The organism is Faecalibacterium hominis (ex Afrizal et al. 2022) (assembly GCF_049545105.1).
Lineage (GTDB): Bacteria > Bacillota > Clostridia > Oscillospirales > Ruminococcaceae > Faecalibacterium > Faecalibacterium duncaniae.
The window spans coordinates 1,149,967-1,207,637 of the sequence record NZ_CP186860.1; the positions used below are offsets into that span (position 1 = coordinate 1,149,967).

Here is a 57,671-nt window from a genome sequence, read left to right on the forward strand (position 1 = left end):
GGACGAGGTATGGGCAGCGATGTATCAGGCCAAGCGGGAGATGGAGAACTATGAGCGTCGGAAAGTCTACCACCGCGCCTACTACTCTCTGGACGCATACAGCTGGCTGGAAAATTACGCGCTGGAACACAGCAGATCGCCGGAAGATATTTTGCTGGAACGAGAAGAAATGACCACCCGCCTGCACCTGATTGCAGCTCTGCCGGTGGCTCTGGCTCATGCCACTCCGACACAGGCCCGCCGTGTTCACGCCTACTACATTGCCGGTATCAAGCAGCCGGAAATCTCCCGGAGAGAGGGCGTCCACAGCAGCAAGGTCAGCGTTGCCATCCGCCGGGGGCTGCGGAATATGCGCCGCTGCTATGATGACCTTTTTCAAACAGAGTGAGGGCGTGCCTATGCAGACCATCAATCTCAAACAATATTATCCATTTTGCAAAGAGGACATTTTTGTGGAGGTGTCCGATGAGATCGTCGAAGCGTTTCTTCTGGACAAGAGAGCCGAGGCCGCCAGAGATCGCAAGATGTTCCGGTATAAGGCGTTTTATTCCCTCGATTGTAACGATGGAATCGAAAATGCCGCCATCGGCTGGGCGCAGCCATCGCCGGAGGACTACCTGATAGAAAAAGAAGAATTAGCCGAATACGAAGAATTGATACGGCGATTGTACGAAGCCATTTCTTCCCTGCCGCCTATGCAGGCTCGCCGTGTCCATGCCCGCTATATGCTGGGTATGAAAGTGAAAGATATTGCCGCAATGGAGGGTATCACGCCATCACAGGCGGGAAAATCCATCCATGCCGCACTGCGGAGGCTGCGCCGGTACTTTGCTCGACAGAAATGGACGGTCAATCTATGAGTATTTCCAAAGAAAAGAGGTGCCTGACATGAACGAAAAAATTACAGCCCACCATCAAAAAGAAGAACGGGAGAAAGTCCTGAAGGAGATTCGGCAGCTTGAAAACCGAAAGAAGATTTTGGAGAACAAGCAGTGGAACGAAGAACGCAGGGTTCGCACCCGCCGCCTGATTGAGCGCGGAGCCGTTTTGGAGGGGATTTTCCCGTTGGCTCCTGACCTTTCCGGCGCAGAGGTCAAAGCATTTCTGATTACCCTGTCCCATCTTCCGGGGGCTGCGGAATTGACTGCAAACCTGCCAAAATCCGGGGACACGCCATAAGTCCCTTGTTTACAAGGGCGCACTTATACACCGTTGCCGGTGCTGTGCGCCCTGCCGGGGGCATTGCGTACTTCGTCCGCGATGGGGCGCTACACTCCCCAAACCCCTTGTGCGCCCCGCGCAGCCAAACACCCGCTTCGCGTTTGTTCGGCTCCACGGAGCCTGAAATATCCCCGCCGAAAGGAGGTGCCACCCATAGATTTCTGTCATATCCCCGTCAGTATTATCAAGCGCAGCGCAGGCCGTTCTGCTGTTGCCGCAGCTGCTTACCGCAGCGGAACCAAGCTGACAAATGAATGGGACGGCATGACCCACGACTACACCCGGAAAGGCGGCATCGTTCATGCGGAGATCATGCTGCCTGCCCACGCGCCGCCGGAATTTGCAGACCGATCTATCCTCTGGAACAGCGTGGAGCAAATCGAGAAAGCAAGGGACAGCCAGCTTGCCCGCGAGATTGAAGCAGCCCTGCCCCGTGAACTGTCCGGCGAAGAGCAGCTTGCCCTTGTGCGTGCCTATGTGAAGGACAACTTTGTAGACAAAGGAATGTGCGCCGACTTTGCTATCCATGACAAGGGAACCGGCAACCCTCATGTCCATATCATGCTGACGCTCCGGCCTCTGAAAGAAAATGGACAGTGGGGCGCAAAGTGCCGCAAGGCATACGACCTGGACGAAAACGGCCAGCGTATCCCGGACGGGAAAGGCGGCTGGAAGAACCACCGGGAGGACACCACCGACTGGAACGACAAAGGAAATGTGGAGATTTGGCGGGCGGCATGGGCGGCCTGCACCAACCGGGCATTGGAGGCCGCCGGTCATCCCGCCCTGGTAGACCACCGCAGCTACAAGCGGCAGGGCATTGATAAGATTCCCTCTGTCCATCTGGGGCCAGCCGCCAGCCAAATGGAAAAGCGCGGCATCCGCACCGACAAGGGTGAAGTAAACCGGCAGATCGCCGCCGACAACAAGCTGCTGAAAGAAATCAAAGCCCGCATTACCCGTCTTTATCTCTGGTCGAAAGACGAAGCGGAAAAACCACAAACGCAGCAAAGCAGCTTGACCGCCTTGTGGGAAGCCCAGCAGCAGTTGAACGCTCCCCGCACCCGCACCGGCAAAATCCGGGCTTTGCAGGAAAGCGCTGCACTATTCAGCTTTTTACAGGCAAACGGCATCCAGTCTATGCAGCAGCTTCATGAAAAAATCGCTGATATGAACAGCCGTTACTATGACCTGCGGGGAAAGATCGTCAAGGCCGAGCGCCGGATCACTACCCTTACCGAGCGCGGGGAGATGTGGAAACAGTACAACCAGTACAAGTCCATCCACAAGCAGTTTGCCAAAGTAAAGCCGGAAAAACGGGAACAGTTTGAACAGCGCCACAGCCGGGAACTGATTCTGTATGACGCAGCGGCCCGGTATCTGAAAGAACTGAAAGACAGCGGCGAGGCAATCACCCCAAAGGCATGGCAGCTGGAAATTGACCAGCTGGCCGCTGGAAAGCAGACGGACACGCTTGCCATGAAAGCCATGCGGGAGGATTTGAAAGCAGTGGAACGGCTCCGCAAAACCGCCGAGCAGTTGTCCCGACAGGAACTGGACAAACCTCACGACCGGGAACCGGAGCGGTAAGGGCTACCGCGTTTTGGCGTACTCCTTTTAGGTGCGTCGCGTTTCACGACACCCTTTTGCACACAGAAAAACCGCCGTACAGGTTTCCCCATACGGCGGCAGTCGGTTTATTTGCCGAACAAGTCGCTGTGTGTGCCGGTGCGGGCCAGCGTCAGCACCAGAACATCATCTTCTATGCGGTAGACAAGCAGCCAGTCCGGGAGAATATGACATTCCCGATGGCCTGCCCAATCGCCGGACAGGTCATGGTCACGGTTCTTATCCGGCAGCGGTTCGCCCATCGCCAGCAACGCTACGACCTGCTCCAGCAGCTCGATCTTCAAGCCACGCTTGATGGCTCGTTTGTAGTCTTTTTTGAAACTGGTCGTGTACTTGACGGTATATTTGGTTTCTTTCATCTTTTCAGGTCAGCAAACAACTCGTCAAGGTCATTGTAGCCCTTTACAGACGGGTCTTTTGCAATCCTTTCCGCTTCCAGCATGGCAGCAACCGTTTCTTTGTTCGGCTGTTCCAGCCTTACTTCAAAGGGAATGCCGCCTTCACGAAGCGACTGGCGCACAAAGATGTTAAACGCCGTAGTCAGGTTCATGCCAAGTTCAGTAAACAGTGCGTCCGCCTGCGCTTTCAAATCTGCGTCCATGCGGATACTGATGTTTGTGGTATTTCCAGCCATACGATCAACCCCTTTCTGCTGGCAATTATAGTATATGCCATTTGCACGAAGAAAACAATACTTTGCACGAATATTTAATAATAAATTCATTTGAGGAGGTTGCCGGCTTTATGAAAGAAATCATTTATGAAGAACAATAAGTCTGAACCTATCCCCGTCATGGATTACCGCCAGTACCGCAGAGTGCGGAGGCTGGTGCATGAGTGCTGTAACTACATCGACGGAAACTGTATCGCCCTGGACGATGGGGAAGAATGTGTCTGTGTCCAGTCTATTTCCTACTCCCTGTTGTGCAGGTGGTTTCGGGCGGCGGTATTGCCGCAGGATAAGGAACTGGAAACGGCACTGTTCCACCGGCTGAATGCGAAGAAATGCTCCGTATGCGGGGCGCTGTTTACCCCCGGTTCCAACCGAGCCAAATACTGCCCGGAATGTGCCGCACGCATGAAGCGGATCAACGCCGCAAAGCGCAAGCGGAAACAACGGGAGAAATGTCACGCTTTAGGGGCTGAAAAACCCTTGTAAATCAAGGCTTTTTTCGGGGGTGTCAAAGGCAGTCTGATAGATTTATCCTCTGCCCCCTAAAATAGCCTTAAAATGCGTACAGAATCCCAAGAGAAACCCCAAGGAGGAACCCTATGTCAGACAACCGAAAATATTATTACCTGAAACTCAAAGAAAACTATTTTGACGATGATTCCATCGTGCTGCTGGAAAGTATGCAGGACGGTGTGCTGTATTCCAACATTCTGCTCAAGCTGTATCTGAAATCGCTGAAACATGGCGGGCGGCTCCAGCTTGACGAGGACATCCCCTACACGGCGCAGATGATCGCCACCATCACCCGCCAGCAGATCGGCACTGTGGAGAGAGCCTTGCAGATCTTTTTGAAGCTGGGCCTTGTGGAAGTGCTGGACAGCGGCACATTCTACATGAGCAACATCGAACTTTTAATCGGCCAGTCCTCCACCGAGGCTGAGCGAAAGCGGGCTGCGAGGCTCCAAAACAAGGCTCTTTCTGCGCCCCGGACAAACGGCGGACATTTGTCCGACATTCGTCCACCAGAGATAGAGATAGAGTTAGAGAAAGAGATAGAGATAAAGAGAGAGATAGAGAAGGGATGCTCCGCCCGCGCCTATGGCCGTTACCAGAATGTTTTCCTGACGGACGAGGAACTGGCAGACTTGCAGGCCAGTTTTCCCACTGTATGGGGCCAGTACATCGAAAAGCTGTCCGAATACATGGCCTCTACCGGTAAGCGGTATCAGAGCCATGCCGCCACCATCCGGCGCTGGGCCGGTGAGGACGCGAAAAAGGCGGCCCCGCCCACCCGCAACCGTGATTACAGCGTAAAGGAGGATGAAACCGTATGATGGAGATTACCGCAGAAATCCGGGCGCTGATCGACAAGGCAGCCGTCGGTATGGAACTGGCCGGGGACGAGTACATAGACCCGGCAGACGGGCTCATTCACTGTAAGAAATGCGGCGGCCAGAGGCAGACCGTTGTGCCATGCTTCGGGAAATCCGGCTACTTTATGCCGCGCTGCATCTGCCAGTGCCAGCGGGAGGCTGAGGAGCAGCGCAAGGCTGCTGAAGAACGGCAGCGCCGCATGGAGCGTATCAAACGCCGAAAGGCACAGGGCTTGCAAGACCGTTATCTGTATGACTACACCTTTGCCAACGACAACGGCAAAAACCCATTGATGGACAAGGCCCGCGCCTATGTGGAGAACTGGAAAGAGGCATATAAGAGCAATATCGGGCTTTTGCTGTTTGGAGATGTGGGAACCGGCAAGTCTTTTTTCGCCGGATGTATTGCAAATGCTTTGCTTGACCAGGATGTGCCGGTGCTGATGACGAACTTTCCCACCATTCTGAACCGCCTGACCGGGATGTTTTCCGAGGACAGGTCGGAGTTTATTGCCAGCTTTGACGAGTATGACCTGCTTATCATTGACGATCTGGGAGTAGAGCGCAGTACCGAATATGCTATGGAGCAGATGTTTTTCGTCATTGACAGCCGCTACCGCAGCCGCAGGCCCATGATCATCACCACCAACCTGAAGCTGGCCGAACTCAAAAACCCGCCTGACCTGGCCCACGCTCGTATCTATGACCGTATTCTGGAACGGTGTGCGCCGATTCTCTTTGACGGGAAGAATTTCCGGGAAGAAAATGCCGGTGCTACCCGACAGGCAGCAAAAGACATTGTAAACAGTAAGCACGACTGATTTTTTACCGGGCGGCACAGACCCGTTCGGAGAAAGGAGCGCCATGAACAAAGAACCCCGTACTATGCAGGTGGCAGACGCCGCTACTGCGTCCAGAGCGCCGGAAAACACGCCGACGATGGTAAAGAAAATCGGAAAGACAACCTACAAGGTTCATGTCCATTTCAGCAATACCAGCACAGAAACCATGAGCGATAAAATCAAGCGTATGCTCAAAAATGAAATTCAGCAAATGTGACAGACTGATAAACGAAGCCGCCTTGTGCTAAACTGATGATGGTACGCACCAAAATTTTTGTCAAGGAGGACACGAAAATGCTTTACACAGAAAAAGAGAAGCATGAAATTGAACGAGTAAAGGAGGTCTTTGCGGAACATCTGCGGCAAAGCCCTGATTTTGAACTGCTCTGGTCGGACAAGGTAGGCTATGTCTGGCTGACGATTGGCGTCAATCCAGTCTATGTGGATACCGGTATCAGAATCGAATCAGCCGCCGATCTTTGCAGCAGGTGTTTGGATGATGTTGCTACGGATGTTTTGTATATGACGGGCAACGATCACGCGCTGGAAGCAGCCGATCCGCTGGAATTGGCCGAAATCAAGCGGCGCTGGGAGCCATATATCAACCAGCTGCCAGACTATGCGTATCTCTGCAAAGACCTGCTGAACAGAAAAATGTAATCTATCAAACGAGGTGTCAGGAGCCATATAGCGCTTCTGGCACCTTTTTTGTAGATTTTTTGTGAATTTGATTAAAAAGTCCTTGACAATTTGTCTCTGGCAAGACCGCAAAATCCATCCTCATTTCCTGTGGTGCCAGATTAGCCCCCTTCGACATCCAAGAGCTGCGTGACCTCACTATGTACGATGAGCTGCAACTGGACACGCTGGGCGATAAGAAAACGGCATTGTTCCTCATCATGAGCGATACGGACAGCACCTTCAACTTCCTCATCAGCATGGTCTACACCCAGCTTTTCAATCTGCTGTGCGACAAGGCAGATGATGTATACGGCGGCAAGCTGCCCGTTCATGTACGGTGTCTCATCGACGAGTGCGCCAACATCGGGCAGATTCCCAATCTGGAAAAGCTGGTGGCCACCATCCGCAGCCGTGAGATCTCCGCCTGCCTTGTTTTGCAGGCGAGAAGCCAGTTGAAAGCCATTTACAAGGATAACGCGGATACCATTGTGGGCAACATGGACAGCCAGATTTTCCTCGGCGGCAGTGAGCCGACCACCCTGAAAGACTTGTCCGAGATGCTGGGCAAGGAGACCATCGACGCCTTCAACACCTCAGACACCCGTGGCAATAGCCCCAGTTACGGCACTACGTTCCAAAAGATGGGCCACGAATTGTTGAGCCGGGACGAGCTGGCGGTGCTGGACGGCGGCAAGTGTATTTTGCAGTTGCGTGGCGTCAGACCGTTTTTGAGCGACAAGTACGACCTGACCCAGCACCCTAACTACAAGCTGACCTCGGACTACGACCCCAAAAACACCTTCGATATTGAAAAATATCTGAACCGCAAAGAAAAAATCCAACCCGGAGATGAGTTCATCGTGGTGGATGCTGATTCGCTCCCGTCTGCCTGACCCGGTAGGCGGTTTTATTTTTATCCCGGTCAGAAAGGTGCACCAGAAAATCAGCCTTGCTGCGGTTATGCAACGTAAAACTACAAGATTTCGGGTGTGTACAAACGACCGGAAACGCTTTATAATAAAGGAGAAAAGACTATGGAATTCTTCAACTCTGCTATCGAAGTTCTTCAGACTCTGGTTGTCGCTCTGGGTGCCGGTCTCGGCGTTTGGGGTGCCATCAACCTGCTGGAAGGTTATGGTAACGACAACCCCGGCAGCAAGAGTCAGGGCATGAAGCAGCTCATGGCTGGCGGCGGCGTTGCTCTGGTGGGCATTACCCTGATTCCCCTGCTGAGCGGTCTGTTCGGTTAAGAACAGCGGGCGGCGATTGCCGCCCGGTACATATTTATAATAAGGAAAGCCATAGTAACGATCTCACATACAGAAGGTGAATCAGATGAGCGAGATTTTATTGTATCATGGCAGTAAAGAAGAAGTTGTCTATCCCGAAATCCGCATCACACGGTATACAAAGGACTTTTCTTGGGGATTCTACTGCACGAACAGCTATCAACAAGCCTACCGCTGGGCAGACCGCCGTTCTGCCGATGGTATTGTGAACGTCTATCGCTATGTAGAGAATCCTGACCTGAAAATCCTGCGTTTCCCTGAAATGTCGGACGAATGGCTGGATTTCATTGCAAAATGTCGTGCAGGCGAAACCCATCCCTATGATATTGTGGAGGGTCCCATGGCAGATGACACCATCTGGGACTATGTCAATGGATTTACGTCCGGGCAGATCAGCCGTGAAGCATTTTGGGCATTGGCGAAGTTCAAGCATCCAACACACCAGATCAGCTTTCATACCGTAAACGCTTTGCACTGCCTGACCTTTGAGAGGAGTGAATCCATCCATGACCGAAAAGCAGAAAAATGATGTTCTCTACGTTTGCAGCCTGATCGAGACCATCGCCCGTAAGACCAAAAATCATCGGCAGGATGTGATTCGTCACTTCACAAAAGCCGGCATCGAACGGCAGCTCCGGCTGGCAGAAGTAAACCACTGTCTGTCCTTTGAGCAGGTTTCAGATGAGCTGATTGAAGATCTCAACATCCCGGATGGGGATTTTGATACTGCTGCGGAGTGCCGCTATACGGTCCCTTCTGCAACCTCCATCGGAATGCTGTATCAGGGGCTGGTGCTGTCCACCATGAAAGATGAAGATGCTGCACAGGCAATTCTGGATGTTTTTTCGTCGTTTATCACGGATGAGATCTCCGATTTCAATTCCAACGTATACTACACCAATCCTGATTATCTCCGCTGCTCCTATCTGGAGGGCAAAATGCTTGCTTGAGAAAGGATTGTTATAATGGCAAAAAATCAACATAATGCAGGGCTTCATTATAGACCTCTCAATCAACTTGGATTATCAAACTTCAATGATTATATAGAAAATCCCATTGATAGTCGTTTTAAGTTTAATCCGCCCCCTCTAAAATGTGGTAAGCTTTTTGGACTTTGCAAAGCTGATCGTCAAAAAGAAAAGCTTCAGAAACATTGCCCGTGGCATCCGCTTCTAAAAATGAAGGCATTCACATTAGAGATCAACGGAGAAGCTGAATACATTTGGTATTGTAAAGAATGCGATTGTTATTATATGAACCCCTTTTGGCGAAATGGAGAAAAACGCATCCTTGATGTTTATCATAAGGTTCCTGTTCGCCGACTTATAAAAACAGCTATATAGCTTTGATTATGATTTGCCGATTGCCGAAAAGCAGTCGGCTTTTTTGTTTCCGTCGAACACTTTTTGTGTTTGCTCATATCATTTCATCTATCATTCATCAATCAAAAATGATAGATGAAATGAGGGCATTGTTCCATACGGCGGCTTGAGCAGCAGCGGAAAGCCCTCTGCAGCTTGCAGTTTTATTAAATGTCCGTGCTCCAAGCCGCGTTTTTATCCACCCATCCATGAAAGGCGGTGCTATTATGCAGTTTTTGACCCACATTATTTTTCTCCTGAATCTCCTCAAGACCCTTATCAACCATTTCAGCTAAGGACGGTGACTGAATGGAAACCGTTCTCAAAGCCATTGCCGACTGGATCAAAGGCATCCTGACGGCAGGCATTATGTCCAATCTCTCCGGCTTGTTTGATGATGTGAACACCCAAGTGGGCAACATCGCACAGCAGGTGGGCACCAAGCCCTCCAGCTTTGAGCCACGGGTGTTCGCCATGATCGAATCGCTGTCCCGGAACGTGGTGCTGCCCATTGCAGGCATCATCCTGACCTTTATCGCCTGTTACGAACTGATCGAGATGATTACCCAGCACAACAATATGGCACAGTTTGAGCCTGCCCTCATCATGCGCTGGATTTTTAAGACTGCTATTTCGGTGTGGCTCATCAGCAATACTTTTGACATCGTGATGGCGGTGTTCGATGTCACCCAAAAGGTGGTATCCGATTCCAGCAGCATCATTGCCGGAAATACCCGTGTCAACGACATTGGCTTGTCCATGCTGCAATCCAGCCTGATGCAGATGGATGTCGGCCCCCTGTTCGGGCTGTTTTTGCAGTCCTTCTTCATCGGCATTACCATGCGCATCCTGTCCATCGTGATTTTCGTCATCGTCTACGGAAGAATGATTGAAATTTACTGCATGGTGAGCCTTGCGCCCATCCCCATGGCGACCTTCGGCAACCACGAGCAGAGCCACATGGGGCAGAACTATCTGAAATGCCTGTTTGCACTGGGTTTTCAGGGCTTTCTCATCCTCATCTGCGTGGCGATTTACGCCGTGCTGATACAGTCGGTAGCGATTTCCGGGGATGCCATCAACTCCATTTGGAGCATTGTGGGCTACACCGTTCTGCTCTGTTTCAGCCTGTTCAAGACCAGCTCGGTGACGAAATCCGTCCTCGGAGCGCACTAAAGGAGGTGTTTGATTGGCTGCGTATATTTCCGTTCCCCGCGATTTGACCAAGGTCAAATCCAAAGTGGCGTTCAACCTGACCAAACGGCAGCTTGTCTGCTTTGGCACAGCGGCTCTCATTGGAGTGCCGCTGTTTTTTGTTCTCCGGGATTCCGGCGGCAACACTGCTGCCACCCTCGGTATGATGGCGGTGATGCTGCCGGCGTTCTTCCTTGGGATGTACGAAAAGAACGGCCAGCCTTTGGAAAAGCTGCTGTCGTACTATGTGCAGTCCCGGTTTGTCCGCCCGAAGATCCGCCCCTACAAGACTAACAATTACTATGCGATTTTGATGAAGGGAGGCATGACCCATGATCCCGTTTTGGAAAAAGACCGGTAAGCACAGCAAGCCGCAGTCTGCGCAGAAGCGCAGGCAGAACGCAAAGCCTGCTATGCCCCGAACCGCCCAGCAGTCCATCCCCATGCAGCGGATGTTTGAGGATGGCACCTGCAGGGTGAAGCCCAACTATTACACTCGTACCATCCAGTATCAGGACATCAACTACCAGCTTGCCCAGCAGGAGGACAAGACCGCCATTTTCGAGGAATGGTGCAGTTTTCTGAATTTTTTCGATTCCAGCATCAAATTTGAGCTGTCCTTTGTGAACATGGCAACCGACAGCACCGAGTTTGAAAAGAGCATCCGCATCCCGTTCCAGAAGGACGGCTTTGACGATGTGCGTGCGGAGTACAGCCAGATGCTGCGCCAGCAGCTTGCCAAGGGCAATAATGGTCTGACCAAGACCAAATTCATCACCTTTGGTGTGGAGGGCGAAAGCATGGCGCAGGTCAAGCCCCGGCTCGACCACATCCAGAATGACCTGCTGAATAATTTTCATCGGCTGGGTGTGCAGGCAAAGCCCCTGAACGGTGCCCAGCGGCTGAAACTCATGCACGATATGTTCAACATGGACGGTGCAAGCAAGTTTCACTTTGACTGGAAAGACCTTGTGAAAAGCGGGCTTTCCGTGAAGGATGCCATTGCGCCTACCGCCTTTGCGTTCAAGAACAGCCGCTCCTTCCAGATGGGAGGTATCTTTTGCGCCGCCAGCTTTCTGAGCATCACGGCATCCGACATCAGCGACCAGCTTTTGAAGGATTTTCTGGATATGGATTCTTCCCAGATCGTTACGATGCACATCCAGTCTGTTGACCAGAACAAAGCCATCAAGACGGTGAAGCGCACCATCACGGAACTGGACCGCAGCAAGATTGAGGAGCAGAAAAAAGCAATCCGTGCCGGGTATGATATTGACATCATCCCGTCCGATTTGGCAACTTACGGACGGGATGCGAAAGCCCTGCTCAAAGAGTTGCAGAGCCAGAACGAGCGGATGTTCCTCGTCACTTTTCTGGTGTTGAACACCGGGCACACGGAGCAGGAGCTGGAAAACAACGTCTTTCAGGCTAGCTCCATCGCCCAGAAGCACAACTGCAACCTGTGCCGCCTTGATTTCCAGCAGGAGCAGGGCTTGATGAGCAGTCTGCCGCTGGCGGATAACCAGATTGAGATTCAGCGGGGACTGACCACCAGCAGCACTGCCATCTTCATCCCCTTTACCACACAGGAATTGTACCAGTCTGGCAAAGAAAGCCTGTATTACGGCCTGAACGCCCTGTCCAACAACCTTATCATGGTGGACCGGAAGAAGTTGAAGAACCCCAATGGCCTGATTTTGGGTACTCCCGGCTCCGGCAAAAGTTTCTCAGCAAAGCGTGAAATTGCAAACGCCTTTCTGGTGACGGATGATGATATTATTGTGAACGATCCCGAAGGCGAATACTCCCCGCTGGTGAATCGGCTGAAAGGTCAGGTCATCAAAATCTCGCCCAACAGCACCCAGTTCATCAATCCGATGGACATCAATGCCAACTACTCCGAGGAAGATAATCCCCTGTCCCTGAAAGCAGACTTTATCCTTTCCCTGTGCGAACTGGTGGTGGGCGGCAAGGAAGGGCTGCTGCCGGTGGAGAAAACCGTCATTGACCGCTGTGTGCATCTGATTTACCGCAAATATTTTGCGGACCCCTGCCCGGAGAATATGCCCATCCTTGAGGACTTGTACAATGCCCTGCTCCAACAGGACGAAAAAGAAGCCCACCATGTTGCCACGGCTCTGGAGATCTACGTCAAGGGCAGTCTGAACCTGTTCAACCACCGCACGAATGTGAACGTCAATAACCGCATCGTCTGCTACGACATCAAGGAGCTGGGCAAGCAGATGAAGAAGCTCGGTATGCTCATTGTGCAGGATCAGGTGTGGGGGCGTGTCACGGCAAACCGCAGCAGCGGCAAGTCCACCCGGTATTATATGGACGAGATGCACCTCCTCTTAAAAGAGGAGCAGACCGCCGCTTATTCCGTGGAAATCTGGAAGCGTTTCCGCAAGTGGGGCGGCATTCCCACAGGGCTGACCCAGAACGTGAAAGACCTGCTTTCTTCCCGTGAAGTCGAGAATATTTTCGAGAACAGCGACATGATCATCATGCTGAATCAGGCGGCAGGAGACCGGCAAATCCTCGCAAAGCAGCTCAATATTTCGCCCCATCAGCTTTCCTACGTGACCCACTCCGGCGAGGGCGAGGGGCTGCTGTTTTTCGGCAATGTCATTCTGCCGTTTGTGGACCGTTTCCCCACCGATCTGGAACTCTACCGCATTATGACCACCAAGTTGGGTGAAGTCTCGGAGGGCGCGCAGAAATGAGTGAACCGAAACTGAACATCAAAGAGGAATCGTCTACCAAAAAGACCCGTTCTCCCCCGAAAAAAGCCAAGGTAGAGCAGACGGTGCCCAAAAAGAAAAAGCTGAAAACCGATGCAGATAAAGCTGCGGAAAAGGCACAGCATCTGCGGTTTGGCAAGGCGGAACTGACCCCGGACGAACTGAGCCGGTTGAGTAAGGCGCAGAAGCGAGAGATGTACGCTGCCCATGCCGCCCGGTCTGCGGCGCATCACGAAGTTGACCAGTACGAGGATGACAATGTGGGCACGCAGGCGCTGAGCGAGGGCGAAAAGGCGGCAGGAAATGTCCGGGATATTTCCAAGAGCCGCTATGCCCGGAAGCTCAAGAGGAAAGCCAAGATGCAGGGCAAGAAGGGTGCCAGAAACGCAAAATCTTCCGTGCAGAAGCCAACTGCGGCACAAGATACAGGCGCATCCGGCACCGGCGAGGGCGGTTCCAACTGGCTTTCCCGATGGCGGCAGAAGCAAGACATCCGGCAGAGCTACTATGCTGCCGCCCGGTCGGGTACGGCGGCGCAGACCGCAGGTGGCAAAGCGGCATCCAACGGTGCATCTGCTGCCCGGTCCGGCGTGGAACAGGCGGTAGAAAAGGGCAAAACTGCCGTCAGCACCGCCGTAAAGGGGCTGGTGAATGCCGCAAAAGGCAACGCACACGTTCTGGTGATTGTGGGCGTTTTTCTTTTGCTCGTCCTCATGGTGATGTCGGGCTTTTCCTCCTGCGGTATCCTCTTTTCGGGCGGCACACAGGTGTCCGGGCAGACCATATACTCTGCCGAGGATCGGGACATCTGGGGTGCAGAGCAGGACTACAAAAAGCTGGAAAAGGAACTGGATAAAAAGATCAAGCGCACCCCCACCGACCACCCCGGCTACAACGAGTACCAGTACCACCTTGACCCCATTGAACACGACCCGTGGCAGCTCACTTCATTCCTGACCACTCTGTATGATGATTACACCCGGTCGGAAGTGCAGGGCAAGCTGAAGGAGACCTTCAAAAAGCAGTACAAGCTGACCACATGGGTGGAGGTGCAGATTCGGTATAAGACGGTCTGGGTCATCAGTCCGGCAGGTATCCCTGTTCCTACCCAAGTGCCGTATGAGTACAAGATTTTCCACACCAAGTTGGTGAACCGTGGCTTGGAGGTGGTCATCCGGGAGGAACTGGACAACGACCAATGGAAACGCTACGAGATCTTTCAGGACACCTTGGGCGGCAGACCGTATCTGTTCAACGGCGGACTGCCGCCCGGTGGCTCCGATGGCTCCGGCACACCCGGTATTGATTATCAGGTTCCGGCAGAAGCCCTGACGGACAGCGAATTTGCCGCCATCTACAAGGAGGCGCAAAAGTATGTGGGTACGCCCTACGTCTGGGGCGGCTCTACCCCGGAAACCGGTTTTGATTGCAGCGGCTATGTCTGCTGGGTGTACAACCAGAACGGCTACGATGTAGGGCGCACTACCGCCAACGGTCTGTGGAACAAGAGCCAGCACATCTCCGAAGCCGATGCAAAGCCCGGTGATCTGGTTTTCTTCAAAGGCACCTATGACACCCCCGGCATGAGCCATACTGGAATCTATCTCGGCAACGGCATGATGGTCAGTGCCGGAGACCCCATCAAGTACGCAAACATTCACTCGTCCTACTGGGAGAAGCATCTCGCCGGGTTCGGACGGCTTTCAAAATGATTGGAGAAGTTACTATGAGCGAAAAATCGGATAAACTGCGGGCGATGCTGGCAAAAGAGAAAGAACGCCGCATCAAGCTGAACAATCGCATCGAGATCCTGGAGCGGCGCATTCAGGAGGAAGATTCTGCCGAGGTCAACGAGATGGTGCGGACGGCAAAGGTCACGCCGGAACAGCTCGCCGCCCTGCTGCGGCAGTCTGCCACCACCACCCCGAACCCTGCTGCGCTGTCTGCCGTGGGTGCAACTTTCGAGAAGGAGGATGCAGATGAAGATTAAGAAACTGGGCGCACTGCTGGTATCGGTGGCACTGTGCGCTGGCATGGCGGCTCCCGCTTTTGCCTATGGCGGTGAGCCTGTGGAGGAAGTGGAACAGCCCGTCCTGACTTCTACCACCGATGAAGAAGATGTAGTCACCGTGACCGATGAGGAGACCGGTGCCCTGACCCCGGAGGGCAACTTGACGCTGGTGGACGATTACCACACCGACTATTCCGATGGCAGCGGTCAGCAGTTCATTACGCTGGTGTCGAAGTCGGGTGCGACTTTCTATCTGGTGATTGACCGCAACGCCAAGGGGCAGCAGACCGTTCACTTTATGAACCTTGTGGACGAAGCCGACCTTCTTTCCCTGATGGAGGAGGAAGAAGCGAACGCTTATACCGCTGAAAAAGAAGCAGCGGCGCAGGCGGAACAGGACAGGCTGAAAGCCGAGGAAGAAGCGAAAAAAGCCGCCGAAGAAGCGGCAGCATCCGGCACGGAACAGCCCAAGGAAAACAAGGTCACAAAGATCGCATCCGGCTTTTTGGGTGTGGTGGTGCTGATTGCACTGGCAGCAGGTGGCGGCTTCTATTTCTATCACCAGCAGATGCAGAAGAAAAAAGCCGAAAAAGAAGCCCTCGACCCCGATGCAAACTACACCGAGGACAAGGGCGATTTTGAGATCCCTACCGATGTGCCGGACGAGGACGAAACCCCGGACGAGCAGGACACTGAACCCATCTGATTTCAAGGCGGCATTTTGCCGCCGTACATATCCAAATGAAAACAGATTGGAGGGAACGCTTATTTCAATTCTAGTTGTAGCAGAAAAGCCCTCGGTTGCCATGTCCTACGCCAAAGTCCTCGGTGCCACCAACCGTCAGGACGGCTACCTTGAGGGCAACGGTTATCTGGTAAGCTGGTGCGTGGGTCATCTGGTGGAGCTTGCTCCGCCCAATATCTACGATGCCAAATACGTCAAGTGGAGCATCGCAGATCTGCCCATCCTGCCGGAAAGGTGGCAGTATCTGGTGTCTGCGTCCACCAAAAAGCAGTTTGGTATCCTGCAAAAGCTGATGGACCGCCCAGATGTGGATAGCATTGTCTGTGCAACGGATGCAGGGTAGTGCGGTTAGGTGACTCAAGAGAAAGAAAAAAGAGACCTCATCTCGTCAAAAATCAAATTTCAAAATCATTAAAGGAGCTATTCAAATGAAACGAAATCAGAATTTCGACCATAATCACTCTCAAAAACTGCTTTCCTTCCGCTACAACATAGACACCAACCGAGTGGAAGCCCGGTTCACGGATGGCTCTGCCGTCGCCAACAGGATGCCCAACTGCCTCAGAACATCCTCAACCCGCTACTTTACAGTGGGGTTGACACGGAGGATTGAGTGTCATCGTTTTTTCATGGCTACCGCCGAAAATCATTGTAACGTATTTTGTGTTACAAATTGGTCAAGCGAATGATTATGATTAAAATTCTCTTACTCGCACAATAAGTCATTTGATAAACTGGTTAAAATGCCAAATAATTTCAAATCATAGTCCAACACACAACAAATGTGGTATAATAACAATATATTTAATGCTTTAACTGTGTTTGCAAAAAGGAAAAGAAGATAAGTATGGAGATTACATGGTTGAAAAATGAAGATAATGCCATTCAATACGTCTATGCCTCTGCTGTTCCCCAAAAAATACCATTAGACATTTTTAAAGAAATTGTTCAGAGCAGTAAAGAAAACTGTCTACCTGAATTTTATGTGATATCTGAACAGGGAAAGTATATCGGATATATTTTATTATTGGCCGATAAAAAAGAAGACATCCCTAAACCTTTTACATTTCTTGCATGTCATAATGGCGATACTCTGCCAAAAGAAACTCACAAAAAAATATTGGAATTTATCGGCAAACGGTGTCGTGTAAACAACTGGAATAAACTCGCTTGGTTGGCCGAACAAGAAATCCAGCAATTGTGATATCATCGTTTTTTAAGCTATCTCTCTATAAAAACTCCTTAAAGACATAAAGGCAAACTTGAATAAATAAATTTATCTAAAAGCCCCACCTACAATAGATATTCCAAATCGAAGAATCTACTGCAGGTGGGGCTTGTTCTATGTGATAAGCTATTTTGTAAAAATCAAATACGTAGATTATATGGCAGAATCATTTGGTGACACTGAAAGCTAATGTTGCGCCATCAACGACACTATACATATCGCCGTTAGCCGCAGTAGCAATTCCAGTAAACTCAACCTCCCATTTTCCTTTAGAGAGTCCATATTTTACATCTTCCGTACCGATTGTGCCGTATGCAGAAATGGCATGATCAAAGGTTCCAAAGGGTGTACCAAGTTTATTGAAATGCAGGTTACCTTCAAAGGAAACAATTACTGCACCCGGAACGGTAATCGTCCATTGGATATACCCTTCAGACAGATAATCAAGTGTACATGAACCAGCATCGCCCCAGAAGGTTTCGCGAGAAATTGGGACAAGTTTGAATGTTGCAGAGTTTACAGTTGTTCCTTTATCAATTTCGATACTAGATTTTTTGGAAGAAAGTGCTACAACGCCTGGTTCAACTGCAACAGCAGCAGGCATCAAAACTGTGTTGAAAACAACCAACGCAGCACTCGTTCCAGCCATTTTAAGGAATTCATTTCGGGTCATCTTTTTCATGTCGATTTGCTCCTTATATTTTATTGACTGTTACAAGTCACCCAGCTACAATTTGGATTCTTTTTCGCTTAATTCTGCACTGGAATCACCTCTTACAAAATTTTAGTATATTGGCATCATCGTGATCAAAAGCAATATCACTAACAGCCACCTCATCACACTATAAAGCCGCAAATTTTCAACTCAGGTGTATGCTCATCGGCAAATAAATGTGAACCATACGAATGCCGCTGTTAAACAACCTGCCAAAACCACTAAAATACAACTTGCCAACTTTGGCTCAATAGCAACTTTTTGATTTTCGCACAGCGCAAATTTCTGAAGTTCCTGAAATGTTGTTTGATTGACATTGCCGTGTATTGCTTTCCATGCAACGAAATGATTTGTAATCAGAAGATAATCTGAAACGATTCCTACAAAAACAATGGCAAAAAATGCTGCGGAAAAGAACCACATTCCATCGCATTGATTCACCGTCAGGATATCCTGAAGGCTTGCTGGCTTCAATGCCCATAAAGCCACAACATATAGCAATACTTCGCAGAAATCTCTTTGGAGTGGCCCTTTTTGCTTAAAGAATCCCATTACATGTTCTCCCTGTTCTTTGAAGTCACTATCAGCCACCAATGGCCTGATAATAATCCGTTTTAGACCGAATCAAAGAGCCATTTGACTTATATTCCTTGACAGTTTGATGATAGCAATGTGTATAGTAGCTATTGTCATAGGAAAATAGGACTTCATACGTAATAGAAGATATTGTCACTTTATAGCAGTCCGAGGACATACTCTGAAGCATCTGATCGAAAATAAACGATGCTGTAGAAGAAATAACTGCTGCTGGTGTGCTTCCCCATGCAGTTGCTAAAATACTGGCTACATCAGATGCTTTTTTGCATTTACGCAAATCACTAGCATAAACCGTATCGGTTGCACTTGTGCCAACATAGCGGTGCTTGAACTGCGACCCTGTCACCTCGCTTCCAGTGAGTGCAGGAATTTGTGCCAGCTGTCCGTTTTTGTAATTTTGCTGATCTTGATAAATTTCATAGAACAAGCTATAGTCACTTCTTGCAGTTGATGTTGTTGATTCACCAGATGCACCTACAACAACAATGTCCATCACATCATTAGGATGCACCGTACGCGTAATTCGTGTGATACCTCCATCACGAATTGTAAGCTGTTCAACAACATCTTTTCCATTCATCGAGTACGAAACAGAATAATTTGATCCTGTCAAAAGAGATTCGCTATTGCCATGATTTGTTGAATCTGCAAAGGCAATGGGCATAATGGAAGCAACACAAAGCAGCACCGCTAACACGCAGGAAATATAACGCAAATATGTTTTTGTTTTCATTTTGTTTTTTCCTTTCATGCATTCCTATAGAACAACGGACTCTCATCTGTGCATCGGAAACACCTCCGAAGTACATTGATTATCGATGCTCTCACTTTTTCAAGAGATATTTTCCAAATGCAAGGACGCCTAGAATATAGAAAAGCTGACGAACAATCAACATAATGAATGAAAGCAGCTCCAACATAATCGAACAGTTCCTTTTAGAAAATTATCAAGAAATATATCCCGTAAGAGTATCGCTATCTTACCTTTCATATGAATTTCAGTCATGCTCAAGCGATTCCGGGACATCCGGCTGATATGCCGTAAAGCCACAGGTGCTGTTCACGCTCAAGACTGCGAGAGCCATTGCCATAATGCAAGTGACCTTGCTCAAGAGCAACATAATCTTTTTCATTTCTGTTACCTCCGTTTGATATTTTTTAGAGCATTCATCTTCTGAAAACACATGAACGCCCTCGTACCTTAGGATATCTTCGCTTGTTTCTGAAAAAACGGAATGATTGCAAAAATCACTAAAACCCATTTTGAAATGTAGTATACCGTTATACTGCGGGTGTCCGGAAGCACATTGAAAATGGCAAACAGGAAATCTATTGACGAAAGAACAGATGCGACCATCTTATAGCTTAACCGCTTCTTTTTGCCTAAAGGCTTATTCGTTGCTTCTATCGGAGAGAAAAAGATAGCGATGCCCATAAGAGCTGCTGTTGTCAGGATACGAAAAAGGTGATTGGCTGCAATTACTTTACTCAGCAAAATGCAGATAAGTGCCAGTCCGGTAAATGCCAGATAGCATCTGGTGTGCGACGTTGCATGATATCCACCAATGTAGATTCTCTGCGGGATAAACCCAATCAAAAATGAAAGTGAGTATCGAACATCACCACACACGGCAGAGACGAGGATGACAAGCAAAACACTTACAACAGACGATATGAGCAACTCGTACCCATAGACATACGCATCCGCCTTTGCTTCATCTATCACTTTTTGCTCGCAGAAAAGACGGACTGATTTTTGAGACAGCGTGCGTTCCCACATTGCAGTTGCGCCACCTTATCTTCTGATTTTTGCTTCACTGTATCATAAATTTCAGCAAAATCAAGAGGTTTGGCAAAACTGGTCGTTCTGGTGACAAAAGTGGTAGGTCAGGCTACTTGTAAGGAGCCTTTGCACAGTCTATAATAGTAGCAGGACATTATTTTGTGGAGGTTGTCGAAATGCTGAAGTACCACGTTGCAGTCTGCGATGATGAGAAATCAGACCTTGATGGCATTGTTCAAAGCGTCCAGCAGTACGATGTGCAAGGCTGCTTTGACATTGAAACTTACATGGATGGAAACGAACTTCTGAGCGAATTGCAAATGCAGAAGAAATCCTTTGATCTGCTTCTTCTCGATATCGAGATGCCATCCAACGGTTTTCAGCTGGCGCAGTCTTTGATTCAGATGGAGAAGCATCCTTTGGTGGTATTTGTCACGAAGCGGCATGAGTACGCTGTGCAGGGATATGGCATTGCATTCCGCTACCTTGTCAAACCTTTGGATCAGACGCTGTTCGCTGCGGCAATGGATGCCGTCCTTCAGGAACTGAACTCCAAACATTTCACGATCGAATACGATGGTGTTACCATGTCCTTGGAAACATCGGACATTTACTTTCTGGAAAGCCACGGACATAAAGTTCTGATTCACTGCAAGGAGCAAGACCTTACATTGCGAATGAGCATTCCTGAAGCCTTGGAGCAGCTTCCCAAACGGTGCTTTGTGTCACCACACAAAAGTTATCTCGTCAACATGGAACACATTGTTTACGCTACGGGAACCGCTGTTTTTCTTTCCAGCGGACATCAGCTGCCGATCAGCAGGAGGAAGCGTCAGGAGTTCAATCAGATCTTCAACGCTTATTTGGGAAGATGATGCTTTATTATTTCGTTGAGTTTGCAGGGAGCTTTGCCAACATTGCCCTGTTGCTGCTTTTTATCGGTCGGCTGTTTCCCAAAAAGGAGCCCGTCTCAAGGTGGTTCTATGCCTATGTTGCACTCTTGATTGCTGGGCAGTGTGCTTTGAGTTTATTCCCGGATTGGGTGACGCAGCGCACGATCTATCTTTTAGTTGGCGGATTTTTCCTTGCATTGCTGTTCTATGAGGTTCGACCGTGGCAGGCGGTTTTTGCAAGCGGAGCTTTCTTCACACTGATTGCTTTGGTGGAAGTGCTTGCAATGCTTCTGATTGGGCTGCGTATCCCGGATACCGACATTCTAATGCAGGCTGGGGCAGCACGGTTGGTCTATGTTGTTTTTTCAAACCTGATTCAAATTCCACTCGTAGTCCTGATCTCACATTTTTTCAGCCGAAAAGGAAATGCTCTGCGTATCCTATGGCTGCTGCCGATCATTGCGATTCAAATCGCAAGTATTGCTGTCTGTTATGTGGCACAGTATCATGCTGTGGATGAGTATTTCCCGGATTATATGGTCGGTCTTATGGCGGTGCTTCTCCTTATAAACATCCTGATCGTGTTCTATGTGGAAGCTCTCCGGGAAAATGAACTGGAAAAATTCAAAGTTAAGTTCAACGAACAGCAGTACAATCTTCAAATGGAATACTACCAGCAGCTCAAAGAACGCCAGGAAGAAGTCCGTTCTCTGCGGCATGATGTGAAGAAATACATCCTGGCGATGCAGGCAGTTGCAGAACACGGTGATACCGAAGAACTTCACAAGATTGCGCAGGCTGCCACGGATGTTTTCGAGCGTTCCACAAATATTTCTGCGGTCGGAAATCCTGTTGTTGATGCTCTTTTGAATTATTACTTACGAATTGCGGAAAGGAATAACATCAACGTCAAACTGGATGTGACGATTCCTGAAGTCCTGACGATCTCATCGTTGTCTTTGAGCATCATTATCGGAAACACATTTGACAATGCCATTGAAGCCTGTTGCAGTCTGCCAGCGGAACAGAGAATCATTCATCTACAGCTGCGCAAGCAGTATCGAAGCCTCTTCTATCGGCTGGAAAACCCATACAGTGATACTTCTCGCGGAATCCGCATCGGAGAGTATCACGGTTACGGACTAAAAAATATAAATCGTATCGTTCAGGAGAACCATGGTGACTTCTATACGAAAAAGAAAGACGGTGTATTTACGGTTCAAGTTCGCTTGAACTGCGAAAATTAAATATGTTTCCACAGCCAAATGATCAGCCTTTATACTGATTGTTTGGCTTTTTATTTTCTGAAAAAGGAGTGTGATGCCATTGACCCAGCCCAAATCCGACCTTGCCTATCTCCGCAGCGAAAAAGCCAAAGCGGAGCAGCAGCTACGCTACTACAAGCACCGTGAGAAAATTCTGGAACATCAGATACCGGAGCTGACCCGCAAAGCCCGTGTGCATCGTCTGTGTACCCGTGCCGGAATGCTGGAAAGTTTTCTGATTGCGCCGGAAGAACTCACCAACGATCAGGTGATGGAGCTGCTGAAAATTGCGTTCCGTCAACCAGAAGTTGCGCTGGCACTTGCAAAGATGATTCACGACTTGCAGGAACGCCGCAGCGTTTCAAACCCTTTAGAATAAAGACCTGCTAATAAAAGTCAAGCCCTAAAATAAGAAAATTCGCCAACCAACCGCTGCCCATGACAAACAGCATTCAAATGCTAGTCAAAACACAGCGAGGGCGACGGAGGGGATAGCAAAGCAAGCCCAGCCAGCCCCCGCAAAATCAGGATAGCATTTGAATGCTTCGGTTTGTCAAGGGTTCGCTGCGCCAGCTAAGTGGTTCTTTGGATTTAGCTCAGGCTCAAGAGGAAATTACGTCCAAAAACAAATATCCATGCTTACTGTGAGCGTTCGGAGTCCATTACAGCTTTCACTTTAGCGTAGTAGATTCGTAAGAACTTGTTGGCCGAAGCCATCATGTAAACTTTGTAGGGCTTTCCCTCTGAGCGCTTTTTGTTCATGAACTGAAAAACAGGTTCATCCTGTGGCTGTGTTTGCAAAATAACAGTCATAATCAGAAAAAGTGTTCTTCGCAAAACTGCTGAACCAACTTTGCTGATTCCTTTGTCATTCCCAACGACCTTGCCAGAGTCGTTTGGCTGCGGCTCAATTCCCGCAAAAGCAATGAGAGATTTCTTGGAGGAAAAGCGGCGGACATCTCCGATTTCGGCCATCAGCTGAGGGCCGAGAGAAGGGCCGACGCCGTACATTTCCATCACGGTGTCAAATTCAGGAAGCTGCTGAGAGAGGCGAAGCATTTCCTGCCGGAATGCAGCAACTGACTGAGATACGGCTTTCAATTGAGCGACCTGTTGCTGGATAAGGAGTTTTGAGGTGGGCGATTTCGGAAGAGAAGCGGAATTAACGGCACAGGCATAGATCTCGTCCGATTTTGAACGAGTGAAAACGTATCCGTGTTTCTGGCACCACTTCAGATATTTTTTGGCAAAAGCATTCGCAGAAAGACTTGAAACGCACTCGCTGTGCCAGAAGTCTCCAATAAAATCGACCCATTTCTCGCACCCATTGTTCTTCACGGGGCTTGAAAACAATTTATTTGCATCTGGAAAGGTCAGGTCAAGAGATGAAATCAGATTATTCTTCAGCATAGTACGAATCGCTACGGCCTGCTGGTATTGGCGATAACAATTTTTCAAAGCCAGCCGGGTATCATCTTCTGGAAGGTACTGCCGCAGCCGTGTCCACTTGTCGAGCGTATAGTTGGCGATTTTAACAGCGTCTTTTTTGTCCGTCTTGACACGTCTTAAACTGTTGTTGTCGTAGTCGTGAATTAGAACAGGGTTGACTACGGAAACAAATAAGCCCGCATCGTGTAAAACGAAAGCAACCGGTTTGTGGTAATTCCCGGTGGCTTCCAGAACAACGCGGGTCTCTCCGTCCAGAGCTTTGAGCTTCTCCGCCAGATCGTGCAGGTTCTGGGCGGTATGTAAAACTTCAAAAGGTTCGAGTACCACTTCTCCGAAGGGGCGCATAACACAAACCATGCTCTTCCCTTTGGAAACGTCAATGCCTACTGCGTTCATGATCTTTCCTCCATTTTTTGTATTTGCAACCGGAATCCATCTTTACTCGTTGCCGATTCAATCTATTGGGTGACACGAACGCTCCGCTTGGCGGTGGCTCAACCTGCTTAAAACGAATGCTACAACAAGAGAGATGGCGAACTGTCTTTGTTGCGGGCGTAACTGCCCAGGGCGCAATGCGTCAGCCGATTACTCTCTTATTGTAACTTAGGTACGAGTTGGAATGGAATATGGCTGGCTACCATATCCGGTCCCAACCCTATTGTAATAGGGCGCAATTATACACCGTTCCGGTGAAATTGCGGTCTTGCAGACGGCTCGATGAAATCGAAGCTGGCGTTTGTGCACCAGCCCGATTCCATCCCAAGGAAAACTGCATTTTCCTTGCGCTGCTTTGCAGCTATCCTTTTGCGGCTCCCGCCTGAGACCGAAGCGCACGGCACTCCGTTCCAAGGCGGCGAGCACAACCGAATACGATTCCAGACCGTTCATCAAGAGCAATCTTGCTGGGCGGTCTTTTTGTTTGGAGGTGATGCCTATTCCGTGTCCGCATTTCAAAATCACCATCGTCAAGCGCAGCCAAGGACAATCCGCTGTTGCCGGGGCCGCTTATCAGAGCGGCGAACGGCTGTTCAGCGAGTACGACCAGAAAACGAAATTCTACAACAAGAAGAAAGAGCTTGTCCACGCCGAAATCATGCTGCCACCTAATGCGCCGCCCGGATATGCAGACCGTGCCACGCTCTGGAACGCCGTGGAAGCCGTGGAGAACCAGTGGAACTCCCAGCTTGCCCGGCGCATCGTGCTGGCGTTCCCGGTGGAAGTCCCGAAAGAGCGGTATCTGAAAATGATTCGGGAGTTTTGTCAGGAGCAATTCGTATCCAAGGGCATGATCGCTGACTTTGCCATCCACGACAAGGGAGATGGCAACCCACACGCCCACATTCTGCTGACGCTCCGGGCAATGGATGAACACGGCAAGTGGCTCCCGAAAGCCCGAAAGGTCTACGACCTTGACGAAAACGGTGAGCGCATTCAGCTTCCTTCCGGCAACTGGAAGTGTCACAAGGAAAACACGGTGGACTGGAACGACCAGAAGTATGCCGAGGTCTGGCGGCACAGCTGGGAAGTTGTTACCAACCGCTATCTGGAAGCCGCTGGCAGACCAGAACGTGTTGACCTGCGCTCCTTTGAGCGGCAGGGCATCCAGCAGATACCGACCGTGCATCTCGGTCCCGCCGCACACCAGATGGAAAAGCGCGGGGTGGAAACCTTTCTCGGCAATCTGAACCGAGATATTCGAGCCGCCAACAGCCTGATGCAGTCCATCCGCAGTGCAATTCGTGGTCTGCAACACTGGATCGCAGACCTGAACGAAAAGAAGCAGCTTCTTCTGGACGCTCTGGAAAAGGCGAAAGAACCCACGCTGTCCGACCTGCTGGTGGACTACTTCGATCTCCGCAATGAGCAGCGCAGCGATTGGTCTGCCAAGGCAAAACTGAAATGCTCCGTCCGGGACTTTGAGGAAGTCAAACAGGCGGTGGACTATCTGAAAGCCCAATCCCTGAACACTGTTGAGGATTTGAACCAAGCCATTGACAGCTTAAACCAGACCGCCGCCCCTCTCCGCAAGCAGTTGAAGCAGAACGAAAACCGGATGCGGGCAATCGCTCAGATCAAGGATGCTGCCGCCGTCCATGCCAAGCTGAAACCTATCCACGACACCTTTATCAAGAAGAACTTCAAGTTGACCAAGGACGCTTATGCCGCCCAGCACAAAGAGGAGCTGGACACCTTTAATAAAGCTGTCCGCACTCTGATGAAACTGAACGGCAGCACAGCGGTAGATTTTTCGGCATTGGATGCCGAATTTTCTGCGCTGCAATCCGGCAGCGCAGAGCTGCGCACCCAACTGGAAACCTTGCAGCCGGATATCTCTGCACTGAAAAATATCCGCAAGTATATCGACATGGTGCTGAATAAGCAGCAGCTTTCCGCGCCGGGCGGCAAGATGCCGGAGAAGGAATCGGTGCTGAAACAGCTGGAGCAGCTTCAGCAGAAAAAGTCCAACTACAAAACGATTTCCACCACCCCAAACCGCGAAGAATCGCTCTAAACGATCTTTCTGTCACCGATACGCCGTTGCAATCAGTGGCAGAAATACATAATTCGTATGTTTTTGTTAGCTTTTGACTATTCTCGTTGGCTAGTGAGTAGAGGCGTATTTTTAAGGCGGAAATTTTCTCCAACACCCCCCATTTTAGGCCACTTTTTCTGTTAATAGTAGAAGTGTTTCTTTGAAGGCCAGTCATTTGTGACCTTTTTGTTAATTCTCAAAAAGATGGTTGTCTTTGGGCTGTTTTCGTTGCCTACCTATTGAGAGGATTTTTTCAAAAGCGGAGATTCGGTCTCAAGAATTACAATTCAATTACAAGTTTCTCACCAATGCTACGAAACAGGCGTTCTCGATGCCTACCAAGTGTAGGGCATCTTTTTCAAGACCATTCTCGGACTATTATGACGTTTTGTTTACAAAATTGCTTGCAATGCTACGAAATGGCCTTTTTCATCGGCTACCAAGTAGAAGGATGTTTTTCGTCCGTCAAAGTCCAGAAATCTTCCATATGTTCCTTGACAAGTGAATAGTTCAATCGTCCGGTACTTCACAAAAGGTACTTCTGTAACTCGCAGCCCGGTCATAACGAAGACGGGGTGGCTGAAATGCCAATGGTGCGGTGCAAGCCCGCCGCCGGACGATTCCCCACTCCTAGGGAAGTCGAGGACCAATATGGGAGACCTTAACTTATTAACGCAGTTGAGCACTTGTTTCGTGCTTTTCTGCGACTGGAGAATTGGAACCCACCAATTCTCGTTACATACTCTTTGTTCCTGATTTCTGCTTCAGCTGGAGGTGATCAACATTTCAGAATATCTTACCACGCAAACTCTGCTGCCGCCGTTTCTCCCATACCCACGCTTCCTTTTGGAACTTGACCTGAGCCAGACTGCAAAAATGACTTATGTGCTGCTGCTCGACCGTGCCACGCTCTCGCAGAAAAATCTCTGGATAGATGAACGTGGTTTCGTGTTTGTCATTTTTACGATTTGCTCTTTGGCTGAGCAGCTAGGGCGCAGCACTGTCAGTGTTTCCAGTGCGCTTAAGGAATTGGACGCTGCGGGATTGATTGAGCGCAGACGAACGCAGTTTTCTTCGCCCAATCACATCTTTGTGAAAATTCCAAATGTTGAATAGTTCTGCGTTTTTCACGATTCAAGAACCGCCAAAATCACGATTCTGTGATGCAGATTCTTAATGGCATCTGCAAAAGATATTTTTCCTATGCAGTATAGCAGCCTTTAAGACTGTATCAAAGAAAACTTTCACCTAACCAACGTAATAAAACAAAAAGAGAAAAACGAATAGAATCCATCCATTCCTTTCCGTATTTGCACCACATGAATGAGGAGGTCTGCCCTTGAACAAAGAAAAATCTGAGAAGAAGCCCACCACACGCAAACGTGCGCCGAGAAGTCCGAAGTCCGTGCGCCTGATCGTGGAACGCCATTATATCGGCAATGTGCCGATGAATACGCTTTTTCAGCGGCTTGCGGAAGAAGAAATTCGTAAAACTGCCGAATCGTATCTCGCCGCTGGCTAATTGGACGTTTTACTGCGGAAAAGGGCTTGCATCATCACGCAGCATCCGCTACAATGTGATTGATGAGGTCTCTTTTCCATTATGGAGGTACACATGGAAAAGGACAAAAAAGTAACTGCTTTATACTGCCGACTGTCAAAAGATGACGGTTCAAACAGCGAAAGCCTGAGCATCCGCACTCAAAAGGCGATGCTTATGGAGTATGCCACACGCAACGGTTTCGGGAATTGCCAGTACTATGTTGATGATGGTTACAGCGGTACGAACTCTGACCGCCCTGCCTTTCAGGAACTTCTGGATGATATCCGGGAAGGAAAGGTGGCAACAGTCATTACCAAAGACCAGTCCCGACTTGGACGCAACCACATCGAAACCGGAACGTATATGGAAATCTTCTTTCCTGAACACGGTGTCCGCTATATTGCAATCAATGATGGTTATGATTCCAACGAGCAATCTCAGATGGATATTGCCCCGTTCCGAAACATCATCAATGAAATGTACGCCAAAGACACTTCCCGAAAAATCAAGAGTGCCCTTCGGACACGCAAGAAAAGCGGAAAGTATATCTCCAGCGGCGCACCGTTTGGCTACCAGAAAGACCCTGCCGACCACAATCACCTTGTGATCGACCCGAACACCGCCCCCGTTGTTGAGTATATCTATTCAATGGCAGAGGAAGGGCTGGGGCTTCACCGCATCGCCAAGCGGCTCCACGATGAAAAAGTCTTGAAGCCGTGTTACTACAAGAAAGAGATGTTTGGCCGCTTTATTGATGATGAAAAGATGTATGATTGGGACAGTGCCTATATCAGTCAGGTTCTGCACAGCCCGGTCTACGCCGGACACATCATCTATGAAGCCAAGCCCACCGTGTCCATGAAATCCAAAAAGCGGCGTTATATTCCTTTTGAAGAACGTGCTATCGTTCCGAATACACATGAAGCAATCATCCCACAAGACCGTTGGGAGAACGTGCAGCGAATCCTTTACAGCCGTTCCAGTAGTTTTATGTGCGATAAGACCGACTACGACAATATCTTCAAAGGCATCGTCCGCTGTGCAGACTGCGGCAGAACGATGTTAGTCAAGGTTGAGCACAGGCGCAAACATAACAGTGTTCTGGATCAGACCTTTTATTGTTGCAGCACTTATCGGAAATATGGTGCGAAAGCCTGTGACTCTCACAACTTGGAAGCCCGTGTTCTGCATGAAGCTGTCCTTGCGGACATTCAGGCACACGCAAAGGCCGCTGTGAGCAATCGGGAAGCCCTTGTGAAGAAGATTGCAAATCAGATGCACCTCCGGGTGTCCTCTGACCGGGCGCAGCACAAACGGGATTTGAAGCAGTGTAAAGCACGAATCGCAGAAATCGAAGACCTGTATGCAAAACTTTATGAGGACGTATCAAAGGGACTTCTCCCGGAGAAACGTTTTCAAATGCTTGCAGATCGCTACGACAAAGAACAGGCTGAACTGACCGAGAAGATTGAGCAGTACGAGCGGGAAGGCCGTGCTGAACACGGTCAGCTGGACAAGATTCAGGATTTTATTGATGAAGTCAGCAAGTACGCTGGCATCACCGAACTGAACTATAGGATTCTGCATCAGCTGATTGACAAGATTCTGGTATCCAAAGCGGAAAAGGCCGATGGCGAATACGTCCAGAAAATCCAGATTTTCTACCGCTTTATCGGCCCATTGGATGCCATCGAGTAACAATGTCAGAAAAGTCACCTCCGAGAACTATCCTACAGATGCAGGGCGTGAGGGCGAACTAATCTTCCGCCTTGTCTACCAGCAAGCGGGCTGCAAAAAGCCCTTTTCCCGCCTGTGGCTGTCCAGCATGGAGGAAAACGCCATCCGAGAGGGGTTCGCCCATCTCAAACCGTCAACTGAATACGATGCGCTGTACAACGCAGCACTTTGCCGGGAACGTGCCGACTGGATGGTCGGCATCAATGCGTCCCGGCTTTTTTCATGTCTGTACGGTCAACCTTTAGCGGTCGGTCGGGTCATGACTCCGGTGCTTGCCATGACGGTGGTGCGGGAGGCTGCGATAGCCGCTTTTGTGCCGGAAAAGTTCTACACGGTGGATCTGGAACTGACCAGCGGATGCACGGCATCCAGCCGCCGCATTCCTGAAAAATCCGTTGCAGAAAACCTGCTGGAAGCCTGTCGAAGGGAGATGGTGGCAACGATCCAGCGCATCACCCGCAAGGAAAAATCCGAGAATCCGCCGCCGCTGTACGACCTGACCACCCTTCAGCGGGACGCCAACCGCCTGCTGGGGTACAGCGCACAGCAGACGCTGGACTATGTGCAGAGCCTGTATGAGAAGAAACTTACCACTTATCCCCGGACTGATAGCTGCTATATCACCGACGATGACGAGGAAATGCTGGAGGTGCTGACCGAGGAACTGGAAGGCTTTTTTGACATTACCCCAGAAGATGTGGACGAGGCTGTACCCCGGACACGGCGCACCGTCAACCGGGAAAAAGTCACCGACCACCACGCCATCCTGCCCACCCGCAGTATGCTGCAAGCCGATCTGGAAGCGCTGCCTAAAGGCGAGCAGAACGTTCTGAAGCTCATCATCGCCCGGACGCTGATGGCAGTCAGCAAGCCCTTCCGGTATCTGGAAACCCTGCTGACCACCGAATGTGCCGGGGAGGAATTTACCGCCAAGGGCAAGGAGGTTCTGGAAGAAGGCTGGAAAGCGGTGGAACGTAAGGTGCTTGCCGACATCCTGAACCGAAAACAGGAACTCACCGCCCTGCCCAATGCGGCAGAAAACGAGTGCGGCATCCTTAACGCAGAGCTGAAGGAGGGTCAAACGTCCCCGCCGAAGCACTTTACCGAGGACACCCTGCTGCACGCTATGGAGACCGCCAGTGCGGACAGTATGCCGGAGGGCGTGGAGCGTCAGGGCATCGGTACCCCGGCAACCAGAGCCGCCACCATCGAAAAACTGGTGCAGAAGGGTTTTCTGGAACGCAAGGGCACCAAGAAAAACAAGGTGCTTCTGCCCACGGACAAGGGCAAAGCCCTCATTACTGTGATGCCCGAAGAGATCCAATCCCCGGAAATGACCGCCGATTGGGAAACGAAGCTGCTGCGTATTGAGCGCAGCGAAATGGAGCCGGGTGAATTTATGACTGAGATCAATACGATGATTACCGAACTGGTAAAGAACACGGAAATGAAAAAAGGAGCGAATGCACTTATGAAAAGCAAGATTATTGGTGTCTGTCCGAACTGTGGGAAGCCTGTCGTGGAACGTGAAAAGGGCTGGTTCTGTGAGAACAGGGAGTGCCGTTTCGTTCTGTGGAAGGACAATGCGTTCTTCAAGCGTCTGGGCAAGCGGCTGGACGCTCATGTGGCGGACAAGCTGCTGCGGGATGGTCGTGTCCGCTTGAAGGACTGCAAGAGTGCCAAGGGCAAGACCTACAATGCCACCGTGCTGCTGTCCTGTGAAGCCGATGGCCGCAGCAAGTTTTCGCTGGAATTTGAAGGTGGGTGCTGATGGAGCAGATAAAAGAAGCGGTCTACCTTATCAACGATGAACGCTATCTGCATCTCAGGGAAAACGGTGCAGGGGTCGGCTTTGCCACTTATAACAAGGTAACTGGCGAGCCGCTGGAAAGTGGGCAGATCTCGGAAAAGAATCTGCCGCCAGATGGACAAAACACCATCCCTGCCGCCCGGAACTGGTATCTGTTTGAACTTTCGGACGATGACCGTAAGGCCATCCAACAGGAAAGCGTAAATATCCTCGAAAACATCCCACAGGCGGGCATCGGCAGGCGGCGCATCTGGGAGCCGGAAACGCTGCCGAAGGATATTCGTCTCATCAACAGCCACTATGACGACCTCTACCGCATTCCCGATGGCGGAGTGATTCAGGTGGATTACCCGGATGGGCGCAGTTTTACGGCACGGGTGGAACATCTGGATGATTATCACTTTGACATGGGCGGTCTGGGCAATGTGTTCCACATCTGCCAGTTTGCCGAGGTCATGGAGCGGAACCATGCAGACTTCTACCCCGAAATTCAGACACAGGACGAGCAGGCCGCATGGGAACTGGGTGGCAAAGGTTATCTTGCCATCCAGTCCTGTGAGGATGGATGGGACTACACCATTTACCACAGCGATTTTTCCGTGATGGACGGCGGGCAGTTGGATGCCCCGGAACTGACCATTCAGGAAGCCCGTGAGCAGATTCTGGAAGCACACCACATGGAAAAGGGCCGGCGGCTACTGCAGGACTACGATGCAGTCATGGATAAAGTTGCGGAAGCCGAGGAACTGAGTGCAGACCATCACCCTTCCACACTGGAAAAGCTGGCAGAACTGGCAAGTGATACGTCTGCGCCAAAATCCTCTGCACGTTCTGCACCGGAACTGTGAGGTGGGCGATGCAGCAAAAATGGAACCAGAATTTTGACGGTGAACCCATGACAGACATCCCGCAGAAGTTTCTGAACGCAGGGTGCGATGCTTATATGGTGATGCAGCTGCGGCATGACGAAAAAATCCTCGATGAAAGATTTGCTTCCATGCGGGAACTGCATCGTTGTGGCAAAACGCCAGACCCGGAGCATTATGAGGTCACCTACTATGCTGATTTGCCCGCCATGTGGCAGGATGTGCCGAACAACGAGATTTTGGAAGAACTATTTCAGATGTTCAACCTCTCCCATCCGCAGGATTTTGAGGGGCACAGCCTGTCGGTCAGCGATGTGATCGCACTCAAACGCAATGGCGAGGTGTCTGTGCATTATGTGGACAGCATCGGCTTCAAAGATTTACAGGGGTTTCTGGACAAGCAGCCGGAACGCCATTCGGTACTGATGAATCTCAAGGAAAAGTGCGATGCCCCGGAGTGCAATCCTACCGTCTGCCGGAAAGCGAGGGATGAACATGAACTTTGACCACGAGGAATTGACCCTGATGATGCTCTACAACTCCGGCACCCGACTGGGGCTTATCCACGAACTGCGGCTCATGCAGTGCTACCTGATGCCTGACGAAACTGCCCTGCGGGAGTTGTCGGAGAGTGTTATCGAAAAGCTGAAACTGCTGACCGATGCAGAGTTTGCCGAGCTGGAATTTCCCCCGAACTGACCTTTGCCGCCTGCGGGCGGCGTACATAAAGTATTTTGTTCTTCCAAAAGATATGCTATAATCAAATTAGACAAAATTCCTCTCTTCAAGCGATTTCTCCGCAATTTTCCTGTGGCTCTGCTCGTATCAAAAATAAGGGACTGAATTTTAATTGTCAGAACGGAGGAGCCATTATGGCAATCTTTGAAAAGACCATCCGAAACAAGAATTTTGACAAGTTGCTTCGGAAGCTGGAACAGGAGATCCCGGACAGCAGCTGGTAGGCCGATCTGGAAGCAGGCAGTGATTTCAAAGAGGGCGATGCCCGGTGCAGTGTCCGTGTATTTGAACGGTACAGCATGATAGGCGGCAACCGCCTGAGTCTGACACTGACCATGTTCCAGAATGCGGACAGTCCGATTCGGCTGTCTGCCATCACCGCAGGAGGCAGTCAAGCGGTGTTCTTCAAGGTGAACACCCTCGGAGAAGAATCTTTTCTGAACGATGTAAAGAACCTGCTGGAAGAAATTTTGGAGGAATAAGATGTTTTACGCTGGATTTGATATGCTGTTCAGCATTCTGTTTCCCATCCTGTTCCTTGTGGTTTTGGGTATGATCCTATACACCATCATCGGAAATATCAGCACATGGAATAAAAACAACCATTCGCCGCGGCTGACTGTTCCGGCAACGGTTGTGGCAAAGCGCACGGAAGTTTCTCGCCACCATACGGACAATACGATGGCGCATACGTTCACGACCTATTATGTGACCTTTCAGGTAGAGAGCGGCGACCGCATGGAGCTTACTGTAAGTGGTTCGGACTACGGAATGCTTGTGGAGGGCGACATTGGAAAGCTGAGTTTTCAGGGTACCCGCTATCTTGGGTTTGAGCGGAGCTAAGTGTTTCTTACATTATATAGTATGGAGTGCTGTATGAACGATTTGTTTATCCAAGGGCTGACCATCGACTGGAACAGAGTTCGCCCATACAATTATGTTCGTCAGATTCCTGCCATCAGTGGAATCGACACTTTTACATTCCATAAGCCCATTACGTTCTTTGTTGGCGAAAATGGAAGTGGAAAATCTACGCTTCTGGAAGCAATCGCTGTTGCTTACGGCTTCAACGCAGAGGGTGGAACGAAGAACTATTCATTTTCCACATACAACTCCCATTCGGAACTATGTGAGGCTATGACGATTTCCAAGGGGTATCGCAGACCAAAGTTCGGGTATTTTCTCCGAGCAGAGAGTTTCTATAATGTAGCCACCAAGGAAATCGACTATTCCGATGACGATCATCCCTCCAAAGGCTATCACCAAAAATCACACGGTGAAAGTTTCCTCGCCATTGCGCAGGACTACATGGGTGCAGATGGAGTCTATATTTTTGACGAGCCGGAAGCCGCTTTATCCCCGCAGCGGCAGCTCACGTTACTGATCAACATTTATCGGTGTGCCCAAGAAGGGGCGCAATTCATTATCGTATCACATTCACCCATTCTCCTCGGAATGCCTGATGCTGAAATTTTTAGCTTCGACAATGGCACGATTCATCCTTGTCAGTATGAAGATACGGACAGCTACGTTATCACCAAAACATTTGTAAATAATCGGCAGCATTTTTTGAACCAGCTTCTGAATGAAGAAACGTAATTCCGGGAAAGGACATTCCATATGAGTGATTCTACATTGAAAGAACTTTGGCAGCAGGTCGCAGAAAAGAAGAACTGTGAAGCAAAGCAGAAAGAACTGACCGCCCAGAGAGATACGCTTGCTGATCGTCTGAAAAAGCTGGAAAAATCCAAGCTGGCGGAACAGGCTGACGTGGACCGTCTGGAGGGACACAGCCTTGCCACATTTTTCTATCAGGTCATCGGAAAGATGGATGAGAAGCTGGACAAGGAACGGCAAGAAGCCTATGCAGCCCGTGTCAAGTACGATGTGGCTCTCCATGACCTTTCTTCCGTTGATGCCGACTTGGAGCAGATTCAAAATAGATTGGCACGGCTGTCCGATTGCGAAAGGCAGTATCAAGCTGCTCTTTCCGAAAAAATCAAAAGCATCAAAGCATCTGCCCACCCTGCCGCACAGCTGGTTGCGGAAAGTGAAAGCCGTATTGCCGCACTGAAAGTCCAAAAACGGGAGCTGCTGGAGGCCATCAACGCAGGAAAGACCGCCCTGCATACGGTCAATGAAGTTCTGGAAACCCTCGACAATGCCGAGGGCTGGAGTACATGGGACGTAATGGGCGGCGGTTTGATGGCTGATCTTGCCAAGTATGAGGAACTGGACGATGCGCAGGAACAAATCGAACAGCTTCAAGTGGAACTGCGGCGGTTCAAAACTGAACTTTCCGATGTTGAAATCGCCGCCGACCTTCAGGTTACGGTGGACAGCTTTCTAAAATTTGCGGATTTCTTCTTTGACGGGCTCTTTGCAGACTGGGCAGTTCTGGATCACATCAATCAGGCACAGAGCAGAGTAGAGAATACCAAAGGTCAAATCAAGCGAGTCCTTGCACTTCTGAAAAAGATGCGCGAAGATGTTGATGTCCAAATCGCTGATGAAAAAGAGAAGCAGGAGCAGCTTGCGGTGGAAACTGAGCTGTAAGTTTGAAGAGTCCGCTTATGTGATATGATTCGATAAAACCGAATTTGCAGGAGGTGTTTCGATGAAAACAAGAAGGTTTGCTTTATGTCTGGCAACGGTTTTTCTGGTGGCGATTTATATCAATATTCAGAGAAGCCATACTTTCACCCTTTCAAACGATGAAGGCACCATAAAGACAGAACAAATACAGCCACTTTGGGGAACTGTAAAAGTGAGCGGTGATTGTAATACTGAGGTGGTCTTTACCGATGTAGAGACTGGAAAAAAATATAGAATCGGATATATTACACAGGGCGTAACGGAAAGAATCAAACTTGAACGAGGCAAATGGTATAAGGTGGCGGGCGGAGGCAACCTTACACTGAATCCGGTAAACATTCGAGTCGAATAAATGTAAGTTCCTTGCGGGCAGCTATGAAAGCTGAAGCTGAGAAGAGAGTTTTGAATATTCACATATGAAGGAGTACAGTTCTATGAGTTACGGTTGGTCAACTGTTTTCACTTTAGCGGCATGGTTTGCAGGACTTGTGATTGATGCAAATGTGCGGGTCGGCGACCTCGGTTTACGAACAGTGCTTCCTGTCATCGTGATGGGGTGCTGCGTTATGAAGTACATAAAGGACAATAGCAAATAATCTTATCTCAATACACTTTCCAGCGGGCAGCCCCAAAACGGTTGCCCGCTCTTTTTATACTCTAAAATCTGGAAAAGGAGGCTAAAATGCCAAGCAAAACCGAAGAATATCTCGCCCTTGCCCAGCGCACGGCGAACGGCTTGACCCGGTATTGGGAAAGCTGGACGGACTATCTGACCACCGCATCCCGGCTGTACAAGTACCCCTTTGCGGACCAGTTGATGATCTACGCCCAGCGCCCCGATGCCACCGCCTGCGCCGACTTTGACATCTGGAACAACCGGATGAACCGTTATGTGCGCCGGGGTGCCAAGGGCATCGCCCTGCTGGACGAATCCAGCGGATTCCCCCGGCTGCACTACGTCTTTGACGTAAGCGACACCGGGGTGCGCCGCAATTCCCGTGACCCGGAGGTGTGGCAATACAATGACGATCTGAAACAGCCGGTTTCGGAAATGTTGAACAAGACCTATGGCATCAGCGGAGAGCGTGTCAGCCAGCAGCTTGCGGACGTTGCCGGGAAACTGGTGGCAGATTACTGGGACAACAACGGCGGGGACATCCGCGCCATCGTTGACGGTTCGCTGCTGATGGATTATGATGAAGCCGGGGTGGAGATGCAGTTCAAGTCTGCCGCCGCCATCAGCGTCACCTACACGCTGCTGGAACGCTGCGGCATTGAGCCTGCCGGGTGGTTCGACAAGGACGATTTTCAGGCAATCTACAATTTCTCAACCCCGGATAGTGTCTACGCCCTCGGCGCAGCCGTCAGCGACATGAGCCGGGAGGTGCTGCGTAACATCGAGCGCACCGTAAAAACTACCATTCGCCGCCGAAACAATGAAAGGAGCCAGCATGAATATGAGCAGCAATCTGAGTTACACGCAGACCGGGGATTATCTTCTCCCGAACCTGACCCTCCATCAGCCGAAGACCCCGCTGGGCAAGTACGGCAGGCTGCGCCGGACGTATCTGATGAATCATCGCCCGGTGCTGTACAACACGATGCTCCTGTCGGGGAGCCTGTACCCGCACCTGATGGAGGTGGAGCAGACGGCAGAGAGCCGGATGCGGCAGATGATGACCGAACTGCTGGCGAAGAGCCCGGCCCCGGACAAGGAGCAGAATCAGATGGCATGGGTGCAGCACATGAACAGCCTGAAAGCACAGGCCGAGGAACTGGTGCTGAACGAACTGATTTACAGTTAAGTTTCTTCGATGCCCACATTCCCACCGAAGCCAAACAAATTGAATCCATCGACCAAGCGGAGAGCGAAAAATCGCCCTCCGCTTTTGTTTTGTCGCAGGCGGAGATTGAAAATGCGCTGCGGAGAGGTTCCAATGTTGAAGGCAGCAAACTTCGGATATGGAAAATTTATCAGTTGCAGCCTGACCGAAAACTCCGGGCAAAAGCTCTTGCCAACGAATATGCACCGTATGGCCCCGGCGGTTCTTCACACACTTATCTAGACGGAAGCAGTGGTTGGCTTGACCATGACAGCAAGGGTCTGACGTTTGAGCATTATCCCGACCATCAGAAAGTGCTTCTCCGCTGGGATCGGGTCGAAAAATATATTGACCTGATGATTCAGTCTGACCGCTACCTGTCGGACAAAGAAAGAAGAGCCATCGACTTTCCCCTTGAACTGAACGCCGCCAGTGCAGCCGAATACACTGCATTAAAGGCGCAGCACCCGGATACTCTGGTTGGATTTGAAGCTGGCGGCAATTTTATGTTCTATGGAGAAGATGCTGCCAAGGTCGCAAAAGCTCTCAACAGTGCTTTGTTTACGAGAGAAACAGCACTGGGCACCGTCCCAGTCATCGGCTTTCCCCGCGACCAGTGGGCATACCGTGCCAAACAACTGTGGCAGTGCGGCGAGAACATCTACCTTGCCGGGCTGAACGAGGATGGCACCCACCACCAAACCAAGTATCTGCGCCGGGAGGACTATCTGCCGCTGGGCACTACCATCCACATGGAGGGGCGAGCATTCCGGGTGGATAACGTCAATTTCGGCAAGGACAGTGTGACCCTGCAGGATGTGGCACTGGCAGAAATGCGGATGCCTATTTTCCGGGAAGAGCCGCTGGCTCTTGTCCGGGAGTTGTACGAGCAGGAACAGGATGTGATGGAACACCCCCTGCCCGATTATAAGGTCGGTGACAGTGTTATCGTTGACCTTCCTACCCGAACCATCGAAGGAACAATCGGCTATGTGGGCGAAACGGATGTTCGCATCGACACCAGCGCACAGGGGCAGTCGTGGGATAACGAAGTTATCAACAAACGACAATTCGAGGATGGCTTGCGGCAGAATGAACAGGTTACTACGCAGCCAGATGATACTGTAAAAACGGTTGCCATATACCCTGCTGAAGAAAACCGTATGCCTTATGATATTGTGATCCAGACGATTGGCTCAAAATCACCTGCTCTGGATGCAGTTGAACCGGAACGATCCACACTTGAACTTGCCGGGAACTTCCACATCACGGATGATGATTTGGGTGTCGGAGGCCCCAAACAGAAATTTGCCCGGAACATCGAAGCCATCCGTACCCTGTTCAAGCTGGAAGAAGAGCATCGGGGTGCCACCGCCGAGGAACAGCAGGTACTTTCGCAATATGTGGGCTGGGGCGGTCTGGCAGATGCCTTTGACCCCAATAAGGACGGCTGGGCAAAAGAGTGTGCCGAACTGAAAGGGCTGCTTTCCGAGGACGAATACGCCGCCGCCCGTTCCAGCACCCTGAACGCCCACTACACCAGCCCCACCGTGATCCGTAGTATTTACGATGCGGTGGAGCGCATGGGTTTCCGCAGCGGTAACATTCTGGAACCTAGTATGGGCGTGGGCAACTTCTTTGGAATGCTGCCGGACAGCATGGCAGACAGCCGCTTATACGGCGTGGAGTTGGATTCCATCACCGGGCGCATTGCGAAAAAACTGTACCCGCAGGCTGACATTACTGTGGCTGGCTTTGAGACCACCGACCGCCGTGATTTCTACGATCTGGCGGTGGGCAATGTGCCCTTCGGCAACTACAAGGCCAACGACAAGGCGTACAACAAGTTGGGATTCAGCATCCACAACTACTTTTTTGCCAAGGCCATCGACCAAGTGCGGCCGGGCGGCGTGGTGGCGTTCGTCACCAGCCGCTACACCATGGACAGCAAGGACAGCACCGCCCGCAAACACATGGCAGAACGTGCCGATTTGCTGGGGGCCATTCGTCTGCCCAACAACGCTTTCCGTGCCAACGCTGGTACGGATGTTGTCAGCGATATTATCTTTTTGCAGAAGCGTGACCGCCCTGCTGACATCGAACCTGCATGGGTGCAGCTTGGCAAGACCGAGGATGGCTTTGCCATCAACCAGTATTTCGTGGACCACCCGGAGATGGTTCTGGGCGAATTGACTACCGAAAGCACCCAGTACGGACGAGAGGAACTGACCGTTGCACCCATCGAGGGCGCAAACCTTGCCGACCAGCTTGCCGAGGCAGTGCAGCACATCGAGGGGCAGTATGTTGAAGTCGAGGTGGAAACACCAGATGTTGCGGATGCAGAAGTCGAGCGCAAGACGCTCCCCGCTGACCCAGATGTAAAGAATTTCTCCTATGCCGTGGTGGACGGTGAGGTGTACTACCGAGAAAATTCGATTATGACGCAGGTGGAGTTGTCCGATAATGCCAAAGGCCGTGTAGCTGGTATGGTGGAGTTGCGGCAAATCGTCAACGAACTGATTGACCAGCAGTTGGACTTCCCGGACGAGGATATTAAGGCATCGCAAGCAAAATTGAACGCCGCCTACGATGCCTTTACCGCAAAATACGGGCTGATCAACGACAAGAAAAATGCCCGCCTGTTCGATGATGACAGTTCCTACTATCTGCTCTGCTCTTTGGAAAATCTCGATGAGAATAAACAGCTCAAAAGCAAGGCGGATATGTTCACCAAGCGAACGATTCGCCCGGAGCGCACCGTCACCAGCGTGGACACCCCCAGCGAAGCACTGGCAGTGTCCATTGGAGAACATGGCCGTGTTGATCTGCCCTATATGGCGGAACTTCTCGGCTCTCCCGGCGATTATGAGCGTATTACCACAGAGCTGCAAGGCGTGATTTTCAAAGACCCTTCTGCGGATGCAGATGAGCCGGAAGCAGGCTGGCAGACTGCGGACGAGTATCTTTCCGGCAATGTGCGGAATAAACTGCGCATGGCTCAGCTTGCCGCTGAAAGCCACCCGGAGTTCAAGATCAATGTGGAGGCTTTGACCAAAGCGCAGCCGAAGGACCTTGAAGCATCAGAAATCGACATCCGACTGGGTGCCACATGGCTGAATCCCGCCATTGTGCAGCAGTTTATGATGGAGACTTTTCAGCCGCCCTACCGCATCCGCTATAACAACCTGATCCAAGTCCGCTACTCTCCATTTACGTCCGAATGGCGCATCGGCAACAAATCTGCCGCCGGAATGTATGATATCATGTCCACCGAAACCTACGGCACCCACCGGGCCAACGCCTACAAGATTTTGGAGGACACCTTGAATTTGCGGGACTGCCGCATTTATGATACCATTGAGGAGGACGGTAAAGAGCGGCGTGTCCTGAACCAGAAGGAGACGATGCTTGCCCAGCAGAAGCAGCAGGCCATCAAGGATACCTTTGCAGGCTGGGTTTGGCAAGACCCGCAGCGGCGGAATCTGCTGGTGAAGCAGTATAACGAGTTGTTCAATAGTACCCGGCCCCGCGAGTATGACGGAAGCCATATCCATTTTGTCGGTATGAACCCGGAGATCAATCTGCGGGAACATCAGCGCAATGCAGTTGCTCATGTGCTTTATGGTGGGAACACCCTGCTCGCCCACGAGGTGGGTGCCGGCAAAAGTTTTGAGATGGCAGCTTCGGCAATGGAATCTAAGCGTTTGGGCCTGTGTCAGAAAAGCCTGTTCGTGGTACCCAACCATCTGACCGAGCAGTGGGCCAGCGAGTTCCTGCGGCTATACCCCAATGCAAAGCTGCTCGTTACCAGCAAGAAAGACTTTGAACCCGCCAATCGAAAGCGTTTTTGCGCCCGCATCACAACCGGCGACTACGATGCCGTCATTATCGGCCACTCGCAGTTTGAGAAAATCCCTCTTTCTGCGGAACGGCAGGCACGGATCATCGAAGATCAGATCGAGGAAATCGAAAATGCCATTGCAGAGGCCAAAGAACAGTCCGGTGAGCATTTTACCGTGAAACAGATGGAAAAGACACGGAAAACACTGGAGGTGAAACTGAAAAAGCTACAGTCCACCGACCGCAAGGATGATGTGGTCACATTTGAACAATTAGGCGTAGATAGGTTATTTGTGGACGAGAGCCAGAACTACAAGAACCTATATCTTTACACCAAGATGCGCAATGTTGCTGGCCTTTCTACCTCCGAAGCACAGAAGTCCAGCGATATGTTCGGCAAGTGTCGTTATCTGGATGAAGTGACTGGCGGGCGCGGCGTGATTTTCGCAACGGGAACGCCCATCAGCAACTCCATGACGGAAATGTACACCCTGATGCGCTATTTGCAGTACAGCACTCTCCAGCAGAAACAACTGACCCACTTTGATGCATGGGCTTCTACGTTTGGCGAGACCACCACGGCCATTGAGCTTGCGCCGGAAGGAACCGGCTACCGTGCGCGCACACGTTTTGCCAAGTTCTTTAACCTGCCGGAGCTGATGAATATGTTCAAGGAGGCAGCGGACATCAAGACTTCCGACCAGTTGCATCTGCCTGTTCCGGAAGCCAAGTTTGAAACTGTCGTGGTCAAACCCTCGGAAATCCAGCAGGACATGGTGAAATCCCTGAGCGAACGTGCTGCTGAGGTGCATAGCGGTGCGGTTGACCCCTCGGTGGACAATATGCTGAAGATCACCTCGGACGGACGTAAAATCGGCCTTGACCAGCGGCTGATGAATCCGCTCACCCCGGATGACCCGGACAGCAAGCTGAATGCCTGCGTCGACAATGTTCTGCGTATCTGGAACGAAACCAAAGAGGATAATCTGACGCAGCTGATTTTCTGCGATATGTCCACGCCCAAGGGAGACGGCTCGTTCAATGTCTACGATGATATTCGCACAAAGCTGCTTGCCGCCGGGGTGCCGGAATCGGAGGTCGAGTTCATCCACAACGCTGATACTGAAGGTAAGAAAGCGGATTTGTTCTCCAAAGTCCGCAGCGGCAAGGTGCGTGTCCTGCTGGGCAGCACTGCAAAGATGGGCGCAGGCACCAATGTCCAGACCCTGCTGGTGGCCGTGCATCATCTGGATGTAGGCTGGCGACCGTCCGATATGACCCAACGCAACGGCCGAATCATCCGTCAGGGCAACAAAAACAAACAAGTTTACGTCTATAATTACGTCACGGAGGGGACATTCGACGCCTACCTCTGGGTGCGACACGAAGTCGCTTAAATCAACTGTCTGGCTATGACCAGACCTGTTATTCCATTAGCAGTAGTCTACTGTCAACAAAGCAGCTGGTAACGGCTGTGAGGAAGCGTGACAGGACAAGGGTAGCCCCACCCGAAAGGGTTCAAGCCGAAACCGCGAGGTGGAAGCGATAAACTGCAAGCAACAATGTGGTTGGGGAGCCTGACTTGTATGGTATGGTTAATGTAATGTGAATCACTGTTAAACGTCGTTAAAGCTGAACAGGCTAAAGTTGCTGACAAGCCTGAACCAAAACGGTAACGCAGCTGGTTGCTCCTCTATAGAGTGGGAACACATGGATTCAAAAGCTGCTGGCGGAGAAGTGAAACCTAACCCATACTGTTGAATAAGCGGAACGTGGTAAGCCCGTATTTCCCCGAGCAATCGGACGGAAACCGTAAGGAGACTTTATGAAATGCGGGTAGAAGAAAGATGGAAAAAGCGAATGCCGACCCTGTAATGGGGACGGATAGAGGTTGCAACATCACCTCGTGCGAAAGCAGGCAGACTTCCATCTATGGTCTTTCTTTACGAGAGAATTTACAGAACTTTTCAAAAAGGAGGAATTGCAAATGAACGAGAAATCGTGTGCACCGACTTGCAGAGCGGGAAATTGGGACAGCATCGACTGGAACAAGGCTCGTGCTTATGTTAAAAAGCTGCAAATGCGTATCGTAAAGGCTCAACAAGAAGGTCATTACAGCAAGGTAAAAACGCTGCAATGGCTGTTAACTCACTCGTTTTACGCCAAAGCCTTGGCAGTGAAGCGGGTAACAAGCAATCGTGGTAAAAATACGGCTGGAGTTGACCATGAATTGTGGCTAACTCCTGAGGCAAAATTCAAGGCAATCAGTAAACTGAAACGGAGAGGATACCGTCCTCAGCCCCTGAAACGTGTTTATATTCCGAAGAAAAACGGCAAACTGCGGCCTCTGAGCATTCCGACGATGACAGACCGTGCTATGCAGACCCTATACAAGTTTGCATTGGAACCGCTTGCTGAAACCTACGGTGACCTCAACTCCTACGGATTCCGAATCGGAAGAAGCACACACGATGCAATCGAGCAGTGTTTCACCGACCTGAACAAGGGCAAGTCTCCTCAGTGGATTCTTGAAGGTGACATCAAGGGATGCTTCGACCACATCAGCCATGAATGGCTCATGGAGAATATCCCGATGGATACGCAGGTTTTACAGAAGTGGTTAAAGTGTGGATACGTTGATACAAAGCAACTTTTCCCCACTGAGGAAGGCACACCGCAAGGTGGAGCCATCTCGCCTACTCTGATGAATATGACGCTGGATGGACTGGAACGGCTCTTAAAGGAACGACTGCCGACCCGCAAAAAGGTCAATGGTAAAACTCATTTTAATAAGATGAACTTCGTGCGCTATGCTGACGACTTTATCGTAACCGGAGAAAGCCCGGAATTTCTGCGTGAAGAAGTGCTCCCTATTATCAGAGATTTCATGACGGAACGTGGGTTGCAGTTATCTGAAGAAAAGACGGTCATCACTCACATTGATGATGGATTTGACTTCTTGGGCAAGAACATCCGTAAGTATAACGGAAAACTTCTAATCAAGCCCTCGAAGCAGTCGGTCGGCTCTCTGCTGAAAAAGATGCGTGAAATCGTCAAGAGCAACAAATCGGCAAAGCAGGATTCCCTGATTCGCCAGCTCAACCCGGTTATCCGTGGATGGGTCAATAACCAGCGATTTGTTGTATCCGCTGAAACATTCAGCAAAATCGACTATCAGATTTACAATTGTCTTTGGCAGTGGGCAAAGCGCAGGCATAAGAACAAAGGCAGACGGTGGATAGCAGTGAAATACTGGCATTGCATCGGAACCCGAAACTGGACTTTTGCCGCAGAGGAACGCACCAAGAAGAACGGTGAGCAATCCTACTTTGCTCTTGAATATGCAACGGACACCAAAATCATCCGCTTTAAGAAAATCGTCTCTAACGCAAATCCCTTCGATGAGCGATGGAGCGGTTATTATGAAGAGCGCGATGGTGAGAAAATGTTGAACAGCACTAACGGACGCGAAAAACTCCTGAAAGTATGGAGAAATCAACACCGCTGTTGCCCAGTATGTAATGAGCCTATTACCTCGGAAACGAGTTTCAAGGTTCATAAGGTGTTCCGAAGCGGGAAGTCGCCATGGCTGGAAATGGTGCATCCCGAATGCCATGCCGTATTGCACAAAAACGATTCTTGTTTTGTTGAGCCGGGTTCCCTGATGGGAGCTTTATGAAAGGCTTGAGCCGTATGAGGGGAAACTCTCACGTACGGTTCTTAGGGGAGGGGCTGGCAGTAATGCCATCCTCTTACCCGATCAAACGCTGGAAAACAAGCAGAAGTTTATTTCGCAGATCATGACGAGCAAATCTCCGATGCGCTCCTGTGATGATGTGGATGAGCAGGCTCTTTCGTATGCCGAGGTCAAGGCCCTATGCGCAGGCGACCCGCGCATCCGGGAAAAGATGGATCTGGATGTGCAGGTAGCAAAGCTCAAGGTGCTGCGCTCGGATTACCAGAACCAGAAATATCGTCTGGAAGATAAGCTGCTCAAGCATTACCCGGAGGAAATTCAGAAAGCGAAGAACCGTATTGCGGCTCTGAAAAACGATGCCCAAATCGCAGACGCACACCCGCAGGATAAGGAGAACTTCTGCGGCATGACGATCAAGGGCATGGTGTTCGATGAGAAAAAAGCAGCTGGTGAGCGGCTGATGCTCGCCTGCAAGGAGATGCCGAATGCGGATATGATGCTGCTGGGCACCTATCGCGGCTTTGAGCTTAACATTCGCTTTGACAGTTTCAAGAATGAGCATCAAATCGTTCTCCGCGGCGAGCTGAGTTATCCGGTACCGCTGGGCGATGACCCTTGCGGCAACATCGTCCGTCTGGACAATGCCATCGGCAATTTTGCCGACCGCATTGCCGATGCTGAGGCCGCACTGGATTCTCTGGAACAGCAGAAGCAGGCCGCAGAGGTTGAAATCGCCAAGCCGTTTGCGCAGGAGGAAGAACTGCAAACCAAGTCTGCCCGCCTTGCAGAATTGGATGCGCTGTTGAACATGGAGCATCAGTCCAGCCGGACAGAACCCGAAGCGGAAGAAAAGCCGGATGCCCGCCCCTCTGTGCTGGCTGCGTTGGAAGAAAAGGCTGATAAAGTGGAGCCTGTCCGACCATTCAAATCTTACTTGGATAAGGATGGTGATGCCCGGTGACGGAGCACCGTGACCAGCAGATCCATTTTCGTGTCAGCAAAGTCGAACTGGAACGCATTCGTCAGAAGATGGAAAGTTGCGGTATTTTGAGCATTGGCTCTTATCTGCGAAAAATGGCTCTGGATGGTTACTGCCTGAATCTTGATTTACCACAGCTGCGTCGGATGGCGTACCTTCTTCAGAATTGCAGCAACAACCTGAATCAGGTGGCGAAACGGGCCAATGAAAGCGGGCAGCTCTATGCCGCCGATTTAGAGGACTTGCGTAGTCGGTTGGATGAGCTGATAGCTATTGGCAAGCAACTTCTCGACAAACTCACCGAACTTTAAAAAATTTCCCGCAGTAGGAGGCTGCGGGCTTACATAACGGTTGACATCCTTGCAAGGCAGGGACCGATACCTTTATAATAGGGGCGAAAGGAAAGGTTGGTGTTTGATATGAGGATTCTGTTCAAGATGGTGCTTGCCCCGATCTCTCTGTTTGTAGCTTTTCTGGCTCTGATGGCAAAGTGGCTGCTTACCTTGTCCAGCTATATTGTTGCGCCATTGATGCTGTATATTTTCGGCTGCGGCATCTACACCGTCTACCGCCAGACTTGGGATCAGTTTTTGATTCTGCTGGTTGCTGAATTTTTGTGCTTTGTCCTTTTTGTCGGCGCAACTGCAATGGTGGAGGGCGTTGAACGATTCAGCGGTTGGTTCCGGGACGTGATTTGATTTTGAATCTTTTGCCGCCTTCGGGCGGCTTTTTCATTTGGGGGGTGATCTGCTCTGGCTGCTACTCGTCTGATTGCACTGCATCAGCACAAAGGGAAATCTATCGCCGCCTGCCTAAAAGACCGCACTGACTATGCACAGAACCCCGACAAGACTGAAAAGGGCGAGCTTGTCAGTAGTTATCAATGCAGCCCGCTTACCGTGGATGAGGAGTTCATGCTCACAAAGAAGCTATACGAGCAGGCCACCGGGCGCAGCCAAAAAAGCAATGTCATCGCCTATCAGATACGGCAATCCTTCCGGCCCGGTGAAATCACGGCAGAGGAAGCCAACCGCATCGGCTACGAACTGGCCTCCCGATTTCTGAAAGGCAAACACGCCTTTATTGTTGCCACTCATACTGACCGGGAACACATCCACAACCATATCATCTACAATTCCACTGCACTGGACGGCACCCGGAAATTTCGGGATTTTTTCTTTTCCGGTCTGGCAGTGCAGCGATTGAGCGATCTGATCTGTCTGGAACATCAGCTTTCCGTAATCGAAAAGAAGCCTTACCGGGAGCGGCAGAAGCGCATCACTTACCCGCCAAGGGAAAGCAACCGCGACCGGCTGTGCGGTATCATCGATGAAATTTTGCAGCAGGAACCCACCGACTACGAAGAATTTTTGCAAAAGCTGGAACAGCAGGGCTATGAAATCAAACGCGGCAAATACACTTCCGTCAAGGGCGCACGGCAGAAGCGCTTTATCCGTTTCAAGACACTGGGTGCTGGGTACAGTGAGGAAGAAATCAAGGCGGTGTTGGCTGGTAGGGCAAAGCATCATCCCCATCAGAAACAGCCACCAAAGGAACAGACATTTCAGTTGCTGGTGGACATTCAAGCGAAACTTGCCGAGGGCAAGGGCGGTGGATACGAGCGTTGGGCGAAGAAGCACAACCTGAAAGAGATGTCCAAAACGCTGATTTTTCTGCAACAGCAGAAAATCAGCAGCGCAGACGAGCTAAAGGAATGTGCGGATGCTGCACTTTCTCGCTATCACGAACTGGGCGATTCCATCAAAACCTCTGAGAAGCGGCTGGCAGAAATCGCAGTGCTGAAAGCACACATCATCAACTATGCCAAGACTCGACCTGTGTATGATGCCTACCGTAAAGCTGGGTACAGCAAAAAGTTTTTGGAAGAGCACTGCACAGAAATCACGCTGCACAAGGCGGCGAAAGCGGCGTTTGATGAATCCAATTTGAAAACGCTCCCCAAGATTAAGGAGTTGGATGCGGAATATTCCAAACTGCTGACAGAAAAGAAAGCACGCTACCCGGACTACCGCAAGGCGCGCGATGAGATGCAGGAGCTTCTTCGAGCGCAGAAAAATATCGAGCTTTTCTTTGATGAGGAAAAGGATCCAAAGCAAACCGAACATTCCAGATAAACAATACGACCCTGAGAACTTTGCCGCTTATCCGGCAAGGTTCTCGGGGCCTTTTTTGCTTATTACTCAGTCTATACTCAGAGCAGCATTTCCGGCGCTTTCAATTTGTTTGGCAATCATGTTTTCCAGTTCCTGCGTGATCGTTGCACAATTTGCAACTCGGTAATTCCAGAAATAAGAAACACCTTCGCACTCTTCCACGGACAAATCACTGTTGACCAAAAGCAGTCGGTCGGAGGTTACTTTCAGCTTTTCGCATAGAGAAGCGTATTTTCCATAATCAATACTTCGGCTGGACGATTTGGCTTCCACCCAGAAGAATTTTCCGTTGATGGAAAACGCAACATCCAGTTCATGCGTGCTCCCTGCGGATGCCGCTTCTGAAAGAATCACATTGGAGCAAAGCGAAACTTCTGCACCCTGCTCCTCCTGATAGCGATTCAAAATCTGCTGAACCTGATGCTCCACAAAAAGTTCCAGCCACTTCCCGCTCAGGAAATGCCGGACAGTCTCATTTTGCGCAAGCTCATAGACGATATTCTGCGGATAGATCACAATGGATGCAAAAAGTCCCATTTTATCCCACGTCTGAGCGATTTCCGAAAGTGTGGCAAACGAATTCTTGGAAGTACCCTTTGGGATACGGAACGAAAAAGAGCCGTCACTCTGCATATGTGTCCGAATAAACTGCAAGAAATCCACCACTACCGGGTCGCAAAGAGCTTCGCCTGTTTTCCATGCCATCCGCTGAACGGCAATCGGCGGAAGTTTTTTCGGTACGACCTGCTGAACGATTTTATACCCACAGCGTTCCAGATGTTCCAATGCGGTCAAAGGCTTCGGAGGGATTTTTTCTTTAACTTCGGACTTTTCTGCACCGGATGTATTCTCAGTCAGATAGTTAAACTTCCATCCGTATTCCCAAGCAGGCGAACGGGTCAACATACCGACTGCATGAAATCCGCTGTCATGCTCCTCCATCGGAAATGTAATTTTGTTCTTCTGGATATTGATTTGGAGCGTTTTGTTTTTCAGTGCTTTCTGATAAGTGTCAAGAAGGAATTCCTTTCCCTTATACGCCAGCTCACTGGAATTATTTGCAGAAAGACCAGCATTTTTTGCCAAAGAGAGAAGCAGGCAGGTCACTTTGGGCAGCTCAAGGATATGCTCCATCTGCGCAATGTCCGGAATCACTTCCGCATTTGCATTATCGGACTGCGGCGATTCGTCTACCGGAATCTCTTTTGCTGGTGCAGAAACTTCGGGTGTCGTTTCTGAAGCAACCTCAGATTTTCCGGATTTAGGCAGAGGTTTTGGCTCCGTGTAAACTTCCGCAATGAATGATTCATAGGAATCGATGCACGGAAGTTTTCCTGCCGCTGCAAGTCCTACATAGATTGCAACTGCTCGCGAGGAATCGCCATAATACTTTTTTGAATCCGCTGCGGCAGCAATATCAGAAAAGGCATTATATCTGCTCAGCTGCGCAGCCTTTTCCGGGGACTGCTTCAACGCACGGCAATAGAGCCACTCAAAGAACGAATCCGGGTACGGCTCTGTCGGATACTCACTTTCTTCCAGAGAGTAGCGCAGCAGCTCTCCACTGGTTCGCAGCCGAGTGTCCTTATGGACTTTGGGTGGCTCACAGGTCAGAAGGTCAGCGAATGGCCCACCATGTTCAAACACTTTGGTGGCTTCAAAAACCGTGCTGATGGGTACATCCTGCGCAACAGAATCCAGATGCAGCAAAAGCCGCAGAGAAGAAACACCTTCACCCTCCGGCTGAACGGATGCAGAGCTGACTTCCAGAATCGAAACATCCGGGTCTGTTGTATGGACGGCATCATGGACGGCACGGATATTCTGCCGCTTGCTGCCTTTTATCCATGTGAATGTCACCGGCTGTTCTCTGCAATAGGGATAGCCGGATATGGGAAAACAAATGGTTCGTGTTGCCATGAACACCTCCAACTTTTTAGGACAAACAAGTTTATGTAAATCAAGTATAGCACAATCCCGGATGTGCTGCATAGCACTATTTTCTGCTTCCGGAAATCCATCTGTGCAAAAAGTGCCGACACCACAGGCATCGGCACTCAGATTAAAAAGCATTTTGCAAAAATGCGCAGCCTGCATCCGTCGGATGCAGAACGCAAGGGGTTTGGGCACAGCCCAACAAGCATTTTGAATTTGATTTTTAGAAATCAGATTCAAAAATTGCAAGTTGGTACCAGCTTGCACTGCTTGCCACAACAATGCGTCCTTTTTGTCCGCAATTTGTAATTTTCAGATTGGAGAAAAACGCCATGGCAAAGACGAAGGCTGAAGAAAAAGCTCTCAACCTTGATTAGATTTTGTTTAACTGCCGGGATTATCTGCGCGCTGCGCGCAACTCCGGCTCGTTCTTTGAAAAGCGTGATATCCCCCGCAGTACAGCCCCGAAGTTCTCAAAAAGGTCATGGAACAGGTAGAGAACTTTGAGGAGAACAATTAAGCATTTTCTCGTTTTAACGTGGGATTAGATTGCTGTAGACCTTAATACAAAAAGATAGATAATGAAAATCTGGTGTCTGCTGGTACCAAAAAGCAGATGGTTTCCAATCGCTGTTTGGATATTGTCAATGATGTAGTAAACCTTTTCATTATGCGGTTTGACACGGCTGGATAAAGCAGCAAATTTTTGAAGCTGCTTTGCCTGATGTAGACTGGTCAGACGGCATAATTTCTGCACCAGCTCCTCAGACTTCTTGGCAGAAATGATCTTCGAGGATGCTACTGCGTCTGTCAGCATTTTCAGTTCTGGATACTCAAACAGGCGGTTTCCCATAAAATATTGGTTTTGGGTACTCTTAACCACCACAATATCAATCCCCGCATCGATCAGCGCATTGGTATCTGCGTAAACAGTCTGCCGCACTGCCTGAATTCCTTTTCCATTCAGATGGGCAATGATGTCAGATACTGTGGCGGGATGGTTTTCATCGGTCCGCTCATAGAGAAACCGGAGTAATTCCAGTATCCGCATATTTGTTGAATTCTGCATACTTCACCTCCTCGATTCTTAAAATGGCCTATTTTGTATGGTGTCCAGCCCCAAAGACCAGAAGCAGGGCGACAGCACAGAGAAGCAGGCCGATCCAATTTCGATCTATAATCAGCTTGATCACCGCCACAAGCAGAAGTCCGCCTACCAGGAGCACAACGCCATTCATTCAGCGTCCTCCCGAAGCATAGTTTCCCATGTTGATGTCCAGCACCCCTCTGGGCGGCTGGATCAAGGCATCTTCATATTGGCACTTCCACTGGATCTCCCGGCACATCTGGCCATCCGCCACGCCGTCTATGGTTTCCCCATCCTCAATGGGGTTATCATGCTCCAGAATATAGGACGCTGCATTATAGGCGTGGTTTACCACCCAGTTGGGGTCCATGCCGTGGAAGTGGTACTGGAGATCCGGCAAAAACAGGGTGCTCATGCCCACCGTGTCGATGAGCATATCCTCCGTGCCCTCGATGTTGAAGAAACGGACATTGACGCCAAAGCGGATGAACCGATCCGGCCCCTCAATCTGATGGGAGCGCACATCCTCTGCCAGAAACAGCTTGCCGCAGTTCTGGAAATAGAACGCCTCACAGGTGGGGTACAGCTCTGCCAGAGCCTCCAGAAAGTCGGCATCCAGGTTGGCACGCTCCAGCGCCGGAAGCGCCGCAGTCAGCATATCGGTGGCCACCACCTGATATTTGCACTCCCGGAAGATCCGGTCACGGTCCTCCTGGCAGTCCCACATCTGGCTCATCAGAAAGGCATCGAAGCCTTTGCCCTTGAACTTGTCGCATTTCATCACCATCAGCTGCACCGGGCATTTTCCGTCCTTGAACTCTGCAATATGCTCCTGTGCGGCAAAGCCGGCCATTTTCTTATCATAACAGAAGCACTCTGTTGATCCGATGTGCTTCTCCATTATGGCAGTCATTTTTTCTTTATCCGGCATTTCTACCGGTTCTTTGAACAGCATCTGAATGAGATAGGGGCCTCCGGGCTGGGGGCCTTTTTTGTCATCCAGGTTTTGCTGGAACACTTTATTGCTCATACTTATTCCTCACTTTTCCTGATGGCATCTTCGATCTGTCTGCTGACGGTGTCCATATAAAGATACACCCCATCCCGATCACAGTGGTACAGGTTTGAGTAGCTTGTACTCTCATTAGGGCGGATAGGGTTAGGCTCCAGCACCTCGGTAGCTTCCAGCAGACCGACACTCAGTTCAGCCGCGGCAGTGAGGGCCTTTTTCAGCACAGCAAGCTGTCCGTTGCTCCAAATCCTCTCCAGATCTTCACACACTTTGGGGTCCTGCTCCAGATTACGGAGAAGTTGCACAACCTGCTTCGGAGACAGGTAGACACCGGCGCAGTAGTTTTCAATGATCTGATTTTCTGCCGGATTTGGAAAAGCTGTTGGCACCACCTGTTCCCATGAGGTAAAGTAGCGCGCATATTCTGGCTTTTGTTCCACCAGGAACGAAAAGGCACTACCTCTGGTGTAATAATAATCTCGGAAAAAACCTTGGATTACTGCAATATAGAAGCCGTGGCTTTTGTCAAACAGCTCGTTAGATTCCGTTTCAGCCCCAACGCGCAAGGTATTCAGATATTTTTCGGCATAGAAATCCTCCATTCCATGCTGCGCGGCAAGGGCCAGCACTTTTTCCTCCTGTCCCTGCTGTATCCAGGTTAAGGGAGTAAAATACCATTCCCGCATTTCCTCTGGTGAAATCGGGTGAAAACTCACATCGTATCCCACAAAAATCCTCTTTTCAATCCCACCAGAAGTACCAAACAGTGGACTGCCGCAGCACATCGGCCAGAGCGCCCACGGTGGCGTCCTCCGGCCCCTGGTCAATCACATCGGGACAGAAGCCATACAGTTCCACTGCTGCATCCATAGCCTTCTCCTCGGGAACGGGAGCCGGGAGCAGGAACTCCAACTCGTCGTGGCTCATGGCAGCGGGCACCGCCCCATGCTGTTCAAACCAGTATTTCGCAACTGCCATTAACTCTGGCGTGTTAGGACATTCATTCCAGCCACCAAAGGGCAGATAGGCAAAAATCTCCCAAGGATTCTTCACGGGGATTTTAGCCAGAATGAGAGGATAGGTCATATTATTATCGGAATCCCAGTAGCTTGAAAAACGACGGTTATCATATCCGCCCTCCATCTCGCCCAGGATCTCCTCATCCCAGTCCATATCGTCATCCTCGGCTTCTTCCTTGCGCTGCCCAATCATTTCCTCCAGGACTGCCTTACTGTTCTCGACAGGGGCGGAGAGCATTTTCTTCCGGTATTCGGCAACTTTGTCCGGGTCGAAAGCAAAGTCGTCCTCGCCATCGCTGTCCGGGTCAGAATTCATAATCAGGCATTCCCACAGGATTTCGTCATCCGCCTTAATCAGAACCGGCACAAAGCCCTCTTTGACACTTTCCCGTTTGGCATAGTTATATGCCGACATGATGGGGTCATCATCCGTCATTGAGGGGAAATAGGTACATTCACAGTCCAGATATTCCATCATGGCTTCCGCAAGGTCTGAAGGCTCCAGAGTGGCCTCATCGAAACTCTGTCCCTGCCAGTTGGCGAACCGCTTTTCCATGACTTTTGCCATAGCCTGATAATAGTTTTCATCAAATGGGATGAACAGATAGGCTTCATCTTGGAACTTATCGGAATAATATTGCTCTGAACCGAAATACTCCAAAGCATAGTTATCAATGTCGCTGGGGAAGTACGGGCTATCCGCCTCGCCGTAGTAATATCCAGCAAAGGCTGCGCCCTCCTTGTTGAACAGCGCCCCAAAGAGCTGTCCTTTCAGCTGGTCCCGGATAAAGCCACGCAGATCGGCGCGGCTCAGATCTGCCATAAACGGCTGCACCTGCTCCCAGTACCGCTCCATAAATTCCGCGCTCATCAGATCATGCTCTATGCACCAGCGCAGATAGATTGCCATGTGGTTGTAGGCATTGATCTCATTCACCGGCAAGCCCTTTTCCTGAATGGATTCCAGGTGCCATGCGGCATCGTCCATATCGCCGGTGAATTCTTCCTCTGCAAGCGTTCCTCTGGTGATGGCATTCTGGCGGGTGGGATTAACCACAAAACTGATGCCTGCCATTTTTTTAAGCAGAGCGTCCGCATCATGCTCCATCTTATACTCCATCTCATTCCGATAGAGCGGGATCACCTGATAGAAGTTGACCTCCTCGCCGCTCGGCAAAGTGCAGACTTCACCTCCGTTCCAGACAACATCCTGCGGACCTACCAGAAGTGCGGCGCAGAGTTCCGTATCCTCAGCAAACGGCGATTGCTTATCCATTGTGTGGCCAAAGCCCAGCCAGGTATCGTTGGAAATAGGCAGGCGTGCCAACACTTTCAAGAGACCAATCGGCCAGTACCACAGCTCATCCTTCAGGGATTCCTCATCCAGTTTCCAATCCGGTGGCAGAGCGATGGCCAGCTCTGCTCGCTCCAGCTTGTATTCCGCCAGTTCCTCCGGCACATTCATCCGGTGAGCACCCATGCCCATCGTTACCAGTGTGTAATAGTCCCGCTCATCAGAGGGAGGAACAACGCAGATGTCCACATGGATGTCAGGGGAAACCAGCTCATGGAACACATTCTCAAACTCACCAAAGGTGTTTTTGATGTGCTGCTCTATCGCAGACATCTCATCCTCCGAATAAACCTCCGGCTCGCTGTTTTTTCTTGAGGACCAGAAGGCATCCGCCTTCGTGCCGTCCGGGTTCAGGAAAATCTGAAAATACTGATCGTCTCCCGGCTGTTGATAGACAAGACCAATGCGGCGGGTCTGGTCCACAAACACACCTGTTAGAATGCCCTCTGGTTCTCCTTCAGGGGTGTGGGTTAGCCATTCACCGCTGTCCAGCCGTTCCTTGAGCTGCCGCAGCCAGTCGGTTCCCATCTTGGAGAGTCCAGCTTCGTTCATACGGAAGGAAAGTTCCACAAGATGTTCCTTCACCGGGTATTGGAATTCACAGCAGGGGGAATTTTTCTTATAGCTATACCGCTCTGGGTGGAACAGTTCATAAAATTCGGCAAGTCCCGCTTCGTCCACCCGAATGCAGGCTATGGCGCATTGTTTATCATCCGCATTCTCGTCCAGTCCCCGCTGGAGCGTTTGGTCAGCATCGGGATTGATCCAATGATATTCCATCTGTTCCAGGGTGGCTCCGGCTTTGATCTCTTTTTTTAAGGTCAGGAACTCATAATCTCCCGGTTCCAGTTTTAATCCTTGCTTGACGGCATCCAGCGCACCGGATTTATCGCCAAAATGCGCCCGTAGCTTGCCCAGATGGAGCCAGATCCAGGGGTAGTCCGGCTCCTCCAGAGCGCCCCGCTCCGCATATTCCAGTGCTTCTTCCAGCCTGCCGCAATACATCAACGCCACAGAATACCGGTAGTACCAGGTAGCGCAGCCCGTGGCGTTTTTCTCCGAATCCTTCATCCATTCCGCAGCGCGGTAGTAGTGGATGTAATCGTCCAGGTTAAGGCAGGCAAAGGCATACCAGAGGGCAATCTGTAAATCCTGGTGAGCCTGTTTTTCGCTGAATCGTCCTTCTTCTACGCCGCTTTTGATAAAATTCTCCAGCCAGTCGAGCATTTTCCCAAAGTAAGCGGCAGTTCCTTCGTCAAAGGACTCCAGTATTTCAATATCCTCTGTCGAGAGCAGGGAGCCAGTTTCCTCGTGAATATCAGGCTCCGGTTCTTTCTCGTCCAGTAGCGGCACACCGCCCACATCCCGCCGAAATGCGTGGAAGTGAGCATAGGGCAGGTCGCTTCCCTCAAAGAATGCCTGTGCCGCTGTTAGTACAGCGGGCAGATCCCAGGCGATAAAATCCAGATACCCACAATACAGACCAGTGGCCCCACCCAGGAAGGTCACGGCTTCCTCTCCTGCATCCCGTAGGATGGCATCCCGCAGGTTATCCCGGAAATCCAGAATAGCTTTCACTCGTTCCTCACCGGTAAAACCGGACAGCGGGTACAGGAGGAATCCAGCGGCAATGCCATCCTTGTGGTACTCATCCACCATATCACTGCGGGCAGTCAGGTAGTCGTTGATGAGCACCGGCAGGCGGCAGCTTCCAGTATAAACATCCAGCCGCCAGTCAGCCTCCGGGTCCTCCACCGGTTCCAGTTCATAGGCAAGATAACTGTTTTCCAAGTAGTCGCTGCCATCCCGCCAGAGAGAAAGCCCCATGCTTTGCAGCAGCTCCGGCAGCTGGGAAAGGAGCATAGCTGGTTCCTCTTTCGGCTGAGCATAAACATCGAACCCGGCGACAAAGGCGATAGCGGAAACTTCTCCGATGGTTTGATCCACCAGCATAGACAGCGCCCACCAGACCTTGTCTGTGTCCTCTTTTAAGATTGGCGTCAGCTTTTCACAGCAAAGGACCAGACTTACCTGATGATCCTCTGTTTCCTCTGCCCACATCTGCACATCCTCAGCCCGAACTTCAATCTCTCCAGCTCGCAGCTCGAACCCCTCACAGGGCTGGCGGCCTACCCAGATATTCCAATGCTCAAGCACCGATTCTGGGGCCTGCTTCTGGAAGTACACCAACGGGAACAGGCGGGAGCGAAGCCCCTCTGGACTGAGGATCAATTCATGCTTTTCGCCATTGAAGCCCAGCTCGAAGGAAGTATCACGCAGGGCCGTCTTGAGTGCATTCCCGCATTTTTCAACCAGTTCTTCGCCGCGCTGGTGTGTTTCGTCCGTATCTATGATTTGACGCAGTTCTGCCTCAATCTGAGAAAAGGCTGCCCATGCTTCCTGCGTCCTTTCACGGAAGTTCTTTTCAAAGCGGGGCAGGGACAAACGACGGCGGCAATCGTTTATGTACTCCTGCGTATCTTTGTCTCCGGGGCGGGCTTTCAGGGCCTTTTCAAAGTAACGCAGGGCGGGGCCTTCCTCATCCAGACAGTAATAGGCCAAAGCGATTCGATAATTCCAGCAGTGATCTTCGGCAAAATACTCCTCATGGGGAGCCAGAAGTTCCAGCGCCTTTTCAAAAGGCTCCCGTTCTCCTATATGTGCAACGGCAATATATGCCTTGGCCAATTCGCTGTCCAGTTCCGGGGTGCGCTCCTCGGCAGGAATCGCTTCCAGGGTGTCGATTACCTTCTGCGCTTCATCCTGTTCAAACCATTGCTGGCATTGTTTCAATAAATCCATATCATGATCTCCTTTTCCATCTTCGGTAGGGATAGGTTTCACTAATAAGCAGAGCTTGTAATTTCAAAGCTAAAATTCATATCTGCATTTATGGTGGCTTCTTCATTTGTGGCTGGTTGTATCACAAACTCAAATGTAGGTTCATAGTCCCCGTCCTGCAAGGTTTCTCCACCCAAAATCTCGATATGATACCAGCCATTTGCAAGCTCAATCATCGGCTTCTTATGCACTCTATAGTAAGAAATCAGATCTTTCACCTTTTCAGGCGTAAACTGTTCCAATATTGGCCATGTAAAAAGCATCAGCATATTATGATCTACTTTGAGGGAATAGCCACTTTTTCTAAGCTGCAATCGGTTTCTTTCTTTGCACAGCTCCGGTCTATCACCAGAGAGATTGAACAATATGGTATAGGGATAGTTTTCAATACCGGT

General features: G+C 50.4%; 56 protein-coding genes and 4 pseudogenes (2 of these 60 only partly in view). 46 read left to right on the plus strand and 14 right to left on the minus strand.

The annotated features are described in order from the left end of the window. The 4 genes from ACKXGA_RS05465 to mobQ (ACKXGA_RS05480) form a co-directional block, all read left to right on the plus strand. Window positions 1–388 carry the 3' portion of an RNA polymerase subunit sigma-24 gene (locus ACKXGA_RS05465; RefSeq protein WP_112091015.1) on the plus strand. 65 nt of this gene lie to the left of the window's left edge, so the window shows 388 of its 453 coding nt (coding positions 66–453); the start codon falls outside the window, past its left edge; its stop codon occupies window positions 386–388. Between the two features lie 10 nt (window positions 389–398). Beyond that, window positions 399–860: an RNA polymerase sigma factor gene (locus ACKXGA_RS05470; protein ID WP_009296689.1), complete on the plus strand. Its 462-nt coding sequence runs from the start codon at window positions 399–401 to the stop codon at window positions 858–860. A gap of 28 nt (window positions 861–888) precedes the next feature. Then, window positions 889–1,179, plus strand: coding sequence for a DUF3847 domain-containing protein (locus tag ACKXGA_RS05475; protein ID WP_112091014.1), 291 nt, complete (start codon window positions 889–891; stop codon window positions 1,177–1,179). A 186-nt stretch (window positions 1,180–1,365) separates the two neighbouring features. Then, on the plus strand, window positions 1,366–2,811 hold the full coding sequence (gene mobQ / locus ACKXGA_RS05480) for a MobQ family relaxase (protein WP_112091013.1): 1,446 nt from the start codon (window positions 1,366–1,368) through the stop codon (window positions 2,809–2,811). A gap of 107 nt (window positions 2,812–2,918) precedes the next feature. On the opposite strand, the gene ACKXGA_RS05485 is transcribed toward mobQ (ACKXGA_RS05480), so the two are convergent. Together ACKXGA_RS05485 and ACKXGA_RS05490 are read right to left on the minus strand one after the other, a co-directional pair. Further along, a complete protein-coding gene (locus ACKXGA_RS05485; protein WP_002596328.1) occupies window positions 2,919–3,209 on the minus strand; it encodes a type II toxin-antitoxin system YafQ family toxin in 291 nt (96 codons plus the stop codon). Beyond that, entirely contained in the window at window positions 3,206–3,484 is a 279-nt protein-coding gene (locus tag ACKXGA_RS05490; RefSeq protein ID WP_005924829.1) for a type II toxin-antitoxin system RelB/DinJ family antitoxin, read from the minus strand. The genes ACKXGA_RS05485 and ACKXGA_RS05490 overlap by 4 nt, the downstream gene beginning before the upstream one ends. A 126-nt stretch (window positions 3,485–3,610) precedes the next feature. Here ACKXGA_RS05490 and ACKXGA_RS05495 point away from each other — a divergent pair, with 126 nt between their 5' ends. The 19 genes and pseudogenes from ACKXGA_RS05495 to ACKXGA_RS05585 all read left to right on the plus strand — a co-directional run bounded on the left by ACKXGA_RS05495 (window position 3,611) and on the right by ACKXGA_RS05585 (window position 16,967). Further along, window positions 3,611–4,009 (plus strand): cysteine-rich VLP domain-containing protein, encoded by a 399-nt coding sequence (locus ACKXGA_RS05495; protein ID WP_055153539.1) that lies wholly within the window; start codon window positions 3,611–3,613, stop codon window positions 4,007–4,009. A 113-nt stretch (window positions 4,010–4,122) separates the two neighbouring features. Continuing rightward, complete coding sequence (locus tag ACKXGA_RS05500; protein ID WP_112091012.1) at window positions 4,123–4,857, plus strand: phage replisome organizer N-terminal domain-containing protein; 735 nt, start codon at window positions 4,123–4,125, stop codon at window positions 4,855–4,857. Continuing rightward, window positions 4,854–5,717 (plus strand): ATP-binding protein, encoded by an 864-nt coding sequence (locus tag ACKXGA_RS05505; protein WP_112091011.1) that lies wholly within the window; start codon window positions 4,854–4,856, stop codon window positions 5,715–5,717. Before ACKXGA_RS05500 ends, ACKXGA_RS05505 begins: the two co-directional genes overlap by 4 nt. 43 nt (window positions 5,718–5,760) lie before the next feature. Beyond that, window positions 5,761–5,955, plus strand: coding sequence for a transposon-encoded TnpW family protein (locus ACKXGA_RS05510; RefSeq protein WP_112091010.1), 195 nt, complete (start codon window positions 5,761–5,763; stop codon window positions 5,953–5,955). A 77-nt stretch (window positions 5,956–6,032) separates the two neighbouring features. Then, window positions 6,033–6,398, plus strand: a complete 366-nt coding sequence (locus ACKXGA_RS05515; RefSeq protein WP_097784680.1) for a hypothetical protein — start codon at window positions 6,033–6,035, stop codon at window positions 6,396–6,398. Window positions 6,399–6,484: 86 nt separating this feature from the next. Then, window positions 6,485–7,312: pseudogene (locus ACKXGA_RS05520) on the plus strand (VirD4-like conjugal transfer protein, CD1115 family); the annotation flags it as partial. A 141-nt stretch (window positions 7,313–7,453) separates the two neighbouring features. After that, a complete protein-coding gene (locus ACKXGA_RS05525) occupies window positions 7,454–7,669 on the plus strand; it encodes a Maff2 family mobile element protein (protein ID WP_055186938.1) in 216 nt (71 codons plus the stop codon). An 85-nt stretch (window positions 7,670–7,754) separates the two neighbouring features. Then, entirely contained in the window at window positions 7,755–8,237 is a 483-nt protein-coding gene (locus ACKXGA_RS05530; RefSeq protein ID WP_117477590.1) for a DUF3990 domain-containing protein, read from the plus strand. Further along, window positions 8,215–8,658, plus strand: a complete 444-nt coding sequence (locus ACKXGA_RS05535) for a hypothetical protein (protein ID WP_015565208.1) — start codon at window positions 8,215–8,217, stop codon at window positions 8,656–8,658. Before ACKXGA_RS05530 ends, ACKXGA_RS05535 begins: the two co-directional genes overlap by 23 nt. Window positions 8,659–8,673: 15 nt before the next feature. Continuing rightward, window positions 8,674–9,051 (plus strand): hypothetical protein, encoded by a 378-nt coding sequence (locus ACKXGA_RS05540; RefSeq protein WP_133303651.1) that lies wholly within the window; start codon window positions 8,674–8,676, stop codon window positions 9,049–9,051. A gap of 327 nt (window positions 9,052–9,378) precedes the next feature. Continuing rightward, window positions 9,379–10,245: a VirB6/TrbL-like conjugal transfer protein, CD1112 family gene (locus ACKXGA_RS05545; RefSeq protein WP_117506353.1), complete on the plus strand. Its 867-nt coding sequence runs from the start codon at window positions 9,379–9,381 to the stop codon at window positions 10,243–10,245. A gap of 13 nt (window positions 10,246–10,258) precedes the next feature. Then, window positions 10,259–10,624, plus strand: coding sequence for a PrgI family protein (locus ACKXGA_RS05550; RefSeq protein WP_117506352.1), 366 nt, complete (start codon window positions 10,259–10,261; stop codon window positions 10,622–10,624). Next, window positions 10,596–12,989, plus strand: a complete 2,394-nt coding sequence (locus tag ACKXGA_RS05555) for a VirB4-like conjugal transfer ATPase, CD1110 family (protein ID WP_423730256.1) — start codon at window positions 10,596–10,598, stop codon at window positions 12,987–12,989. The genes ACKXGA_RS05550 and ACKXGA_RS05555 overlap by 29 nt, the downstream gene beginning before the upstream one ends. Next, window positions 12,986–14,719: a C40 family peptidase gene (locus tag ACKXGA_RS05560; RefSeq protein WP_117477593.1), complete on the plus strand. Its 1,734-nt coding sequence runs from the start codon at window positions 12,986–12,988 to the stop codon at window positions 14,717–14,719. Before ACKXGA_RS05555 ends, ACKXGA_RS05560 begins: the two co-directional genes overlap by 4 nt. Before the next feature lie 14 nt (window positions 14,720–14,733). Then, window positions 14,734–14,997 (plus strand): DUF4315 family protein, encoded by a 264-nt coding sequence (locus ACKXGA_RS05565; protein WP_097785686.1) that lies wholly within the window; start codon window positions 14,734–14,736, stop codon window positions 14,995–14,997. Then, on the plus strand, window positions 14,981–15,724 hold the full coding sequence (locus ACKXGA_RS05570) for a DUF4366 domain-containing protein (RefSeq protein WP_117477594.1): 744 nt from the start codon (window positions 14,981–14,983) through the stop codon (window positions 15,722–15,724). Before ACKXGA_RS05565 ends, ACKXGA_RS05570 begins: the two co-directional genes overlap by 17 nt. 67 nt (window positions 15,725–15,791) lie before the next feature. Further along, window positions 15,792–16,103: pseudogene (locus ACKXGA_RS05575) on the plus strand (toprim domain-containing protein); the annotation flags it as partial. A gap of 88 nt (window positions 16,104–16,191) precedes the next feature. Then, a complete protein-coding gene (locus ACKXGA_RS05580; protein ID WP_081028504.1) occupies window positions 16,192–16,452 on the plus strand; it encodes a DUF6061 family protein in 261 nt (86 codons plus the stop codon). Window positions 16,453–16,625: 173 nt separating this feature from the next. Continuing rightward, a complete protein-coding gene (locus tag ACKXGA_RS05585; protein ID WP_133300986.1) occupies window positions 16,626–16,967 on the plus strand; it encodes a hypothetical protein in 342 nt (113 codons plus the stop codon). A 190-nt stretch (window positions 16,968–17,157) separates the two neighbouring features. Here the strand turns inward: ACKXGA_RS05585 and ACKXGA_RS05590 are convergent, their stop codons facing one another. The 5 genes from ACKXGA_RS05590 to ACKXGA_RS05610 all read right to left on the minus strand — a co-directional run bounded on the left by ACKXGA_RS05590 (window position 17,158) and on the right by ACKXGA_RS05610 (window position 20,083). Then, entirely contained in the window at window positions 17,158–17,673 is a 516-nt protein-coding gene (locus ACKXGA_RS05590; RefSeq protein WP_055187025.1) for a hypothetical protein, read from the minus strand. A 195-nt stretch (window positions 17,674–17,868) separates the two neighbouring features. Beyond that, the gene (locus ACKXGA_RS05595) at window positions 17,869–18,258 is read right to left on the minus strand and encodes a hypothetical protein (RefSeq protein ID WP_055187026.1); all 390 of its coding nucleotides are present in this window, start codon (window positions 18,256–18,258) and stop codon (window positions 17,869–17,871) included. A 31-nt stretch (window positions 18,259–18,289) separates the two neighbouring features. Further along, a complete protein-coding gene (locus tag ACKXGA_RS05600) occupies window positions 18,290–19,036 on the minus strand; it encodes a hypothetical protein (protein ID WP_133300985.1) in 747 nt (248 codons plus the stop codon). 265 nt (window positions 19,037–19,301) lie between these two features. Beyond that, on the minus strand, window positions 19,302–19,436 hold the full coding sequence (locus ACKXGA_RS05605; RefSeq protein ID WP_165852945.1) for a cyclic lactone autoinducer peptide: 135 nt from the start codon (window positions 19,434–19,436) through the stop codon (window positions 19,302–19,304). Window positions 19,437–19,504: 68 nt separating this feature from the next. Beyond that, entirely contained in the window at window positions 19,505–20,083 is a 579-nt protein-coding gene (locus ACKXGA_RS05610) for an accessory gene regulator B family protein (RefSeq protein WP_410476581.1), read from the minus strand. A 179-nt stretch (window positions 20,084–20,262) separates the two neighbouring features. On the opposite strand from ACKXGA_RS05610, the gene ACKXGA_RS05615 reads away from it, so the two are divergent. The 3 genes from ACKXGA_RS05615 (at window position 20,263) to ACKXGA_RS05625 (ending at window position 22,623) form a co-directional block, all read left to right on the plus strand. Then, window positions 20,263–20,961, plus strand: a complete 699-nt coding sequence (locus tag ACKXGA_RS05615) for a LytR/AlgR family response regulator transcription factor (protein ID WP_005924492.1) — start codon at window positions 20,263–20,265, stop codon at window positions 20,959–20,961. Then, window positions 20,958–22,226 (plus strand): GHKL domain-containing protein, encoded by a 1,269-nt coding sequence (locus tag ACKXGA_RS05620; RefSeq protein ID WP_423730257.1) that lies wholly within the window; start codon window positions 20,958–20,960, stop codon window positions 22,224–22,226. Before ACKXGA_RS05615 ends, ACKXGA_RS05620 begins: the two co-directional genes overlap by 4 nt. A gap of 73 nt (window positions 22,227–22,299) precedes the next feature. After that, the gene (locus tag ACKXGA_RS05625) at window positions 22,300–22,623 is read left to right on the plus strand and encodes a DUF3847 domain-containing protein (protein WP_423730258.1); all 324 of its coding nucleotides are present in this window, start codon (window positions 22,300–22,302) and stop codon (window positions 22,621–22,623) included. 260 nt (window positions 22,624–22,883) lie between these two features. Here ACKXGA_RS05625 and ACKXGA_RS05630 read toward each other — a convergent pair whose 3' ends face one another. Beyond that, window positions 22,884–24,089: an IS110 family transposase gene (locus ACKXGA_RS05630; RefSeq protein WP_117554713.1), complete on the minus strand. Its 1,206-nt coding sequence runs from the start codon at window positions 24,087–24,089 to the stop codon at window positions 22,884–22,886. Window positions 24,090–24,627: 538 nt separating this feature from the next. Here ACKXGA_RS05630 and mobQ (ACKXGA_RS05635) point away from each other — a divergent pair. The 20 genes and pseudogenes from mobQ (ACKXGA_RS05635) (at window position 24,628) to ACKXGA_RS05730 (ending at window position 47,989) form a co-directional block, all read left to right on the plus strand. Continuing rightward, the gene (mobQ, locus tag ACKXGA_RS05635) at window positions 24,628–26,205 is read left to right on the plus strand and encodes a MobQ family relaxase (RefSeq protein ID WP_423730386.1); all 1,578 of its coding nucleotides are present in this window, start codon (window positions 24,628–24,630) and stop codon (window positions 26,203–26,205) included. Window positions 26,206–27,000: 795 nt separating this feature from the next. Next, window positions 27,001–27,342: a replication initiator protein A gene (locus tag ACKXGA_RS05640; protein WP_208894328.1), complete on the plus strand. Its 342-nt coding sequence runs from the start codon at window positions 27,001–27,003 to the stop codon at window positions 27,340–27,342. Between the two features lie 223 nt (window positions 27,343–27,565). Further along, window positions 27,566–27,748: a hypothetical protein gene (locus ACKXGA_RS05645; RefSeq protein ID WP_005924684.1), complete on the plus strand. Its 183-nt coding sequence runs from the start codon at window positions 27,566–27,568 to the stop codon at window positions 27,746–27,748. A gap of 93 nt (window positions 27,749–27,841) precedes the next feature. Continuing rightward, window positions 27,842–29,467, plus strand: coding sequence for a recombinase family protein (locus ACKXGA_RS05650; RefSeq protein ID WP_423730259.1), 1,626 nt, complete (start codon window positions 27,842–27,844; stop codon window positions 29,465–29,467). Next, window positions 29,454–31,277 (plus strand): DNA topoisomerase, encoded by a 1,824-nt coding sequence (locus ACKXGA_RS05655; protein WP_227624122.1) that lies wholly within the window; start codon window positions 29,454–29,456, stop codon window positions 31,275–31,277. Before ACKXGA_RS05650 ends, ACKXGA_RS05655 begins: the two co-directional genes overlap by 14 nt. After that, window positions 31,277–32,164 carry an LPD16 domain-containing protein gene (locus ACKXGA_RS05660; protein WP_423730260.1) on the plus strand — a complete coding sequence of 296 codons (888 nt, stop codon included), beginning with the start codon at window positions 31,277–31,279 and terminating at the stop codon, window positions 32,162–32,164. Before ACKXGA_RS05655 ends, ACKXGA_RS05660 begins: the two co-directional genes overlap by 1 nt. An 8-nt stretch (window positions 32,165–32,172) precedes the next feature. Next, entirely contained in the window at window positions 32,173–32,688 is a 516-nt protein-coding gene (locus tag ACKXGA_RS05665) for a YodL domain-containing protein (protein WP_423730261.1), read from the plus strand. Next, window positions 32,678–32,881, plus strand: a complete 204-nt coding sequence (locus ACKXGA_RS05670) for a transposon-transfer assisting family protein (protein ID WP_423730387.1) — start codon at window positions 32,678–32,680, stop codon at window positions 32,879–32,881. Before ACKXGA_RS05665 ends, ACKXGA_RS05670 begins: the two co-directional genes overlap by 11 nt. Before the next feature lie 173 nt (window positions 32,882–33,054). After that, window positions 33,055–33,402: pseudogene (locus tag ACKXGA_RS05675) on the plus strand (DUF6054 family protein). 1 nt (window position 33,403) lies between these two features. Continuing rightward, window positions 33,404–33,763, plus strand: coding sequence for a DUF2500 domain-containing protein (locus ACKXGA_RS05680; RefSeq protein WP_158388152.1), 360 nt, complete (start codon window positions 33,404–33,406; stop codon window positions 33,761–33,763). 33 nt (window positions 33,764–33,796) lie between these two features. Then, window positions 33,797–34,519: an AAA family ATPase gene (locus tag ACKXGA_RS05685; protein ID WP_005921747.1), complete on the plus strand. Its 723-nt coding sequence runs from the start codon at window positions 33,797–33,799 to the stop codon at window positions 34,517–34,519. Window positions 34,520–34,540: 21 nt separating this feature from the next. Further along, entirely contained in the window at window positions 34,541–35,476 is a 936-nt protein-coding gene (locus ACKXGA_RS05690) for a hypothetical protein (protein ID WP_112121587.1), read from the plus strand. A gap of 61 nt (window positions 35,477–35,537) precedes the next feature. Beyond that, window positions 35,538–35,867, plus strand: a complete 330-nt coding sequence (locus ACKXGA_RS05695) for a hypothetical protein (protein ID WP_423730262.1) — start codon at window positions 35,538–35,540, stop codon at window positions 35,865–35,867. An 82-nt stretch (window positions 35,868–35,949) separates the two neighbouring features. Next, on the plus strand, window positions 35,950–36,111 hold the full coding sequence (locus tag ACKXGA_RS05700) for a hypothetical protein (protein ID WP_423730263.1): 162 nt from the start codon (window positions 35,950–35,952) through the stop codon (window positions 36,109–36,111). 86 nt (window positions 36,112–36,197) lie between these two features. Next, a complete protein-coding gene (locus tag ACKXGA_RS05705; protein WP_423730264.1) occupies window positions 36,198–42,575 on the plus strand; it encodes a DEAD/DEAH box helicase family protein in 6,378 nt (2,125 codons plus the stop codon). Window positions 42,576–43,165: 590 nt separating this feature from the next. Then, window positions 43,166–44,857, plus strand: coding sequence for a group II intron reverse transcriptase/maturase (gene ltrA, locus ACKXGA_RS05710; protein WP_423729689.1), 1,692 nt, complete (start codon window positions 43,166–43,168; stop codon window positions 44,855–44,857). A 121-nt stretch (window positions 44,858–44,978) separates the two neighbouring features. Continuing rightward, window positions 44,979–45,836: a helicase gene (locus ACKXGA_RS05715; protein ID WP_423730265.1), complete on the plus strand. Its 858-nt coding sequence runs from the start codon at window positions 44,979–44,981 to the stop codon at window positions 45,834–45,836. After that, window positions 45,833–46,165, plus strand: a complete 333-nt coding sequence (locus ACKXGA_RS05720) for a plasmid mobilization protein (protein WP_156073441.1) — start codon at window positions 45,833–45,835, stop codon at window positions 46,163–46,165. The genes ACKXGA_RS05715 and ACKXGA_RS05720 overlap by 4 nt, the downstream gene beginning before the upstream one ends. A gap of 108 nt (window positions 46,166–46,273) precedes the next feature. Further along, window positions 46,274–46,552 carry a hypothetical protein gene (locus ACKXGA_RS05725; protein WP_015565635.1) on the plus strand — a complete coding sequence of 93 codons (279 nt, stop codon included), beginning with the start codon at window positions 46,274–46,276 and terminating at the stop codon, window positions 46,550–46,552. A 54-nt stretch (window positions 46,553–46,606) separates the two neighbouring features. Further along, on the plus strand, window positions 46,607–47,989 hold the full coding sequence (locus ACKXGA_RS05730) for a relaxase/mobilization nuclease domain-containing protein (protein ID WP_423730388.1): 1,383 nt from the start codon (window positions 46,607–46,609) through the stop codon (window positions 47,987–47,989). A 66-nt stretch (window positions 47,990–48,055) separates the two neighbouring features. On the opposite strand, the gene ACKXGA_RS05735 is transcribed toward ACKXGA_RS05730, so the two are convergent. From ACKXGA_RS05735 to ACKXGA_RS05760, 6 genes and pseudogenes are all read right to left on the minus strand, one after another. Beyond that, window positions 48,056–50,242, minus strand: coding sequence for a DarT1-associated NADAR antitoxin family protein (locus tag ACKXGA_RS05735; protein WP_423730266.1), 2,187 nt, complete (start codon window positions 50,240–50,242; stop codon window positions 48,056–48,058). Window positions 50,243–50,579: 337 nt separating this feature from the next. Continuing rightward, window positions 50,580–51,032 (minus strand): annotated as a pseudogene (locus tag ACKXGA_RS05740) (WYL domain-containing protein); the annotation flags it as partial. A 169-nt stretch (window positions 51,033–51,201) separates the two neighbouring features. Continuing rightward, a complete protein-coding gene (locus ACKXGA_RS05745) occupies window positions 51,202–52,080 on the minus strand; it encodes a DUF4261 domain-containing protein (RefSeq protein WP_117929927.1) in 879 nt (292 codons plus the stop codon). Window positions 52,081–52,082: 2 nt separating this feature from the next. Continuing rightward, window positions 52,083–52,790: a hypothetical protein gene (locus tag ACKXGA_RS05750; protein ID WP_423730267.1), complete on the minus strand. Its 708-nt coding sequence runs from the start codon at window positions 52,788–52,790 to the stop codon at window positions 52,083–52,085. A 13-nt stretch (window positions 52,791–52,803) separates the two neighbouring features. Further along, window positions 52,804–57,237 (minus strand): suppressor of fused domain protein, encoded by a 4,434-nt coding sequence (locus ACKXGA_RS05755; RefSeq protein WP_423730268.1) that lies wholly within the window; start codon window positions 57,235–57,237, stop codon window positions 52,804–52,806. Between the two features lie 41 nt (window positions 57,238–57,278). After that, window positions 57,279–57,671 carry the 3' portion of a hypothetical protein gene (locus ACKXGA_RS05760; protein WP_005928002.1) on the minus strand. Its footprint extends 177 nt past the window's final position, so the window shows 393 of its 570 coding nt (coding positions 178–570); its start codon lies beyond the right edge, outside the window; its stop codon occupies window positions 57,279–57,281.

Excerpts from the sequence above, each read along its gene's own strand:
- ACKXGA_RS05470 (WP_009296689.1), top strand. The coding sequence starts at position 399 with ATGCAGACCATCAATCTCAAACAATATTATCCATTTTGCAAAGAGGAC.
- ACKXGA_RS05475 (WP_112091014.1), top strand. The coding sequence starts at position 889 with ATGAACGAAAAAATTACAGCCCACCATCAAAAAGAAGAACGGGAGAAA.
- ACKXGA_RS05485 (WP_002596328.1), bottom strand. The coding sequence starts at position 3,209 with ATGAAAGAAACCAAATATACCGTCAAGTACACGACCAGTTTCAAAAAA.
- ACKXGA_RS05490 (WP_005924829.1), bottom strand. The coding sequence starts at position 3,484 with ATGGCTGGAAATACCACAAACATCAGTATCCGCATGGACGCAGATTTG.
- ACKXGA_RS05495 (WP_055153539.1), top strand. The coding sequence starts at position 3,611 with ATGAAGAACAATAAGTCTGAACCTATCCCCGTCATGGATTACCGCCAG.
- ACKXGA_RS05500 (WP_112091012.1), top strand. The coding sequence starts at position 4,123 with ATGTCAGACAACCGAAAATATTATTACCTGAAACTCAAAGAAAACTAT.
- ACKXGA_RS05505 (WP_112091011.1), top strand. The coding sequence starts at position 4,854 with ATGATGGAGATTACCGCAGAAATCCGGGCGCTGATCGACAAGGCAGCC.
- ACKXGA_RS05510 (WP_112091010.1), top strand. The coding sequence starts at position 5,761 with ATGAACAAAGAACCCCGTACTATGCAGGTGGCAGACGCCGCTACTGCG.
- ACKXGA_RS05515 (WP_097784680.1), top strand. The coding sequence starts at position 6,033 with ATGCTTTACACAGAAAAAGAGAAGCATGAAATTGAACGAGTAAAGGAG.
- ACKXGA_RS05525 (WP_055186938.1), top strand. The coding sequence starts at position 7,454 with ATGGAATTCTTCAACTCTGCTATCGAAGTTCTTCAGACTCTGGTTGTC.
- ACKXGA_RS05530 (WP_117477590.1), top strand. The coding sequence starts at position 7,755 with ATGAGCGAGATTTTATTGTATCATGGCAGTAAAGAAGAAGTTGTCTAT.
- ACKXGA_RS05535 (WP_015565208.1), top strand. The coding sequence starts at position 8,215 with ATGACCGAAAAGCAGAAAAATGATGTTCTCTACGTTTGCAGCCTGATC.
- ACKXGA_RS05540 (WP_133303651.1), top strand. The coding sequence starts at position 8,674 with ATGGCAAAAAATCAACATAATGCAGGGCTTCATTATAGACCTCTCAAT.
- ACKXGA_RS05545 (WP_117506353.1), top strand. The coding sequence starts at position 9,379 with ATGGAAACCGTTCTCAAAGCCATTGCCGACTGGATCAAAGGCATCCTG.
- ACKXGA_RS05555 (WP_423730256.1), top strand. The coding sequence starts at position 10,596 with ATGATCCCGTTTTGGAAAAAGACCGGTAAGCACAGCAAGCCGCAGTCT.
- ACKXGA_RS05560 (WP_117477593.1), top strand. The coding sequence starts at position 12,986 with ATGAGTGAACCGAAACTGAACATCAAAGAGGAATCGTCTACCAAAAAG.
- ACKXGA_RS05565 (WP_097785686.1), top strand. The coding sequence starts at position 14,734 with ATGAGCGAAAAATCGGATAAACTGCGGGCGATGCTGGCAAAAGAGAAA.
- ACKXGA_RS05570 (WP_117477594.1), top strand. The coding sequence starts at position 14,981 with ATGCAGATGAAGATTAAGAAACTGGGCGCACTGCTGGTATCGGTGGCA.
- ACKXGA_RS05580 (WP_081028504.1), top strand. The coding sequence starts at position 16,192 with ATGAAACGAAATCAGAATTTCGACCATAATCACTCTCAAAAACTGCTT.
- ACKXGA_RS05590 (WP_055187025.1), bottom strand. The coding sequence starts at position 17,673 with ATGAAAAAGATGACCCGAAATGAATTCCTTAAAATGGCTGGAACGAGT.
- ACKXGA_RS05595 (WP_055187026.1), bottom strand. The coding sequence starts at position 18,258 with ATGGGATTCTTTAAGCAAAAAGGGCCACTCCAAAGAGATTTCTGCGAA.
- ACKXGA_RS05600 (WP_133300985.1), bottom strand. The coding sequence starts at position 19,036 with ATGAAAACAAAAACATATTTGCGTTATATTTCCTGCGTGTTAGCGGTG.
- ACKXGA_RS05605 (WP_165852945.1), bottom strand. The coding sequence starts at position 19,436 with ATGAAAAAGATTATGTTGCTCTTGAGCAAGGTCACTTGCATTATGGCA.
- ACKXGA_RS05610 (WP_410476581.1), bottom strand. The coding sequence starts at position 20,083 with ATGTGGGAACGCACGCTGTCTCAAAAATCAGTCCGTCTTTTCTGCGAG.
- ACKXGA_RS05615 (WP_005924492.1), top strand. The coding sequence starts at position 20,263 with ATGCTGAAGTACCACGTTGCAGTCTGCGATGATGAGAAATCAGACCTT.
- ACKXGA_RS05620 (WP_423730257.1), top strand. The coding sequence starts at position 20,958 with ATGATGCTTTATTATTTCGTTGAGTTTGCAGGGAGCTTTGCCAACATT.
- ACKXGA_RS05625 (WP_423730258.1), top strand. The coding sequence starts at position 22,300 with ATGCCATTGACCCAGCCCAAATCCGACCTTGCCTATCTCCGCAGCGAA.
- ACKXGA_RS05630 (WP_117554713.1), bottom strand. The coding sequence starts at position 24,089 with ATGAACGCAGTAGGCATTGACGTTTCCAAAGGGAAGAGCATGGTTTGT.
- ACKXGA_RS05650 (WP_423730259.1), top strand. The coding sequence starts at position 27,842 with ATGGAAAAGGACAAAAAAGTAACTGCTTTATACTGCCGACTGTCAAAA.
- ACKXGA_RS05655 (WP_227624122.1), top strand. The coding sequence starts at position 29,454 with ATGCCATCGAGTAACAATGTCAGAAAAGTCACCTCCGAGAACTATCCT.
- ACKXGA_RS05660 (WP_423730260.1), top strand. The coding sequence starts at position 31,277 with ATGGAGCAGATAAAAGAAGCGGTCTACCTTATCAACGATGAACGCTAT.
- ACKXGA_RS05665 (WP_423730261.1), top strand. The coding sequence starts at position 32,173 with ATGCAGCAAAAATGGAACCAGAATTTTGACGGTGAACCCATGACAGAC.
- ACKXGA_RS05670 (WP_423730387.1), top strand. The coding sequence starts at position 32,678 with ATGAACTTTGACCACGAGGAATTGACCCTGATGATGCTCTACAACTCC.
- ACKXGA_RS05680 (WP_158388152.1), top strand. The coding sequence starts at position 33,404 with ATGTTTTACGCTGGATTTGATATGCTGTTCAGCATTCTGTTTCCCATC.
- ACKXGA_RS05685 (WP_005921747.1), top strand. The coding sequence starts at position 33,797 with ATGAACGATTTGTTTATCCAAGGGCTGACCATCGACTGGAACAGAGTT.
- ACKXGA_RS05690 (WP_112121587.1), top strand. The coding sequence starts at position 34,541 with ATGAGTGATTCTACATTGAAAGAACTTTGGCAGCAGGTCGCAGAAAAG.
- ACKXGA_RS05695 (WP_423730262.1), top strand. The coding sequence starts at position 35,538 with ATGAAAACAAGAAGGTTTGCTTTATGTCTGGCAACGGTTTTTCTGGTG.
- ACKXGA_RS05700 (WP_423730263.1), top strand. The coding sequence starts at position 35,950 with ATGAGTTACGGTTGGTCAACTGTTTTCACTTTAGCGGCATGGTTTGCA.
- ACKXGA_RS05705 (WP_423730264.1), top strand. The coding sequence starts at position 36,198 with ATGCCAAGCAAAACCGAAGAATATCTCGCCCTTGCCCAGCGCACGGCG.
- ltrA (WP_423729689.1), top strand. The coding sequence starts at position 43,166 with ATGAACGAGAAATCGTGTGCACCGACTTGCAGAGCGGGAAATTGGGAC.
- ACKXGA_RS05715 (WP_423730265.1), top strand. The coding sequence starts at position 44,979 with ATGACGAGCAAATCTCCGATGCGCTCCTGTGATGATGTGGATGAGCAG.
- ACKXGA_RS05725 (WP_015565635.1), top strand. The coding sequence starts at position 46,274 with ATGAGGATTCTGTTCAAGATGGTGCTTGCCCCGATCTCTCTGTTTGTA.
- ACKXGA_RS05745 (WP_117929927.1), bottom strand. The coding sequence starts at position 52,080 with ATGAGCAATAAAGTGTTCCAGCAAAACCTGGATGACAAAAAAGGCCCC.
- ACKXGA_RS05755 (WP_423730268.1), bottom strand. The coding sequence starts at position 57,237 with ATGGATTTATTGAAACAATGCCAGCAATGGTTTGAACAGGATGAAGCG.